General features: G+C 73.0%; 46 protein-coding genes, 1 tRNA gene and 1 rRNA gene (1 of these 48 running past the window's edge). 32 read left to right on the forward strand and 16 right to left on the reverse strand.

Annotated features, from left to right (window positions below):
• Window positions 1-109: 109 nt before the first annotated feature.
• Window positions 110-226 (forward strand): 5S ribosomal RNA (gene rrf / locus C593_RS0126355).
• Window positions 227-422: 196 nt separating this feature from the next.
• Window positions 423-495 (forward strand) — tRNA-Thr (locus tag C593_RS0126360).
• A 61-nt stretch (window positions 496-556) separates the two neighbouring features.
• Here the strand turns inward: C593_RS0126360 and C593_RS0126365 are convergent.
• Window positions 557-3,229, reverse strand: a complete 2,673-nt coding sequence (locus C593_RS0126365; RefSeq protein ID WP_037747229.1) for a SpoIIE family protein phosphatase — start codon at window positions 3,227-3,229, stop codon at window positions 557-559.
• Window positions 3,230-3,496: 267 nt separating this feature from the next.
• Here C593_RS0126365 and C593_RS0126370 point away from each other — a divergent pair, with 267 nt between their 5' ends.
• From C593_RS0126370 to C593_RS30560, 10 genes are all read left to right on the forward strand, one after another.
• Entirely contained in the window at window positions 3,497-8,953 is a 5,457-nt protein-coding gene (locus tag C593_RS0126370) for a HAMP domain-containing protein (protein ID WP_018850327.1), read from the forward strand.
• A gap of 274 nt (window positions 8,954-9,227) precedes the next feature.
• Window positions 9,228-9,911, forward strand: a complete 684-nt coding sequence (locus C593_RS0126375; RefSeq protein WP_018850328.1) for a response regulator — start codon at window positions 9,228-9,230, stop codon at window positions 9,909-9,911.
• Between the two features lie 170 nt (window positions 9,912-10,081).
• Window positions 10,082-12,874: a DNA translocase FtsK gene (locus C593_RS0126380; RefSeq protein ID WP_078521932.1), complete on the forward strand. Its 2,793-nt coding sequence runs from the start codon at window positions 10,082-10,084 to the stop codon at window positions 12,872-12,874.
• Window positions 12,875-13,074: 200 nt separating this feature from the next.
• Window positions 13,075-13,899 (forward strand): helix-turn-helix domain-containing protein, encoded by an 825-nt coding sequence (locus C593_RS0126385; RefSeq protein ID WP_018850330.1) that lies wholly within the window; start codon window positions 13,075-13,077, stop codon window positions 13,897-13,899.
• 137 nt (window positions 13,900-14,036) lie between these two features.
• Entirely contained in the window at window positions 14,037-15,503 is a 1,467-nt protein-coding gene (rimO, locus tag C593_RS0126390; RefSeq protein ID WP_051093808.1) for a 30S ribosomal protein S12 methylthiotransferase RimO, read from the forward strand.
• Window positions 15,500-16,177 (forward strand): CDP-diacylglycerol--glycerol-3-phosphate 3-phosphatidyltransferase, encoded by a 678-nt coding sequence (pgsA, locus tag C593_RS0126395; protein ID WP_026278096.1) that lies wholly within the window; start codon window positions 15,500-15,502, stop codon window positions 16,175-16,177. Before rimO ends, pgsA begins: the two co-directional genes overlap by 4 nt.
• Window positions 16,174-16,698 carry a nicotinamide-nucleotide amidohydrolase family protein gene (locus C593_RS0126400; protein ID WP_018850333.1) on the forward strand — a complete coding sequence of 175 codons (525 nt, stop codon included), beginning with the start codon at window positions 16,174-16,176 and terminating at the stop codon, window positions 16,696-16,698. Before pgsA ends, C593_RS0126400 begins: the two co-directional genes overlap by 4 nt.
• A 109-nt stretch (window positions 16,699-16,807) precedes the next feature.
• Window positions 16,808-17,191 carry a helix-turn-helix domain-containing protein gene (locus tag C593_RS0126405; RefSeq protein WP_018850334.1) on the forward strand — a complete coding sequence of 128 codons (384 nt, stop codon included), beginning with the start codon at window positions 16,808-16,810 and terminating at the stop codon, window positions 17,189-17,191.
• A 161-nt stretch (window positions 17,192-17,352) separates the two neighbouring features.
• Window positions 17,353-17,823 carry a Dps family protein gene (locus C593_RS0126410; protein WP_026278098.1) on the forward strand — a complete coding sequence of 157 codons (471 nt, stop codon included), beginning with the start codon at window positions 17,353-17,355 and terminating at the stop codon, window positions 17,821-17,823.
• A 100-nt stretch (window positions 17,824-17,923) separates the two neighbouring features.
• Window positions 17,924-18,346: a hypothetical protein gene (locus tag C593_RS30560; RefSeq protein WP_018850336.1), complete on the forward strand. Its 423-nt coding sequence runs from the start codon at window positions 17,924-17,926 to the stop codon at window positions 18,344-18,346.
• Here the strand turns inward: C593_RS30560 and C593_RS0126420 are convergent.
• Window positions 18,301-19,107 (reverse strand): DNA-formamidopyrimidine glycosylase family protein, encoded by an 807-nt coding sequence (locus C593_RS0126420; protein ID WP_018850337.1) that lies wholly within the window; start codon window positions 19,105-19,107, stop codon window positions 18,301-18,303. The two genes, C593_RS30560 and C593_RS0126420, sit on opposite strands and share 46 nt — an antisense overlap.
• Before the next feature lie 75 nt (window positions 19,108-19,182).
• Complete coding sequence (locus tag C593_RS0126425; RefSeq protein ID WP_026278099.1) at window positions 19,183-23,811, reverse strand: ATP-dependent helicase; 4,629 nt, start codon at window positions 23,809-23,811, stop codon at window positions 19,183-19,185.
• A 148-nt stretch (window positions 23,812-23,959) separates the two neighbouring features.
• On the opposite strand from C593_RS0126425, the gene C593_RS0126430 reads away from it, so the two are divergent.
• The 3 genes from C593_RS0126430 to C593_RS0126440 are packed head-to-tail and all read left to right on the forward strand — an operon-like array spanning window position 23,960 to window position 25,999.
• Complete coding sequence (locus C593_RS0126430; RefSeq protein ID WP_018850339.1) at window positions 23,960-24,835, forward strand: AraC family transcriptional regulator; 876 nt, start codon at window positions 23,960-23,962, stop codon at window positions 24,833-24,835.
• A 10-nt stretch (window positions 24,836-24,845) separates the two neighbouring features.
• Window positions 24,846-25,694 carry an AzlC family ABC transporter permease gene (locus C593_RS30565; protein ID WP_486591191.1) on the forward strand — a complete coding sequence of 283 codons (849 nt, stop codon included), beginning with the start codon at window positions 24,846-24,848 and terminating at the stop codon, window positions 25,692-25,694.
• Window positions 25,691-25,999 (forward strand): AzlD domain-containing protein, encoded by a 309-nt coding sequence (locus C593_RS0126440; protein WP_018850341.1) that lies wholly within the window; start codon window positions 25,691-25,693, stop codon window positions 25,997-25,999. The genes C593_RS30565 and C593_RS0126440 overlap by 4 nt, the downstream gene beginning before the upstream one ends.
• A 60-nt stretch (window positions 26,000-26,059) precedes the next feature.
• Here C593_RS0126440 and C593_RS0126445 read toward each other — a convergent pair whose 3' ends face one another.
• Window positions 26,060-26,989: a hypothetical protein gene (locus tag C593_RS0126445; RefSeq protein WP_018850342.1), complete on the reverse strand. Its 930-nt coding sequence runs from the start codon at window positions 26,987-26,989 to the stop codon at window positions 26,060-26,062.
• A 79-nt stretch (window positions 26,990-27,068) separates the two neighbouring features.
• Here C593_RS0126445 and C593_RS0126450 point away from each other — a divergent pair, with 79 nt between their 5' ends.
• Both C593_RS0126450 and C593_RS0126455 read left to right on the forward strand, forming a co-directional pair.
• Window positions 27,069-27,263, forward strand: coding sequence for a DUF3046 domain-containing protein (locus C593_RS0126450; protein ID WP_018850343.1), 195 nt, complete (start codon window positions 27,069-27,071; stop codon window positions 27,261-27,263).
• A 311-nt stretch (window positions 27,264-27,574) separates the two neighbouring features.
• Window positions 27,575-28,909 (forward strand): AI-2E family transporter, encoded by a 1,335-nt coding sequence (locus tag C593_RS0126455; protein ID WP_106434768.1) that lies wholly within the window; start codon window positions 27,575-27,577, stop codon window positions 28,907-28,909.
• 59 nt (window positions 28,910-28,968) lie between these two features.
• Here the strand turns inward: C593_RS0126455 and C593_RS0126460 are convergent, their stop codons facing one another.
• A complete protein-coding gene (locus C593_RS0126460) occupies window positions 28,969-30,087 on the reverse strand; it encodes a cation diffusion facilitator family transporter (RefSeq protein ID WP_018850345.1) in 1,119 nt (372 codons plus the stop codon).
• 91 nt (window positions 30,088-30,178) lie between these two features.
• Here C593_RS0126460 and C593_RS0126465 point away from each other — a divergent pair, with 91 nt between their 5' ends.
• The 3 genes from C593_RS0126465 to recX all read left to right on the forward strand — a co-directional run bounded on the left by C593_RS0126465 (window position 30,179) and on the right by recX (window position 32,479).
• Window positions 30,179-30,538 (forward strand): metalloregulator ArsR/SmtB family transcription factor, encoded by a 360-nt coding sequence (locus C593_RS0126465; RefSeq protein ID WP_018850346.1) that lies wholly within the window; start codon window positions 30,179-30,181, stop codon window positions 30,536-30,538.
• A gap of 240 nt (window positions 30,539-30,778) precedes the next feature.
• Window positions 30,779-31,906: a recombinase RecA gene (gene recA / locus C593_RS0126470; RefSeq protein WP_018850347.1), complete on the forward strand. Its 1,128-nt coding sequence runs from the start codon at window positions 30,779-30,781 to the stop codon at window positions 31,904-31,906.
• 3 nt (window positions 31,907-31,909) lie between these two features.
• Window positions 31,910-32,479 carry a recombination regulator RecX gene (gene recX, locus C593_RS0126475; RefSeq protein ID WP_018850348.1) on the forward strand — a complete coding sequence of 190 codons (570 nt, stop codon included), beginning with the start codon at window positions 31,910-31,912 and terminating at the stop codon, window positions 32,477-32,479.
• Between the two features lie 6 nt (window positions 32,480-32,485).
• On the opposite strand, the gene C593_RS30570 is transcribed toward recX, so the two are convergent.
• The 8 genes from C593_RS30570 to C593_RS0126510 form a co-directional block, all read right to left on the reverse strand.
• Window positions 32,486-32,914 (reverse strand): rhodanese-like domain-containing protein, encoded by a 429-nt coding sequence (locus C593_RS30570; protein ID WP_051093809.1) that lies wholly within the window; start codon window positions 32,912-32,914, stop codon window positions 32,486-32,488.
• A 66-nt stretch (window positions 32,915-32,980) separates the two neighbouring features.
• Window positions 32,981-33,556, reverse strand: coding sequence for a cysteine dioxygenase (locus tag C593_RS0126485; protein ID WP_018850350.1), 576 nt, complete (start codon window positions 33,554-33,556; stop codon window positions 32,981-32,983).
• Between the two features lie 67 nt (window positions 33,557-33,623).
• Complete coding sequence (locus C593_RS33985; protein WP_324604065.1) at window positions 33,624-33,710, reverse strand: putative leader peptide; 87 nt, start codon at window positions 33,708-33,710, stop codon at window positions 33,624-33,626.
• A gap of 32 nt (window positions 33,711-33,742) precedes the next feature.
• Window positions 33,743-35,539 (reverse strand): FAD-dependent monooxygenase, encoded by a 1,797-nt coding sequence (locus tag C593_RS0126490; RefSeq protein WP_018850351.1) that lies wholly within the window; start codon window positions 35,537-35,539, stop codon window positions 33,743-33,745.
• Window positions 35,540-35,827: 288 nt separating this feature from the next.
• Window positions 35,828-36,733, reverse strand: coding sequence for an amino acid ABC transporter permease (locus tag C593_RS0126495; RefSeq protein ID WP_018850352.1), 906 nt, complete (start codon window positions 36,731-36,733; stop codon window positions 35,828-35,830).
• On the reverse strand, window positions 36,730-37,398 hold the full coding sequence (locus C593_RS0126500; protein WP_018850353.1) for an amino acid ABC transporter permease: 669 nt from the start codon (window positions 37,396-37,398) through the stop codon (window positions 36,730-36,732). The genes C593_RS0126495 and C593_RS0126500 overlap by 4 nt, the downstream gene beginning before the upstream one ends.
• A 74-nt stretch (window positions 37,399-37,472) precedes the next feature.
• Entirely contained in the window at window positions 37,473-38,309 is an 837-nt protein-coding gene (locus C593_RS0126505) for a glutamate ABC transporter substrate-binding protein (RefSeq protein ID WP_018850354.1), read from the reverse strand.
• A gap of 55 nt (window positions 38,310-38,364) precedes the next feature.
• A complete protein-coding gene (locus C593_RS0126510) occupies window positions 38,365-39,150 on the reverse strand; it encodes an amino acid ABC transporter ATP-binding protein (protein ID WP_026278100.1) in 786 nt (261 codons plus the stop codon).
• A gap of 314 nt (window positions 39,151-39,464) precedes the next feature.
• Here C593_RS0126510 and C593_RS0126515 point away from each other — a divergent pair, with 314 nt between their 5' ends.
• Together C593_RS0126515 and C593_RS0126520 are read left to right on the forward strand one after the other, a co-directional pair.
• Window positions 39,465-40,175, forward strand: coding sequence for a response regulator transcription factor (locus tag C593_RS0126515; protein ID WP_018850356.1), 711 nt, complete (start codon window positions 39,465-39,467; stop codon window positions 40,173-40,175).
• Window positions 40,176-40,190: 15 nt separating this feature from the next.
• A complete protein-coding gene (locus C593_RS0126520) occupies window positions 40,191-41,585 on the forward strand; it encodes a sensor histidine kinase (RefSeq protein WP_018850357.1) in 1,395 nt (464 codons plus the stop codon).
• A gap of 74 nt (window positions 41,586-41,659) precedes the next feature.
• Here the strand turns inward: C593_RS0126520 and C593_RS0126525 are convergent, their stop codons facing one another.
• On the reverse strand, window positions 41,660-42,658 hold the full coding sequence (locus C593_RS0126525) for a TAXI family TRAP transporter solute-binding subunit (RefSeq protein WP_018850358.1): 999 nt from the start codon (window positions 42,656-42,658) through the stop codon (window positions 41,660-41,662).
• Window positions 42,659-42,885: 227 nt separating this feature from the next.
• On the opposite strand from C593_RS0126525, the gene miaB reads away from it, so the two are divergent.
• Entirely contained in the window at window positions 42,886-44,385 is a 1,500-nt protein-coding gene (gene miaB, locus C593_RS0126530) for a tRNA (N6-isopentenyl adenosine(37)-C2)-methylthiotransferase MiaB (protein WP_026278101.1), read from the forward strand.
• Between the two features lie 147 nt (window positions 44,386-44,532).
• Complete coding sequence (locus C593_RS0126535; RefSeq protein ID WP_026278102.1) at window positions 44,533-45,246, forward strand: class III extradiol dioxygenase subunit B-like domain-containing protein; 714 nt, start codon at window positions 44,533-44,535, stop codon at window positions 45,244-45,246.
• A gap of 71 nt (window positions 45,247-45,317) precedes the next feature.
• On the opposite strand, the gene C593_RS0126540 is transcribed toward C593_RS0126535, so the two are convergent.
• Window positions 45,318-45,563: an antitoxin gene (locus C593_RS0126540; RefSeq protein ID WP_018850361.1), complete on the reverse strand. Its 246-nt coding sequence runs from the start codon at window positions 45,561-45,563 to the stop codon at window positions 45,318-45,320.
• Window positions 45,564-45,748: 185 nt separating this feature from the next.
• Here C593_RS0126540 and miaA point away from each other — a divergent pair, with 185 nt between their 5' ends.
• The 6 genes from miaA (at window position 45,749) to hflX (ending at window position 54,123) form a co-directional block, all read left to right on the forward strand.
• Window positions 45,749-46,687, forward strand: coding sequence for a tRNA (adenosine(37)-N6)-dimethylallyltransferase MiaA (miaA, locus tag C593_RS0126545; protein ID WP_018850362.1), 939 nt, complete (start codon window positions 45,749-45,751; stop codon window positions 46,685-46,687).
• Window positions 46,688-46,793: 106 nt separating this feature from the next.
• Window positions 46,794-47,234, forward strand: coding sequence for a DUF1700 domain-containing protein (locus C593_RS0126550; protein WP_018850363.1), 441 nt, complete (start codon window positions 46,794-46,796; stop codon window positions 47,232-47,234).
• 138 nt (window positions 47,235-47,372) lie between these two features.
• The gene (gene dapF / locus C593_RS0126555; RefSeq protein WP_018850364.1) at window positions 47,373-48,272 is read left to right on the forward strand and encodes a diaminopimelate epimerase; all 900 of its coding nucleotides are present in this window, start codon (window positions 47,373-47,375) and stop codon (window positions 48,270-48,272) included.
• 271 nt (window positions 48,273-48,543) lie between these two features.
• Complete coding sequence (locus C593_RS0126560) at window positions 48,544-50,622, forward strand: HD domain-containing protein (protein WP_018850365.1); 2,079 nt, start codon at window positions 48,544-48,546, stop codon at window positions 50,620-50,622.
• A 199-nt stretch (window positions 50,623-50,821) separates the two neighbouring features.
• Entirely contained in the window at window positions 50,822-52,423 is a 1,602-nt protein-coding gene (locus tag C593_RS0126565; RefSeq protein ID WP_018850366.1) for a M1 family metallopeptidase, read from the forward strand.
• 209 nt (window positions 52,424-52,632) lie between these two features.
• On the forward strand, window positions 52,633-54,123 hold the full coding sequence (gene hflX / locus C593_RS0126570) for a GTPase HflX (protein WP_018850367.1): 1,491 nt from the start codon (window positions 52,633-52,635) through the stop codon (window positions 54,121-54,123).
• Between the two features lie 361 nt (window positions 54,124-54,484).
• On the opposite strand, the gene C593_RS0126575 is transcribed toward hflX, so the two are convergent.
• Window positions 54,485-55,648: a hypothetical protein gene (locus tag C593_RS0126575; RefSeq protein WP_018850368.1), complete on the reverse strand. Its 1,164-nt coding sequence runs from the start codon at window positions 55,646-55,648 to the stop codon at window positions 54,485-54,487.
• Between the two features lie 378 nt (window positions 55,649-56,026).
• Here C593_RS0126575 and C593_RS0126580 point away from each other — a divergent pair, with 378 nt between their 5' ends.
• Together C593_RS0126580 and C593_RS0126585 are read left to right on the forward strand one after the other, a co-directional pair.
• Window positions 56,027-57,406, forward strand: coding sequence for a diaminobutyrate--2-oxoglutarate transaminase family protein (locus C593_RS0126580; protein WP_018850369.1), 1,380 nt, complete (start codon window positions 56,027-56,029; stop codon window positions 57,404-57,406).
• Between the two features lie 186 nt (window positions 57,407-57,592).
• Window positions 57,593-57,671, forward strand: the 5' portion of a protein-coding gene (locus C593_RS0126585) for an IucA/IucC family siderophore biosynthesis protein (protein ID WP_018850370.1). Its footprint extends 1,856 nt past the window's final position; only the first 79 of its 1,935 coding nucleotides appear in the window; the start codon lies at window positions 57,593-57,595; its stop codon lies off the right edge, out of view.

Genomic DNA, 57,671 nt, shown 5'->3' on the forward strand with positions numbered 1-57,671 from the left:
TAGGCCGAGGGCTTGTCCTCAGTTGCTCGCGTCCACTGTGTTAGTTCTGAAACAACGAACACCACCAATACTGTTGGCCGGGTGGTTGGTTCGTACAGTTTCATAGTGTTTCGGTGGTCATAGCGTTAGGGAAACGCCCGGTTACATTCCGAACCCGGAAGCTAAGCCTTTCAGCGCCGATGGTACTGCAGGGGGGACCCTGTGGGAGAGTAGGACACCGCCGAACAATTTTTGTCAGAAGGCCCTGGAACTTTGTTCCGGGGCTTTCTGTATTTCCGGACCCACGGCCGGCCAATCCCCCCCGACGCCAGCCCTCATGATGCCCCCTCAGGAGCCTCGTCCGTCCCGCATCGGTTTGGAACAGCCCGCACACATGGGCTATGCTTCATCTCGTTGCCGCGGGGAACACCCGAGGTCAACAGGCCCCTATAGCTCAGTCGGTAGAGCGTCTCCATGGTAAGGAGAAGGTCAACGGTTCGATTCCGTTTGGGGGCTCAGCAAAGAGAATCCCTCCCGCCGAAAGGCGGGAGGGATTTTTCTCATGGCATGAAGTGGCTCAGGCCGGGCCCGGCAGGGACTCCTTGTGCGGCTCGTGCACGCGCATCGCCAGGATCGCCATGTCGTCCGAGGCCGGCTCCGCCGCGAAGCGCTCCACCGCCCTCAGGACACGGGCGGCCACCGCTCCGGCCGTCAGGCCCGTGCACGTGGTCAGCACGTCCGTGAGGCCTTCGTCGCCCAGCATCCGCGTGCCCTCGCGGCGTTCCGTCACACCGTCCGTCACGCACAGCAGGACGTCGCCCGGGTCGAGGGTCACGACCTGCTCGTAGAGCTCCAGGTCGTCCATCACGCCGAGCAGGGGCTGCGGTTCGGCCGCCGGTTCCACCGTGCCGTCCTGGCGGAGGCGCAGCGGCAGGGGGTGGCCCGCGCAGACGACCTTCAGGATCGCGCTGCCGTCGGCCTGCGGCCACATCTCCCCGTACAGGAGAGTCAGGAAGCGGCTGCGCGCGCCCTCGTCGAGGATGGCCGCGTTCAGGCGCTCCAGGACCGCCGGGCCGGTGAAGCCCTCGCGGGCGAGGAGACGCAGCGCGTGGCGGGCGAGGCCGGTGACCGCCGCGGCCTCCGGGCCCGTGCCGCAGACGTCGCCGATGGCGAAGCCGTAGGCACCGTCGCGGATCGGGAACAGGTCGTAGAAGTCGCCGCCGACCTCGTTGCCCTCGCCGGCCGCCCGGTAGATGACCTCGACCTCGACGCCCGGGATCGACGGCAGCTCCGGCGGCAGCAGGCTGCGCTGGAGGGACTGGCTGATGGAGACGCGCTCCGAGTACAGCCGGGCGTTGTCCAGGGCCAGGGCGGCACGGCGCGAGAGGTCCTCCGCCAGTTCCAGGATCTCCTGGCGGAAGTGGTCGTCGGAGGGCTTGCCGAGGGTCAGCATGCCGATGACCCGGTTGCGGGCGACGAGCGGCAGGACCACCGTCTCCCCGCCGACGGCCGCCGCGGTCGCCTGCGTCGCCCCGATGCCCGAGGAGACCGGCGGGAGCGTACCGAGGCCCAGTTCCCGCTTCGAGGCCAGCAGCGCCGCGCGCTGGCCCGCCTGCGCCGGCGCGTTCCACACCCGGGCGCCCGGGGCAGCGATCGGCTCCGGCGGGTCGATCCGGGAGAGCAGGGCCTTGAGGTCGTCGATGCGCTCCTCGTCCTCGTGCAGGACGTAGGAGAGGTACGGCTCCGAGGCCGGGTCGGCGATCGTGTAGACCGCGCACCAGGTGGCGAGGGTGGGGACCGTCATCTGCGCCATCAGCGCCAGGGTCTGGTCCCGGTCGAGAGTGCCGGCCAGCAGGTCGGACGCCTCCACCAGGAAGGAGAGGGACCCGCGGCGCAGCCGCTCCAGCTCTCCCAGGCGGGCCGACTCCACCGCGAGCGCGATGCGGTCCGCGGCGAACTGGAGGCGCAGGGCCTCCTCGTTGGAGTAGCGGCCCGCGGACTCGGCGGCGACGCCGAGGGATCCCGTGAGGCGCCCTTCGACCTTGAGCGGGACGGTCACGACCGAGCGCATCCCGGTCGAGCTGAGCAGGGGCACGGCCCCCGGCACGGCCGACAGGTCCTCGTGGACCGCGGGCATCCGGGCCGAGCCGTACCGTCCGGTGCCGGCCTCGACCGGGACGCGGGCGAAGCGCTGGCGGGCCGAGGGCAGGCCCGTCGTGGCGCGGACCTCCAGTTCCGTCTCGTCGTCCGTGGCGAGGAGCAGGAAGGCGGCGTCGCCGTCGAGCATGTCGCGGGCGCGTTCCACGGTGCGCTGGAGGAGGCCGTCCAGGTCGTCGGGGGCCGGTGAGCCGATGAAGACCTCGAACGGGTCGCTGGAGCGGTGGTCGGCTCCGGCTTCCGCGGCCGCGTTGCGCTGCGGGGTCTGGAGGACGGCCCGCTCGTCGTCCCGTACCAGCAGACAGACGGTCGACGGCTCGCCGTTGGTGTCGCGTACGCGCAGGTGGGAGGCGTAGACGGGGATCACCCGGCCGTCGGCGCCGCGGATGCCGTAGCTGCCCTCCCAGCGGGAGAGCTGAAGCGCCTCGGCGATGCCGGTGCCGGTGCCGGGGGTGTGCGGCCAGGCCGCGAAGTCCGTGAGGGGCTTGCCGAGGACCTGGTCGGCCGGGTAGCCGAAGAGGTGTTCCGCGTCCTCGTTCCACACGGAGATGGTGCCGGTGCGGTCGATCTGGGCGACGGCGACGCGGACGCGTTCCTCGGCGACCGGGAGCATCGAGGTGGGCAGCGCCGGGCCGGCGGAGCGGGTGCCGACGCTGCGCTGGGGGAGGTCGAGCTGGAACCAGACCTGCTTGTGGGTGGGGGTGTACTCGACGCCCCAGCGGGAGGCGAGGGCCGCACAGAGCAGCAGGCCCCGGCCGTTCTCCCGGTCGAGGCTGCCCAGGGGGCTGCCGGTGCCCTGGATGGGGATCTCGCGCTCGGGGTAGCGGTCGCCGACCTCGACGCGGACGCCGTCCTCGCTGCGCAGGCAGAGCACATCGGCCGCGGTGCCCGCGTGGATGACGGCGTTGGTGACCAGTTCGCTGGTGAGGACCACCGCGTCGTCGACCACGTCGGCGAACCCCCAGCCCTGGAGGGTGTCGCGGACGAAGGCCCGGGCGGTCGCGACGGACCGCCCGACCGGATCGAAGGTGGCGGCCGCCCGCGCGGTGATCACAGAACTCCTCGTACGCGTCTCGACGCCCGGCTCTGCCATGATCGGCTGGTTCCTCCCCGTGCCCGGTGGTGTGAGCGCATCATTCCGCCCCTGCCGGGCGGACCGGGGCGGTTGGACAGCCGGATGCCAGGTTACTTACCTTCGCTGTCCGAGCGGATGCCGGTTGTGGCTGTTTCCGCCCTGTGGGTGTGGGGACGCTATGCGAAGCTGCCGAACTGTTATGGCCAGGTTCCGGCATGGTGAAACACTGGGCAGGCTTCCTGAGACAGCCCAGGCAGTACGGTCAACCCCTGCGGGAGGGACACGGTGGAGTCTGGCGCGACGGCGCGGGCGAAGGACACGCGTGCGAAAGGCGGTCGTTCCCGGAACAGCGGGACGACCGAGGTCGACACGGCGGCCCTGAACCGCTTGCTGGCAGCCCTGGTGACGATGCGGGACGGCAACTTCCGCCGTCGCCTGACGGTGTCGGGCGACGGCGTCATGGCCGAGATCGCCGCGGTCTACAACGAGGTCGCGGACCGCAATCTCCATCTGACCGGGGAGATCGCCCGCGTCCGCAGGGTCGTCGGCCGTGAGGGAAAGCTCACGGAACGGCTGGAGACCGGCGCCTGCGAGGGCTCCTGGGCGGCCGCCGTCGACGCCGCGAACGAGCTGGTGGACGATCTGGCCCGGCCGGTGTCCGAGGTCGGTCGGGTGCTGTCCGCGGTCGCCGAGGGCGACCTGGAGCAGCGGATGGAGCTGCGCTCGCACTCCACGGACCCGCAGGACGGCACGGTGCGTCCGCTGCGCGGCGAGTTCCTGAAGGTCGCGCGGACCGTGAACAGCCTGGTGGACCAGCTCTCCGCGTTCACCGACGAGGTGACCCGCGTCGCCCTGGAGGTGGGTACCGAGGGCAAGCTCGGCGGCCAGGCGCAGGTGCGGGGCATGTCCGGGTCGTGGAAGGACCTCACCGACTCCGTCAACACCATGGCGCACCGGCTGACCGCGCAGGTGCGGGACATCGCGCTGGTGACCACGGCGGTGGCCAAGGGCGATCTGTCGCAGAAGGTCACCGTCCACGTGGCCGGCGAGATGCTGGAGCTGAAGAACACCGTCAACACGATGGTGGAGCAGCTCCAGTCCTTCTCCTCCGAGGTGACGCGGGTGGCGCGGGAGGTGGGCACCGAGGGTGAGCTGGGTGGTCAGGCGACCGTGCCCGGGGTCGCCGGGGTGTGGAAGGACCTGACCGACTCCGTCAACACGATGGCCGGAAATCTCACCAACCAGGTACGCGGCATCGCCGAGGTGACGACGGCGGTGGCCAACGGCGATCTGTCCCAGAAGGTGACGGTGAGCGCGCGCGGCGAGGTCGCCCAGCTCGCCGAGACGATCAACCAGATGACGGAGACGCTGCGTACCTTCGCCGACGAGGTGACGCGGGTCGCGAGCGAGGTCGGTGCCGAGGGTCTGCTCGGCGGCCAGGCGCAGGTGCCGGGCGCGGCGGGCACCTGGAAGGACCTCACCGATTCGGTGAACACGGCGTTCCGGAACCTGACGGGTCAGGTGCGGGACATCGCGCAGGTGACGACGGCGGTCGCGAACGGCGACCTGTCGCAGAAGGTCACCGTGGACGTGGCCGGCGAGATGCTGGAGCTGAAGAACACCGTCAACACGATGGTCGACCAGCTCCAGTCCTTCGGTTCCGAGGTCACCCGCGTGGCGCGGGAGGTCGGTGTCGAGGGCCGCCTCGGGGGCCAGGCCGAGGTGCCGGGCGCGGCGGGTACGTGGAAGGACCTCACGGACTCGGTGAACACGGCGTTCCGGAACCTGACGGGTCAGGTGCGGGACATCGCGCAGGTGACGACGGCGGTCGCGAACGGCGACCTGTCGCAGAAGGTCACCGTCAACGTCGCGGGCGAGATGCTCGAGCTGAAGAACACCGTCAACACGATGGTGGCGCAGCTCTCCAACTTCGCCGACCAGGTCACGCGGATGGCTCGGGACGTGGGCACGGAGGGCCGCCTCGGCGGTCAGGCGCGCGTGGACGGCGTCAGCGGCACCTGGAAGGAGCTGACGGACTCCGTCAACTTCATGGCCGGGAACCTGACCTCGCAGGTGCGCCAGATCGCGCAGGTGACGACGGCCGTGGCGCGCGGTGACCTGTCGCAGAAGATCGACGTGGACGCGCGCGGCGAGATCCTGGAGCTGAAGAACACCATCAACACGATGGTCGACCAGCTTTCCGCGTTCGCCGAGCAGGTGACCCGGGTGGCCCGTGAGGTGGGCACGGACGGCCGTCTCGGCGGCCAGGCGCAGGTGCCGGGCGTCGCCGGCGTGTGGCGTGATCTGACGGACTCGGTGAACGGCATGGCCGAGAACCTCACCGGTCAGGTGCGCAACATCGCGCAGGTCGCCACGGCGGTCGCACGCGGTGACCTGTCGCAGAAGATCGACGTGGACGCGCGCGGCGAGATCCTGGAGCTGAAGAACACCCTGAACACCATGGTCGACCAGCTCTCGAACTTCGCGGAGCAGGTGACCCGGGTGGCGCGCGAGGTGGGCACCGAGGGCATTCTCGGCGGTCAGGCGGAGGTCCAGGGCGTCTCGGGCACCTGGAAGGACCTCACCCAGTCGGTGAACTTCATGGCGAACAACCTGACCAGCCAGGTGCGCAACATCGCCGAGGTCACCACCGCGGTCGCCAAGGGCGATCTGTCGAAGAAGATCACCGTCGACGCCAAGGGCGAGATCCTGGAGCTGGTGACGACCGTCAACACGATGGTCGACCAGCTCTCCGACTTCGCCGACGAGGTGACCCGGGTGGCCCGTGAGGTGGGCACCGAGGGCGTGCTGGGCGGTCAGGCGCGGGTGCGCGGGGTGACCGGCATCTGGAAGGACCTGAGCGACAACGTCAACCTGATGGCCAACAACCTGACGAACCAGGTGCGGAACATCGCGCGGGTGTCGTCCGCGGTGGCCAACGGTGATCTGTCGAAGACGGTGACCGTGGAGGCGCGCGGCGAGGTCGCGGAGCTCGCGGACACGGTGAACACGATGGTGCGCACGCTGTCCTCGTTCGCCGACGAGGTGACCCGGGTGGCCCGTGAGGTGGGCACCGACGGCCGCCTGGGCGGTCAGGCGCATGTCCCGGGCGTGTCGGGGACGTGGAAGGACCTGACCGAGTCGGTGAACTCGATGGCGTCCAACCTGACGGGGCAGGTGCGGCAGATCGCGACGGTCACCACGGCGATCGCGAAGGGCGATCTGACCCGCAAGATCGACATCGACGCCCGGGGCGAGATCCTGGAGCTGAAGACCACCATCAACACGATGGTCGACCAGCTCTCCTCCTTCGCGGAGGAGGTCACCCGGGTGGCCCGTGAGGTGGGCACCGACGGGCAGCTCGGCGGTCAGGCGCGGGTGCGGGACGTGGACGGCACCTGGCGGGACCTCACGGAGTCGGTGAACGAGATGGCCGGGAACCTGACCCGGCAGGTCCGCGCCATCGCGGCCGTGGCCACGGCGGTGACCCGCGGCGATCTCAATTTGAAGATCGACGTGGACGCGGCCGGCGAGATCCAGGTCCTCCAGGACAACATCAACACCATGATCGCGAACCTGCGCGACACCACCCTCGCCAACGAGGAGCAGGACTGGCTGAAGGGCAACCTGGCCCGGATCTCCGGTCTGATGCAGGGCCGCCGGGACCTCGACGACGTCGCCTCGCTGATCATGAGCGAGCTGACGCCGGTGGTCTCCGCGCAGCACGGCGCGTTCTTCCTGGCGATGCCGACGGGCAGCAGCTCGGACGTGTCCTCGGGCGGGGAGTCGTACGAGCTGATCATGCGCGGCAGTTACGGCTACTCGGCGGGGCTGATGCCCACATCGTTCCGGCCGGGGGAGACCCTGATCGGGACGGCGGCCGAGGAGAAGCGGACGATCCAGGTCAATGTGCCGCCGGGTTATCTGAAGATCTCCTCGGGGCTGGGGGAGGCGCCGCCGGCGTATGTGATCGTGCTGCCGGTGCTGTTCGAGGGGAAGGTCCTCGGGGTGATCGAGCTGGCCTCGTTCCAGCCGTTCACGCAGATCCAGCGGGACTTCCTCAACCAGATCGCCGAGATGATCGCGACGAGCGTCAACACGATCAGTGTGAACACCAAGACCGAGGTGCTGCTGAAGCAGTCGCAGGAGCTGACCGAGCAGCTGCGGGAGCGGTCGGCGGAGCTGGAGAACCGGCAGAAGGCGCTCCAGGCGTCCAACGCGGAGCTGGAGGACAAGGCCGAGCTGCTGGCGCAGCAGAACCGCGACATCGAGGTGAAGAACACCGAGATCGAGGAGGCCCGGCAGGTCCTGGAGGAGCGGGCGGAGCAGCTCGCGGTCTCCATGCGCTACAAGTCGGAGTTCCTGGCGAACATGTCGCACGAGCTGCGGACGCCGCTGAACTCCCTGCTGATTCTGGCCAAGTTGCTGGCGGACAACCCGGACACCAACCTCTCGCCGAAGCAGGTGGAGTTCGCCGAGACGATCCACGGCGCGGGCTCCGACCTGCTCCAGCTCATCAACGACATCCTCGACCTGTCGAAGGTCGAGGCGGGCAAGATGGACGTGAGTCCGACCCGGATCGCTCTGGTGCAGCTGGTGGACTATGTGGAGGCGACGTTCCGGCCGCTGACCGCGGAGAAGGGCCTCGACTTCTCGGTGCGGGTCTCCCCGGAGCTGCCGGCCACCCTGCACACGGACGAGCAGCGGCTCCTCCAGGTGCTGCGGAACCTGCTGTCGAACGCAGTGAAGTTCACCGACAGCGGTGCGGTGGAGCTGGTGATCCGGCCGGCGGGCACGGACGTGCCGCAGTCGATCCGGGAGCAGCTATTGGAGGCGGGTTCCCTCCAGGACGCGGACGCCGACCTGATCGCGTTCTCGGTGACGGACACCGGCATCGGGATCGCCGCGGGCAAGATGCGGGTGATCTTCGAGGCGTTCAAGCAGGCGGACGGCACCACGAGCCGCAAGTACGGCGGCACCGGACTCGGGCTGTCCATCAGCCGGGAGATCGCGCGGCTGCTGGGCGGTGAGATCCACGCGGCGAGCGAGCCGGGCCGGGGCTCGACGTTCACGCTCTACCTGCCGCTGCACGCCGGTGAGCTGCCGCCGCAGGGATACCCGCAGCCCGCGCCGGGGACCGGGGCGGAGCTGCCGGCCGAGGAGGACGGTGCCCGGGACTCCGGTGCAAAGGCGGGCGGGCCCGCCCGCCGCCAGCCGGCGGCGCCGGGTCCGGCCGCGCTGTTCCGGCGCCGTCGCAGGGCCCTGGAGCCGGCTGAGCCGGCGCGTCGGGAGAGCGGCGAACCGCAGCGGGAGCCGGAGTCGGAGTCGGCCGAGCAGGCGCCGGAGCAGCGCCGGGTGTTCGCCTTCGACGGGGAGAAGGTCCTCATCGTGGACGACGACATCCGCAACGTCTTCGCGCTGACCTCGGTTCTGGAGCAGCACGGTCTGTCGGTGCTGTACGCGGAGAACGGGCGCGAGGGCATCGAGGTGCTGGAGCAGCACGACGACGTCACGGTGGTGCTGATGGACATCATGATGCCGGAGATGGACGGGTACGCGACGACGACGGCGATCCGGCGGATGCCGCAGTTCGCGGGCCTGCCGATCATCGCGCTGACGGCGAAGGCGATGAAGGGGGACCGGGAGAAGGCGATCGAGTCGGGCGCCTCCGACTACGTCACGAAACCGGTCGACCCCGATCATCTTCTGTCGGTGATGGAGCAGTGGATGACCGCGAAGTGACCGCTCGTTGCATGAAGTGATACCTCGTGGTGATCGAGTCCGTCCGAATGCGTGTGGGGGAGGGTATTGCGGGGAACGATCCGGTCTCCCCCCACGTTTTCGGTACGTGCACAGTGACATCACGGTGACAGGGTGTGGCGACGGGCGGGGTGCGGCTACCATGACCGGCACAAGGACGGGCGACGCAAGGGAGTCGTCCCCTGGGGCGGCGCCCGGTGCGTCCTCCGGCTCTCTGAGCTGGAGAGACCCCATGCCGGGGCGAGGAGGACGGGGCATGGTGCAGAAGGCCAAGATCCTCCTGGTCGATGACCGGCCGGAGAATCTGCTGGCGTTGGAGGCCATCCTCTCGGCGCTCGATCAGACACTGGTGCGGGCATCGTCAGGGGAGGAAGCGCTCAAGGCGCTGTTGACGGACGATTTCGCGGTCATCCTGCTGGACGTCCAGATGCCGGGGATGGACGGATTCGAGACCGCCGCGCACATCAAGCGGCGCGAGCGCACCAGAGACATCCCGATCATCTTCCTCACGGCGATCAACCACGGACCGCACCACACCTTCCGCGGCTACGCGGCGGGCGCGGTGGACTACATCTCGAAGCCCTTCGACCCGTGGGTGCTGCGGGCCAAGGTCTCCGTGTTCGTCGACCTCTACATGAAGAACTGCCAACTCCGGGAGCAGGCGGCGCTGCTGAGGCTCCAGCTGGAGGGCGGCGGTCAGGCCGACAGCGGCGCCGGCCGGGAGCCCGCCGGTTTGCTGGCGGAACTGTCCGCGCGCCTCGCGGCAGTTGAGGAGCAGGCCGAGGCGCTCTCCAAGCAGCTCGACGACGACTCGGCGGACGCGGCGGCGGTCGCCACCGCCGCCCATCTGGAGCGCAAGCTGACCGGCCTGCGCCGCGCCCTCGACGCACTGGAGCCCGGCACGGGCGGCGGCGCACCGAGCCTTCCGTCGCAGGGCTGAGCCCGGCCGCCGCGCACGGACGGCCCGTAGGGCCGTGGTCGGCCGCGCACCTTCACGGGCGTGAACTCCCGTGAAGGTGCGTCAGTTCACCGCCCCCACGGGCGCGACACGTTCGGGTGAAGCAGTGGTCACTCGTGTCCCTCGGGGCCCGCACCGGTAACCTCACCACCATGGCCTCACGTACGTCCGGCAAGGGTTCCCAGGGCACGGCGGGCACCGCGAAGCCGCGCGCCGGCCGGACGACCGGTGCCGCGAAGAAGGCGGCACCCGCGAGGACGCCCGCCAAGAAGGCGTCCCCCGCGAAGAAGCCCCCCGCCAAGAAGGCGCCCGCGAAGAAGGCGGCGGCCCGCAAGGCGCCCCCGCCCGGGCCCGCGCCCTCCCCGACGGGTGGCATCTACCGCCTGGTCCGTGCCGTGTGGCTCGGCGCGGCCCATGCGGTCGGCGCCCTGCTGCGCGGAATAGGGCGCGGCGCCAAGGGACTTGACCCGGCCCACCGCAAGGACGGCCTCGCCCTGCTCCTCCTCGGTCTCGCGCTCGTCGTGGCGGCGGGCACCTGGTCCAACCTCAAGGGCCCGGTCGGCGACCTCGTCGAGATGCTCGTCACCGGAGCCTTCGGGCGGCTGGACCTCCTCGCGCCCGTCCTGCTGGGCGCGGTCGCCGTGCGCCTGATCCTCTATCCCGAGAAGCCCGAGGCCAACGGGCGCATCGTCATCGGCCTCTCCGCGCTCGTCATCGGCGTCCTCGGCCAGGTCCACATCGCCTGCGGCTCCCCGGGGCGGGGCGAGGGCACCAAGGCCATACAGGACGCCGGCGGCCTCATCGGCTGGGGCGCGTCACAGCCGCTGGTCTTCATGACGGGCGAGGTCCTCGCCGTCCCGCTGCTGGTGCTGCTCACCGTCTTCGGTCTGCTCGTCGTCACCGCGACCCCGGTCAACGCCATTCCGCAGCGCCTGCGCCTGCTCGGGACCAAGCTCGGGCTGGTCGACCCGCCGCCCGGGGAGGGCACCGGGTACGGGCCGGACGACGAGCGGTACGAGGAGCAGTGGCGCGAGGCCCTGCCTGCCCCCGGGCGCCGCGCGCGCGGCGCCCGGCCCGCCGACTACGACCCGGACGGCGCCGAACAGGACGCCCTGGAGCGCCGCCGGCGCCCGCGCCGCCCCTCCGCCCAGCCCGACGCGGGCCACGGCATGGACCCGGTCGACGTGGCCGCCGCCGCGGCCGCCGCGCTCGACGGCGCGGTCCTCAACGGCATGCCCCCGTCCCCGGTCGTCGCCGACCTCACCCGTGACGTGACCGCGGACCGGCAGCGCGCCGCCTCCCCGGTGCCCTCCGCACGCGAGCCCGGGGAACGCGAGGAGCGGGACCACGAGCCGGCGAAGCGCCCGGCCGCCGGGGAGCGGACCCCGGGCGGCAGCGCCGTCCCCGACCTGACCAAGCCCGCCCCGGACACCTCCCAGCCGCTGCCCGCGCGCGCCGAACAGCTCCAGCTCTCCGGCGACATCACCTACTCCCTGCCCTCCCTCGACCTGCTGGAGCGCGGCGGCCCCGGCAAGACCCGCAGCGCCGCCAACGACGCGGTGGTCGCCTCCCTCACCACCGTCTTCACCGAGTTCAAGGTCGACGCGGCCGTCACCGGCTTCACCCGCGGCCCGACGGTCACCCGCTACGAGGTCGAGCTCGGCCCCGCGGTCAAGGTCGAGAAGATCACCGCCCTGACCAAGAACATCGCCTACGCGGTCGCCAGCCCGGACGTGCGGATCATCTCCCCGATCCCGGGGAAGTCCGCCGTCGGCATCGAGATCCCCAACAGCGACCGCGAGATGGTCAACCTGGGGGACGTGCTCCGCCTCGCCGAGGACGACGACCCGATGATGGTCGCGTTCGGCAAGGACGTCGAGGGCGGCTACGTCATGCACAGCCTGGCGAAGATGCCCCACATGCTGGTCGCCGGCGCGACCGGCTCGGGCAAGTCCTCCTGCATCAACTGCCTGATCACCTCGATCATGATGCGGGCCACCCCCGAGGACGTCCGGATGGTCCTCGTGGACCCCAAGCGCGTCGAACTGACCGCCTACGAGGGCATCCCGCACCTGATCACCCCGATCATCACCAACCCGAAGCGGGCCGCCGAGGCCCTCCAGTGGGTGGTGCGCGAGATGGACCTGCGCTACGACGACCTCGCCGCCTTCGGCTACCGGCACATCGACGACTTCAACCGGGCCGTGCGCGACGGCAAGGTCACACCGCCCGAGGGCAGCGGGCGCGAGCTCCAGCCCTACCCGTACCTGCTGGTCATCGTCGACGAGCTGGCCGATCTGATGATGGTCGCGCCCCGGGACGTCGAGGACGCCATCGTGCGCATCACCCAGCTCGCGCGCGCGGCCGGCATCCACCTGGTCCTGGCCACCCAGCGCCCCTCCGTCGACGTGGTCACCGGTCTCATCAAGGCCAACGTGCCCTCCCGGCTCGCGTTCGCGACCTCCTCCCTCGCCGACAGCCGGGTCATCCTCGACCAGCCCGGCGCCGAGAAGCTCATCGGCAAGGGCGACGGGCTGTTCCTGCCGATGGGCGCCAACAAGCCCACCCGTATGCAGGGCGCCTTCGTCACCGAGGACGAGGTCGCGGCCGTCGTCCAGCACTGCAAGGACCAGATGGCGCCGGTCTTCCGGGAGGACGTCGTCGTCGGTACCAAGCAGAAGAAGGAGATCGACGAGGACATCGGCGACGACCTCGACCTGCTGTGCCAGGCGGCCGAGCTGGTCGTCTCCACCCAGTTCGGGTCCACCTCGATGCTCCAGCGGAAGCTGCGCGTGGGCTTCGCGAAGGCGGGCAGACTCATGGACCTGATGGAGTCACGGAACATCGTGGGCCCCAGTGAGGGCTCCAAGGCCCGCGACGTGCTGGTGAAACCGGACGAACTGGATGGAGTGCTCGCCGTGATCCGCGGAGAGACTCACTCGTAAGGGATACGCGGGCAACCGTTTCCCCTCGTCGTACGTCAAGTTGGACGGAGGGACGAGAAGGTGTTGCGCCACCGGGAGGACCGGCTGGTCACAAGGCCATTCCGATGGCGTACAAAGTTACGCCGCCCGGTTGCCCCACCGTTTCGCCCCACCCCTAGACTGAACCTCCAGCAGGTGGCTCACGCTCGAAAGGCGCCCCCGTGTCCATCGGCAACTCCCCCGAAGACAACCGGCCTTCTGTCGAAGACGACCGGCCGTCGATCGGCCACGCCCTGCGGCAGGCGCGTGTCGGCGCCGGGCTGACCGTCGAAGAGATCAGCGCCTCCACCCGCGTGCGGATCCCCCTCGTGCACGGGATCGAGGACGACGACTTCTCCCGCTGCGGCGGCGACGTGTACGCCCGGGGCCACATCCGGATGCTCGCCAGGGCCGTCGGACTCGACCCCGAACCCCTCGTCGAGCGGTTCGACGCCGAGCACGGCGGCCGCCCGTCGCCGACGCCGGCCGCACCGCTGTTCGAAGCCGAACGCATCCGCCCCGAGCGCCGCCGGCCCAACTGGACCGCCGCCATGGTCGCGGCCATCGTCGTGGTGGTCGGCTTCGCCGGCTTCACCCTCGTCAGCGGCGGCGGCGACGAGGGCGGCGGCCGGGAGGTGGCCGACGGTCCCGCGCCCGAGGCCGAGCCGACCCCCAGCAAGGCGCCGGTCAAGCCCGCCGACCCCAAGCCCGACCCGTCCGACAGCGCCATCGCCGCCGTCCCCAAGGACAAGGTGACGGTCAAGCTGTCGGTCACCGACGCCGAGAGCTGGATCTCCGCCCGCTCCCACAACGGCAAGCTGCTTTTCGACGGCACCCTGACCGAGGGGCAGTCGAAGACCTTCCAGGACGACGAGCGTGTCGACCTGGTCGTCGGCAACGCGGGCGTGGTCGAGCTCTTCGTCAACGGCAAGAAGATCGACGACGATTTCCAGGTCGGTGGCGTCGAGCGCCTCTCGTACACCAAGGGCGACCCCGAGGCCGGCTGACACCGCCCGGGCGAAGGCCTTCCGAACGTCCTGGACATCCTGTTCCGTGCCCGGCCGGCACCCGCCGCGCCGGGCACGCGGCTGCCCGGGGCCCCTGGGGGCAAGGGGGCGGGTCGGGACGAAGTAGTCTTGAGTCCATGCCCGAACGCCGTACCGTCGCCCTTGTCACTCTTGGCTGTGCCCGTAACGAGGTGGACTCGGAGGAGCTGGCAGGCCGCCTGGCCGCGGACGGCTGGGACCTCGTCGAGGAAGCCGCCGACGCGGACGTGGCCGTCGTCAACACCTGCGGATTCGTCGAAGCGGCCAAGAAGGACTCCGTCGACGCCCTGCTGGAGGCGAACGACCTCAAGGACCACGGACGCACCCAGGCCGTCGTCGCCGTCGGCTGCATGGCCGAGCGCTACGGCAAGGACCTCGCCGAAGCGCTGCCCGAGGCCGACGGCGTGCTCGGCTTCGACGACTACGCCGACATCTCCGACCGCCTGCAGACCATCCTGAGCGGCGGCATCCACGCCTCCCACACCCCCCGCGACCGGCGCCTGCTGCTGCCCCTGAGCCCCGTCGAGCGGCAGGGCGCCACCGAGGTCGCGCTGCCCGGCCACGGCGACATCGCGCCCGCCCCGGCCGACCTGCCCGAGGGCCTCGCCCCGGAGTCCGGCCCGCGCGCACCGCTGCGCCGCCGCCTCGGTTCCAGCCCCGTCGCGTCCGTGAAGCTGGCCTCCGGCTGCGACCGCCGCTGCACCTTCTGCGCCATCCCGTCCTTCCGCGGCTCCTTCATCTCCCGCCGGCCCAGCGATGTGCTGGGCGAGACCCGCTGGCTGGCGGAGCAGGGCGTGAAGGAGGTCATGCTCGTCTCGGAGAACAACACCTCCTACGGCAAGGACCTCGGCGACATCCGTCTCCTGGAGACCCTGCTGCCGGAACTGGCCGCGGTCGACGGCATCGAGCGCGTCCGTGTGAGCTACCTCCAGCCCGCCGAGATGCGCCCCGGCCTGATCGACGTCCTCACCTCCACCGAGAAGGTCGTCCCCTACTTCGACCTGTCCTTCCAGCACTCCGCGCCCGGCGTGCTGCGCGCCATGCGCCGCTTCGGGGACACCGAGCGCTTCTGGGAGCTGCTGGAGACCATCCGCGGCAAGGCCCCGCAGGCCGGTGTCCGCTCCAACTTCATCGTCGGCTTCCCCGGCGAGAGCGAGGCCGACTTCGCCGAGCTGGAACGCTTCCTCGGCGCCGCGCGCCTCGACGCCATCGGCGTCTTCGGCTACAGCGACGAGGAGGGCACCGAGGCCCTCGGCTACGAGAACAAGCTCGACGCCGACGTGATCGCCGAGCGTCTGTCCCACCTCTCCCGGGTCGCCGAGGAGCTGACCGCGCAGCGTGCCGAGGAGCGGCTGGGGGAGACCCTGGAGGTCCTGGTCGAGTCCGTCGACGAGGAGGACGGCGCGATCGGCCGGGCCGCCCACCAGGCGCCCGAGACCGACGGCCAGGTGCGCTTCACCTCCCCCGAGGGCCTGGTGCCCGGCCGGATGGTGACCGCCAAGGCCGTGGCGGCCGAGGGCGTCGACCTGGTGGCCGAGTGTCTGGGCGAGGAGGCCGGCAGATGACAGGAGTGCCCGCGTCCGCGGCGGGCGGCGCAGGCCGGCCGGTGCCCGGCGGCAAGCTGGGCGCCGCGGCCGTGGACCAGGCCAGCCTGTGGAACATCGCCAACATCCTCACCATGGTCCGGCTGGTGCTCGTGCCGGCCTTCGTCGTCCTCCTCCTCCAGGACGGCGGCTACGACCCGGCGTGGCGGGCCTGGGCCTGGGCCGCCTTCGCCGTCGCGATGATCACCGACATCTTCGACGGGCACCTGGCGCGCACCTACAACCTCGTCACCGACTTCGGGAAGATCGCCGACCCGATCGCCGACAAGGCGATCATGGCGGCCGGGCTGATCTGCCTGTCCGCCCTCGGGGACCTGCCCTGGTGGGTGACGGCCGTGATCCTCTTCCGGGAACTCGGCATCACGCTGATGCGCTTCTGGGTGATCCGGCACGGTGTCATCCCGGCCAGCCGCGGCGGCAAGATGAAGACCCTCGCGCAGGGGACCGCGGTCGGCATGTACGTCCTGGCGCTGACCGGGCCGCTGGCCACGCTGCGCTTCTGGGTGATGGCCGTCGCCGTCGTGCTGACCGTGGTGACCGGTCTCGACTATGTGCGCCAGGCGATCGTGCTGCGGCGCCAGGGGCTGGCCGCGCGGGTGGCGGTCGACGCCACCGCCGAGGACCGCCGGCCGTGACCTCCGGGCACGGGGACGCGGCGGCGGAGGTGCTGGCGCTGCTCGCGGATCGCGGTCAGACCCTCGCCGCGGCGGAGTCCCTGACCGGCGGCCTCGTGGCCGCCCGGCTCACCGGCGTGCCGGGGGCGTCCCGGGTCTTCCGCGGCTCGGTGACGGCGTACGCGACCGCCCTCAAGGCCGAGCTGCTGGACGTGGACGCCGTGCTGCTGGCCGAGCGGGGAGCCGTGGACGCGGAGGTCGCCGCGCAGATGGCGGCCGGGGTGCGCGCTCGGCTCGGCGCCGACTGGGGCATCGCCACCACCGGTGTCGCGGGCCCCGAACCGCAGGACGGGCACCCCGTGGGCACCGTGCACGTTGCCGTATCGGGACCTTCCGGGGCCGCAAAAACCGCCGCACTGAGGTTGAACGGCGGTCGGGAGGAAATCCGTAAGGAGAGTGTACGGAGAGTGCTCGCCCTGCTCTCCGGCGAACTGCACGGCAATGCGCGGGCACAGGATACGGAACAGAACGGGGGGACTTGATGTTTGCAGCCCTGAGTGAACACGACATCGCTCCCCGCACGGCCGCGGCGCGAGGCGGTACGGTGGGGCGTGAAGGATGCGGCTACGCGGTCCGAGGAGGGAGCCACCGATGATTCTGCTCCGTCGCCTGCTGGGTGACGTGCTGCGTCGGCAGCGCCAGCGCCAGGGCCGTACTCTGCGCGAAGTCTCCTCGTCCGCCCGAGTCTCACTCGGCTATCTCTCCGAGGTGGAGCGGGGGCAGAAGGAGGCTTCCTCCGAGCTGCTCTCCGCCATCTGCGACGCGCTTGACGTACGGATGTCCGAGCTCATGCGGGAGGTGAGCGACGAGCTGTCCCTGGCCGAACTGGCCGCGTCCGCCGCCGCCACCGAGCCGGTGCCCGCACCGGTGCGCCCGATGCTCAACTCCGTCTCCGTGACGTCGGTGGCAGGTGTGCCGACCGAGCGTGTGACGATCAAGGCGCCTGCGGAAGCGGTCGACGTCGTCGCCGCCTGATCCGCAGCGAGCACTGCACGGCACGTTTGGACCCGGCCCCGGGTGGTACGCGAGTACCGCCCGGGGCCGTTGTCGTTTCCGGGATGATTCGCCCCGCATGAGCTATTTGAGTAGTTGTGCGATTGTGGAGTGCAGTCGGCGATCCCTGAGGAGGGACATTCATGTCTGTTGTGAAGAGCACCCTGTCCGAGACCGACCTCAAGACGGTCGGCAACGCTCTCCAGGGTGCGCTGGTGGACCTGGTGGACCTGGCCCTGGTGGCCAAGCAGGTCCACTGGAACGTGGTCGGCCCCCGGTTCCGCTCCGTGCACCTTCAGCTCGACGAGGTCGTGGCCACCGCGCGCCAGCACTCCGACACGGTCGCCGAGCGCTCGTCCGCGATCGGGGTCGCCCCCGACGGGCGGGCCGCGACGGTGGCGAAGCAGAGCGCGATCGGGACGGTGCCCGAGGGCTGGATCAAGGACACCGAGGTCGTGAAGACCATGGTGGACGCGCTCGGCGCGGTCATCGGCCGGATGCGGGAGCGCATCGAGGCCACCGACAAGCCCGACCCGATCACCCAGGACATCCTCATCGGGCTCACCGCCGACCTCGAGAAGCACGCCTGGATGTTCCAGGCCGAATCCGCCTGAGCGGACGGCGGAGAGCGGCCGGTGACGGGGCCCGCGCATGCGGGCCCCGTCCCGGTGAGGCCGGGGACGACCCCGACGCGGACGGACCCGGAGGTGCGGCATGGGGATACGCGGAGCGGCCCTGATACCCGTCGTGGTCTTCGGGGCCGTCGCGGGGGCGCTCTGGTGGTGGGCGGTCCTGCGCCTCGCCCTCGCACCCGAGGAGGCCGGGGTCCTCGAAGGGGCGATGGCCGCGAGCGGCTGGGGACTGAGCCTGCTGCCGGTGCACGCGACCGGGCCCCGCAGGGCCCGGCGGGGCGGGCCGGGGTGGTGGAGGCGGCGGTCCGGCCGGTGTGACGACGGGGGCGGGCGGGGCGGGGCACGCGGGTACGGGGCCCGCCGGGACGACGGCATACGCGGCGGCGGGGCGGGCGGCGGCCGCGCGGTCGGCGGAATGGACGGGGCCGACGGGATCAACGGGGCCGGCGACGGGGTGGGTCAGGGGGACGGTACGGGGCCGGGCTGGCAGCCCGGGCACCAGTAGACGGGGCGTTCGGTCCCGTTCTCCACGAGATTCCGCTTGCGGACGAGCGTGCCGCAGCGGGCGCACGGCCGGCCGAGGCGGCCGTAGACGTACAGCGGCATCCCCTGGCCGCGTCCGGTGGTCGTGATCCGGTCGTGGGTGGCCTTGTTGGCGTCCAGGAGCCGGTGCGCGGTGGCCGCGAGCCGGGCTGGGACGCCCTCGGGCAGTTCGCCGACCGGCAGCCAGGGGGATGCCTTGGCCAGAAAGGCCAGCTCACAGGCGTAGACATTGCCGATGCCGGCCAGATTGCGCTGGTCGAGCAGAGCCTCGCGCAGGGGGCGTGAGGGATCGGCGGCGAGGTTGGCCGCCGCGGTCGCCGGGTCCCAGTCGGGGCCGAGGAGGTCCGGGCCGAGATGGCCGACGATCCGGTCCTCCTCACCCGTTCGCAGGAGTTCGAGCACGGGGAGCCGGTATCCCACGGCGGAGTGGTCCGCGGTGCCGAGGACCGCGCGGATCTGGTGGGCGGGTCCGCCGCGCCAGCGTTCACCCGCCCGGAAGATCCGCCACGAGCCGTCCATCCGCAGATGGGAGTGGAGGGTGAGTCCGCCCTCGACGCGGGTGAGCAGATGCTTGCCGCGCGGGGTGACGTCCAGCACCTGCCGGCCCGTGAGGTCGACGGTCGCGAGCCTGGGCACGCGCAGGTCGGACACGGTCAGCACCCGCCCGGCCAGCACTTCGTGCAACTGGTGGGCGGCGAGCCAGACGGTGTCTCCTTCGGGCATGCGTCCATGATGCGGGACACGGGCGGGCTGGTGCCGGGTGCGGCTGCGAGTGCGTTGTGTGGTGTGCGGCTGCGCTCAGGCGCGCAGGCGCAGGCCGCGCGGGGTGGCGTGGAAGCCCGCCGCCTCCAGCGTCCGGCCCCAGGGCGAGGCGAGCGCGGGCTCCCCGTTGGTCCGTTCCACCGTGATGGTGCCGAGGGCGCCCTCCTTCGCGGCCGCTGCCAGGGCCTCCGCCGCCGCGAGCAGGGCGGGCGCGTCCGGCTCCGGGGCCCAGGCGAGCAGGGTCTTGCCGCCGCGCTCCATGTAGAGCGTCAGCTCGCCGTCGACGAGGACCACCAGGGAGCCCGCCTTCCGGCCCGGCTTGTGGGTGGCCCCCTCCGGAGGGTCGGGCCAGGGCAGCGCGGCCCCGTAGGCGTTGGCCGGGTCCGCGGCGGCCAGCACCAGGGCCGTCGGGCCTGAGCGGGCGTCGGCGCCCCGGTCGCGCGCGGTCGACGCCGCGCGCAGCCGGTCCACCGCGCCGTCCATCGCGAACTGCGCAGCGCCCAGGCCCTCGACGACATAGCCGCGCCGGGCCTGCCCGCTGTCCTCGAAGGCGGACAGCACCCGGTACACGGCGGAGAAGCCGCCCTCCACCCCCTCGGCCGCCACCGCTCCCCGGGTGACCACGCCGTGGCGGTCCAGCAGGGTGCGCGCCAGGGCGTGCGCCCGGTGGGTGGCGTCCGGCTCGGGCCGGGGCAGCAGGGACCAGCGCCCGGCGACGGTCGGCGGCCCGGACCGGGAGACCGGCCGCCCGTCGGAGGCCAGTCCGCCGTACCGGCCGCGGGGCACGGTGCGCCGTGCGCGGTGGGCCGTGGCACCGGCCGTGCGCCCGGAGCCGAGGAAGGCGCGCAGCGGGGCCAGGGTGTCGTTGGTGAGCCGGCCGGACCAGGCCAGGTCCCAGACGGTGTCGGCCAGTTGGGGGTCGGTGGCGTCGGGGTGGGTGGTGGCCCTGACCTGGTCGGCGATCTGACGGAAGAACAGGCCGTACCCGCCGGACAGGGCCGTGAGCACCGACTCGTGCAGGGCCGTCGTCTCCAGCGGATGGGGCGGCGGCAGGAGCAGCGGGGCCGTGTCGGCGTGGTACAGCGAGACCCAGCCGTCCTTGCCGGGCAGGGCTCCCGCGCCCGCCCACAGGACCTCGCCCGTGGTCGTCAACTCGTCGAGCAGGGTGGGGGAGTAGTGCAGGACCCGGGAGGGGAGGACCAGCTTCTCCAGGGCGGAGGCGGGCACGGCCGCTCCCTGGAGCTGCTCGACCGCCCTGGCGAGCCCGTCGATTCCGCGCAGCCGGCCCGCGCCCAGGTGCTGCCACTGCGGCAGGAAGGAGGCGAGCGCGGCCGGTGGCACCGGTTCCAGTTCATGGCGCAGGGCGGCCAGCGAACGCCTGCGCAGTCGGCGCAGCACCGTCGCGTCGCACCACTCCTGGCCGATGCCGGAGGGGTGGAACTCGCCCTGGACCACCCGGCCCGCGGCGGCGAGACGCTGGAGGCCGCCCTCGGTGACGGCCGTGCCCAGCCCGAACCGGGCCGCCGCCTGGGAGGAGGTGAACGGGCCGTGCGTGCGGGCGAACCGGGCCAGCAGATCACCGAACGGGTCCTTCACCGGCTCGGTGAACGCCTCCGGGACGCCGACCGGCAGTGCCGTGCCCAGGGCGTCCCGCAGCCGCCCGGCATCCTCCACCGCGGCCCAGTGGTCCTCGCCCGCGATGCGCACCCGGATCGCGCGGCGGGCCGCGGCCAGCTCGGCTGCCCACCCCGCCTCCGCGCCCCGCTCGGCCAGTTCGGCGCCGGTGAGCGGGCCGAGGACCCGCAGCAGGTCGGCGACCCCTTCCACGTCCTTGACGCGCCGGTCGTCGGTGAGCCACTGGAGCTCCCGCTCCAGCTCGGTCAGGACCTCCGGGTCGAGCAGCTCACGCAGCTCGGCCTGGCCCAGCAGCTCGGCCAGCAGGCCCGCGTCGAGAGAGAGGGCGGCGGCGCGGCGCTCGGCCAGCGGGGAGTCCCCCTCGTAGAGGAACTGGGCGACATAGCCGAAGAGGAGGGAGCGGGCGAAGGGGGAGGGCTCGGGTGTGGTGACCTCCACCAGACGGACCCGGCGGGCCTCGATGTCGCCCATCAGCTCGGTGAGGCCGGGGACGTCGAACACGTCCTGAAGGCATTCGCGGACGGCCTCCAGCACGATCGGGAAGGAGCCGAACTCGCTCGCCACCTGCAGGAGTTGAGCCGCACGCTGGCGCTGCTGCCACAGCGGGGTGCGCTTGCCGGGATTCCGGCGCGGCAGCAGCAGGGCGCGGGCGGCGCACTCGCGGAACCGGGAGGCGAACAGGGCGGAGCCGCCGACCTGGTCGGTGACGATCTGCCCGATCTCGCCCTGCTCGAAGACCGCGTCCGCCGCTCCGACCGGAGCCTGCTCGCCGTCCCAGGTGGTCCCGGCGGCGGACGGCTCCTGGTCGAGCAGGTCGAGGCCCATCAGGTCGGCGTCGGGGAGGCGGAGGACGATGCCGTCGTCCGCGTGCATGACCTGGGCGTCCATCCCGTACCGCTCGGTGAGCCGGGCGCCGAGGGCGAGGGCCCAGGGGGCGTGGACCTGGGCGCCGAACGGGGAGTGGATCACCACCCGCCAGTCGCCCAGCTCGTCCCGGAAACGCTCCACCAGGACCGTGCGGTCGTCGGGGACATGACCGCAAGCGCGGCGCTGCTCGTCGAGGTACGCGAGGACGTTGCCGGCCGCCCAGTCGTCCAGGCCGGCCGCCAGCAGCCGAAGCCGGCCGTCCTGCGGTGACAGGCCGCCGACCTCCCGCAGGAACGCGCCGACCGCACGGCCCAGTTCCAGCGGCCGCCCGAGCTGGTCGCCCTTCCAGAACGGCAGCCGCCCCGGGACCCCGGGGGCGGGGGAGACCAGGACCCGGTCCCGGGTGATGTCCTCGATCCGCCAGGAGGTGGTGCCCAGCGTGAACACGTCGCCCACGCGGGACTCGTAGACCATCTCCTCGTCCAGCTCACCGACCCGGCCGCCGCCCTTCTTCGGGTCCGCGCCCGCGAGGAAGACCCCGAAGAGGCCCCGGTCGGGGATGGTGCCGCCGGAGGTGACGGCGAGGCGCTGCGCCCCCGGCCGCCCGGTGACCGTCCCCGCGACCCGGTCCCACACCACCCGGGGGCGCAGCTCGGCGAAGGCGTCCGAGGGATAGCGCCCGGCGAGCATGTCGAGAACCGCGGTGAAAGCGGACTCGGGCAGCGAGGCGAAGGGCGCGGCCCGGCGCACCAGGGCCAGCAGGTCGTCCGCCTGCCAGGTGTCCATCGCGGTCATCGCGACGAGCTGCTGGGCGAGCACGTCGAGCGGGTTCGCCGGGATGCGCAGCGACTCGATGGACCCGCTGCGCATCCGCTCCGTCACCACGGCCGCCTGCACCAGATCGCCGCGGTACTTGGGGAAGACCACACCGGTGGAGACCGCGCCCACCTGGTGCCCCGCCCGGCCGACGCGCTGGAGACCGGAGGCCACCGAGGGCGGCGACTCGACCTGCACCACGAGGTCGACCGCGCCCATGTCGATCCCCAGCTCCAGGCTGGAGGTGGCCACCACCGCCGGCAGCCGCCCCGCCTTCAGGTCCTCCTCGACCAGGGCCCGCTGCTCCTTGGAGACGGACCCGTGGTGGGCGCGGGCCAGCAGCGGCGGGGCGCCCTGCGCGGCCTCGGACTGCGCCATGATCTCGGCGGGCGGCGTGCCCTCCGGGAGGGGCTCACCGGTGGCCCGCTCGTAGGCGATCTCGTTCAGCCGGTTGCACAGGCGCTCGGCGAGGCGGCGGGAGTTCGCGAAGACGATCGTGGAGCGGTGCGCCTGGACGAGGTCCGCGATGCGCTCCTCGACGTGCGGCCAGATCGACGGGCTGTCCCCGGGCTTCCCGGAGGCGTCCGAGGCGGGGGAGCCGCCCAGCTCGCCCAGATCCTCCACGGGGACGACGACGGAGAGGTCGAACTCCTTGCCGGACTCGGGCTGGACGATCTCCACCCGGCGCTGCGGGGACAGATAGCGGGCCACCTCGTCCACCGGGCGGACCGTGGCGGACAGGCCGATCCGGCGGGCCGGGCGGGGCAGCAGCTCGTCCAGCCGCTCCAGGGAGACGGCCAGATGTGCGCCGCGCTTGGTGCCCGCGACCGCGTGCACCTCGTCCAGGACGACCGTCTCCACGCCCTCCAGGGCCTCCCGGGCCGAGGAGGTGAGCATCAGGAACAGCGACTCGGGGGTGGTGATCAGGATGTCCGGCGGGCGGCTGACCAGGGCGCGGCGCTCGGCGGGCGGGGTGTCCCCGGACCGGATGCCGACCCGGACCTCGGGATCGGGCAGGCCGAGACGCACCGACTCCTGCCGGATGCCCGTCAGCGGACTGCGCAGATTGCGCTCCACATCGACCGCGAGCGCCTTGAGGGGGGAGACATAGAGCACCCGGCAGCGCTTCTTCGCCTCGGCGGGCGGAGGCGTGGAGGCGAGCCGGTCGAGGGCGGCGAGGAAGGCTGCCAGTGTCTTGCCGGAGCCGGTGGGCGCGACGACCAGCACGTCCGAACCCTCGCCGATCGCGCGCCAGGCACCCTCCTGCGCGGCGGTGGGCGCACGGAAGGCCCCCGTGAACCAGCCTCGGGTCGCGGGGGAGAAGGAGTCGAGCGCAGTCCTGGCCATGCCCTCCATCGTGACGCACACCACTGACAACGAGGGTGGGGGCGGGGCGCGGGTCGTGGCCGGCGGCCCCCGGGGGCGGCGGCCCCGGGCCCGTCCCACCCCCCGGACCGGCCGCCCGCGACCGCCGTGAGGGGCGCAGAATGGGCCTATGGAGGAGAAGGACGCGGCGACGGACCGGAAGGGCGAGTGGGCACGGCACTGGCCGTACCCGGGAGTGCCCGGCCTCGATCTGCTGCGGGCCCGCTACGTCCGCCACTCCTTCACCCGGCACACCCACGAGGGCTTCGTGCTCGGCGCCGTCCGCCAGGGCGTCGAGGACGTGGCCATGCCGGACGGCACGATCCGCGCCCGGCCCGGCACCGTCGTCATGATCAACCCCGAGGTGCCGCACTCCGCGAAGGCGGGCGTCCCCGAGGGCTGGGCGTACTCCACGCTCTACCCGTCGACCGCGCTGATCACCGCCATCGCCGAGGAGACCACCACCCTGCGGGGCACGCCCGGCTTCGCGGAGACCATCGTGGAGGACCCGGACACCGCCCGTCTGGTGCACGAGGTGCACCGGGCCGCCGAGCAGGGCAACGCGCTCGCCGCCGACAGCGTGCTGCGGATCGCGGTCGCCAGGCTGCTGCGCCGCCACGGGCGCTCGCTGCCCCCGCGTGCGCCCCGGGCCTCGGGCGCGCGGACGGCGGAGCAGGCCCGGCAGCTGCTGGAGGAGCGGATGGCCCGGCCGCCGTCCCTGGATGAGCTGGCCCGGGAGCTGGGCACCAGCCCGTTCGCCCTGCTGCGGGCCTTCAAGGCCGCCTACGGGCTGCCGCCGCACACCTGGCTCACCGACGCGCGGGTGCGGCGCGCACGGCACCTGCTCGACGCGGGGACCTCACCGGCGGACGCCGCCGTGGCGGTCGGCTTCAGTGACCAGCCGCATCTGAACCGCCATTTCGGCCGTATCGTCGGGGTGCCCCCGGGGGCATACCGGCGCGAGCGCGCAAGAACGTACAAGACCGCAGGCGGGGGCCCTTCCTAGGGTTCCCCGCGTGGCAGAACGAACAGCACCCCGCGACAGGGCAGCCGGCGAACGACCGGTCCGCGACGCACACGACCCCGCCGGCCCGGGGCGCCCCGGCCCGGGACCCGCCGACCGGCCCGACCCCGCCGTGGTGCGGGACGCGCTCGGCGTCGGTGTGGCCGTCGGCCTCTCGGGCTTCGCCTTCGGCGTCACCTCGGCCGGCGCGGGGCTCACCCTCCTCCAGACCTGCGCGCTCAGCCTGCTGGTGTTCACCGGCGCCTCGCAGTTCGCCCTCGTCGGCGCCCTCGCCGCGGGCGGCAACCCGCTCACCGCCGCGGCCGGTGCCTTCTTCCTCGGGGTGCGCAACGCCTTCTACGGTCTGCGCCTCTCGCAGTTGCTCGCGCTCCCGAAGCCGGTCCGCCCCCTCGCCGCACACTGGGTCATCGACGAGACCACGGCCGTCGCGCTCGCCCAGCCTTCCCGCCGCAGCGCCCGGCTCGGCTTCACGGTCACCGGACTGACCCTCTACGTGCTCTGGAACCTGACCACCCTGCTCGGCGCGGCGGGCGCCGAGGCCATCGGCGACACCGACGCGTGGGGGCTGGACGCGGCCGGGCCCGCGGTCTTCCTCGCGCTGCTGGCGCCGATGCTGCGGTCGGCGACGGAACGCACCGTGGCCGGGCTCGCCGTCCTCCTCGGCCTCGGGCTGCTGCCGGTCCTGCCCGCGGGGGTGCCGGTCCTGGTGGCCGCCCTGGCCGCGCCGGCGGTGCTGTGGTTCAAGGGACGCTCGCGCGGCGCCCCGCCGGAGCGTGGGACGCACCGCACGCAGAAGCAGCAGAAGCAGGGGATGCAGGAGACGAAGGAGGAGGACCGTTGAGCATCTGGATCGCCATCGCCGCGACCGTCGTCGGCTGCTACCTGGTGAAGCTCGTGGGCCTGCTCGTCCCCGCGCACACGCTGGAACGCCCGCTGGTGCAGAAGCTCGCCGCGCTGCTGCCCGTCGCCCTGCTCGCCGCCCTCACCGCGCAGCAGACCTTCGGCACCGGTCAGAGTCTCGTCCTGGACGCCCGCGCCGCCGGGGTCGCGGCCGCCGCGGTCGCCCTGGTGCTGCGGGCCCCGTTCCTGGTCGTGGTGGCCGCGGCGGTGGCCGTCACCGCCGGGGTCCGGGCGCTGGGCGGCTGACCGCGGCCGGGTCGGCGCGGCGCTTCGGCCCGGCCGCTCCGCTGGGGCGTCCCCGTCCGGTCAGGCCCCGCCGACGAACCGGCCGTGCGCCCGCAGGGTGCGCAGCGCCTCGATCGTCGCCGACGGCCGGGCCTCCAGCGCCGCGGCCGGGCTCCACTGCCGCCCGGGCGCCGGCCAGCCGCCGTCCGCCTCCTGCTGGGCCGAGAGGTGGTCCAGCGAGCGGCTCAGCTCCTCGTCCGTGAACCAGCGGCGGGCCAGCGAGCCCGGCGCGGGCACGTACTGGTGCGGATAGTGGTGCCGGTCCGGCGGGAGGTGCACGGTGTCCGCGTCCCGGGGGTCCAGCAGGACGAGGCCCTGCTCGCGCACCATGCGGCCGAGGCGGTCCGCGGCGGCCTCCGCGCGGGCCCGGTCCGGCACGCCGTCCAGGAACGCGACCGCCGCCCGGACCTCGTGCGGACCGGGTTCGCGCAGCGCGTCGACGGCCGCCCAGCAGAAGTCGGTCGCACGGAACAGCCAGGCGTGCCAGACCTGGTTGCGGTGCAGCAGCCCGACCACCGGTCCGGTGGTGCGGAGATCACTCGGCGGATCGTCGACGACGGGGAGGTACGGCGCGGCCGGAAATCCCCGTTGGGAGGGGTGCACGGCGGGCAGCGCCCCGTCCCGCGTGGACACACCGGTCAGATAGCGGCACAGGCGTTCGACGCGCAGGCCGCCGCAGCGCCCGACGGAGTCCAGGACCCGCAGGGCGTGTGCCGTGTGGAGGGGCTGGCTGACCGGGCCGCGGAGGTCGGGTTCGAGGCCGTGGCCGTAGCCCCCGTCCTCGTTGAGATACGCGGCGAGCGCCGTCTCGACGGCCTCGGAGCCACCGCCGAGGAAGTGGTGGGCGAACCGCCGCTGTTCGAGGACGCGGGCGGTCAGCCAGATGAAGCGCGCTGCGCGGGCGAGTGAGGACGCGATCGGCGTCTCGGTGGTTGCTCCGGTTCCAGCCATGGTCCGACGGTAGGGCGGAAAGGGCTTTCGGCAAGGCCGGCGGACAGGGCTGCACTCTCAGGAGCGCGATACTGGCGTCATGCGGTTGACGACTTTCTGGGAGCGGATGGCCGAGCACTTCGGCGCGTCCTACGCGGACTCCTTCGCGCGCGATCATGTGATGACCGAGCTGGGCGGTCGCACCGTCCACGAGGCGCTGGACGCGGGGTGGGAGGCCAAGGACGTCTGGCGCGCGGTCTGCGCCGCCGTGGAGGTCCCGGCGGAGAAGCGCTGAGCCCGCGGGGCGGTTGAACGGCCGGGCCAGTCCGTGCCGGGCGGACCCGCTGTCCCGCGCGGCGGACGGGCGGTTCCCGGGCCGTGCGCACGGAACGCCCGTGCGTACGCGACACTTGGCCGGTGGACCGGACCGACAGCACGCGCCAGGACGACGACGCCGGCAGGGCGGCCCCTGCCCCCACCGGTACCGCCGACGACGCCGGGGCCGGCGATGCCACGGCCGCCGGCTCCGCCGGGTCGGCGCCGCCCGCCGGGCCGCCCCCGGACGCCGCGGGCAACGGCGGCGCGGGCAACTCCGGCGCGGGCCGGATGCCGCGCTGGCTGCCCCGGGCGATGGTGCTCGCCCTCGCCCTCTACGCCTGCTTCCAGCTGGGCAGTTGGGCCTTCCATCAGCTCATCGGACTACTGGTCAATGTGCTGATCGCCTTCTTCGTGGCACTGGCCGTGGAGCCGGCCGTCGGACGCATGGCGGCCCGCGGTATGCGCCGGGGTCTCGCCACCTTCCTCGTCTTCATCGCCGTCCTCGTCACGGGCGTGGGCTTCGTCGTCCTGCTGGGCTCGATGCTGGCCGGTCAGATCATCGACATCGTCGAGGACCTCCCCGACTACCTGGACTCCGTGATCAGTTGGGTGAACACCACCTTCCACACGGAACTCTCCCGGGTGGAGGTCCAGGACAGCCTGCTGCGCTCGGACTGGCTGCGGCGGTATGTGCAGAACAGCGCGTCCGGGGTGCTGGACGTCTCCGCGCAGGTGCTGGGCGGACTGTTCCAGCTGCTGACGATCTTCCTCTTCTCCTTCTACTTCGCGGCCGACGGCCCAAGGCTGCGCCGGGCCCTGTGCTCGGTGCTGCCCCCGGCCAAGCAGACCGAGGTGCTGCGCGCCTGGGAGATCGCGGTCGACAAGACCGGCGGCTACCTCTACTCGCGCGGTCTGATGGCGCTGATCTCCGGTGGCGCCCACTTCGTCCTCTTCGAGTTCCTCGGGGTCCCCTACGCCCCCGCCCTCGCGGTCTGGGTGGGCCTGGTCTCGCAGTTCATCCCGACCATCGGCACCTATCTCGCCGGTGCGCTGCCCTTGCTGATCGCCTTCGCGGAGAACCCCTGGTACGCGCTGTGGGTCCTCGGATTCGTCGTGGTCTACCAGCAGTTCGAGAACTATGTGCTCCAGCCGAAGCTCACCGCCAGGACGGTCCACATCCACCCGGCGGTGGCCTTCGGATCGGTGGTGGCCGGCACGGCGCTGCTCGGCGTGGTCGGCGCGCTGATCGCGATTCCGGCGGTGGCCACGCTGCAGGCGTTCCTCGGCGCGTATGTGAAGCGGTACGACGTGACGGACGATCCCCGGGTGCACGGACACCGCCGGCACGGCCGCCGGGCGATGGCCCGGGTCCGGCGCGCCCTGGAGGCCCGCCGGGACGGCACCCACGCGGCCTCGCCCGCCGACGCGGACCGGGGGCGCGGCGACGGCGCCGCCGGAACGGGCGGCTTCGGAGCGGGCGGCTTCGGAACGGGCGGCTTCGGAACGGGCGGCTCTGGGGCGGGCGGCGCCGGGGCGGGCGACGCGGGGGCGGACGGCTCCTCGGCGGCCGACGGCGACGGCGACGGGGGAGCGGGCGGACCACGCGGACCGCGCGGCGACTGAGCGGGCGGCGGCCCGGCCCCGACACCGGCGGAAACGGTCCGCCGCGTGGGCGGGGGAGGTCAGCCGGCGGTGTGGTGGGCGAGGAGGTGGTGGGGGTCCGGCCGCCCCGTCTCAGGAGCCGCGTCGGTGTGGATGTGCGCCGCGGACAGCTTCGGCAGGGCGTGCAGCAGCGCGTGCTCCACTTCGACGGCGACATGGTGGCCCTCGGCGACGCTGATCCGGCCGTCGACGACGATGCCCACCTCGGCGCGCAGCCGGTGCCCGATCCACCGCAGCCGCAGCTCGCCCACGCCCCGCACGCCGGGGACCGCGAGCACGGCGGCGTGCGCGGTGTCGACGAGTTCGGGGTCGACGGCGTCCAGCACCCTGCGGAACACCTCCCGGGCCGCGTCCCGCAGGACCAGCAGGATCGCGGCGGTGATCAGCAGGCCCACGACCGGGTCCGCGAGCGGCAGGCCCAGGGCCGCGCCGCCGGCGCTCAGCAGTACGGCGAGGGAGGTGAAGCCGTCGGTACGGGCGTGCAGTCCGTCGGCCACCAGCGCGGCCGAGCCGATCTCCCGTCCGACGCGCATCCGGTAGCGGGCGACCCACTCGTTGCCGGCGAAGCCGATGACGGCCGCGGCGGCCACCACCCCCGCGTGCTGCATCGGCCGGGGATCGAGCAGGCGGTCGACGGCCGTCCACCCGGCGAAGAGCGCGGAGGCGGCGATGGTGGCCACGACCACGAGCCCCGCCAGGTCCTCCGCCCGCCCGTAGCCGTAGGTGAAGCGGCGGGTGGCGGCGCGCCGGCCGAGGACGAAGGCGATGCCCAGCGGCACGGCGGTGAGCGCGTCCGAGGCGTTGTGCACGGTGTCCCCGAGCAGGGCGACCGACCCGGAGAGGACGACGACCACCGCCTGCACCAGGGCGGTACACCCGAGCACGACCAGGGACACCCACAGCGCCCGCATCCCCCTGGCCGAGGACTCCATCGCCCGGTCGACCTTCTCCGAGGCGTCGTGCGCGTGCGGGGTGAGCAGATGCCCGAGCCGGTGGCGGACGCGGGACAGCGGCCCGCCGTGGCGGTGTCCGCGGCCGTCATGGGGGCCGTGCCCGTGGGCGTGATGCCCGGGGTGGCCGTGCCCGTGGTCGTGCCCGTCACCGTGCTCGTGGGCGTGGGCGGGGCGGTCGGGGGCCATCGGTCCTCCTCACGGGAGCGGTCGGCGTGCGGGGCGGACCCTGCCCCGCACCTCATGGACACTTCCCCACGACGGCGCACATCATGTGCGTATGAGCGCACGCACGCACCTGTCATCTGCGCACGATGCGCACCCGCGCGATCCCGGCGAGGAGCAGTTCGCGCTCGCCGCCGAACTCCTCGCCCTCCTCGGCGACCGGACCCGGCTCCGTCTGCTGCACGCTCTGGCCCGCTCGGAGGCGGACGTGACGACCCTGACCGAGCTGTGCGGCGCCCGGCGCCCCGCCGTCAGCCAGCACCTCGCGCGGCTGCGCCTGAGCGGTCTGGTCGCCACCCGCAAGGAGGGCCGCCGCGTCGTCTACTCCCTGGCGGACGGCCATCTGCGCCGGGTCGTGACGGAGGCCCTGAGCCTCGCGGACCACCGGATGACCGACCGTCCGCCGCACGACTGACCACCCTTCGGGACGCCCCCCGGGACGCCCCTCGGGCCGCGCGTCCGCTCGTCCGCCGCGCCCCGCGTGGTGCGCTTGACACGAAAATCGAACATCCATTCTCATGGAATTCCGGTCCGGGGAAGCGCGGCGGAAGTCATGGGTTTTCCACAGGCCGGAGGACGTCGGGGCCCATTGTCAGTGGCAGGGGTTAGCGTCTTTGACGTGAAGCGATCGACTCAAGCAAATCGGGTGGAACCCATGGCAGGAACCGACCGCGAGAAGGCGCTCGACGCCGCCCTCGCGCAGATTGAACGGCAGTTCGGCAAGGGCGCCGTGATGCGTCTCGGCGAGCGGCCGAACGAGCCCATCGAGATCATCCCCACCGGGTCGACCGCTCTGGACGTCGCCCTCGGCGTCGGCGGCCTGCCGCGCGGCCGTGTGGTGGAGATCTACGGCCCCGAGTCCTCCGGCAAGACGACTCTGACCCTGCACGCGGTGGCCAACGCCCAGCGCGCCGGCGGCCAGGTGGCCTTCGTGGACGCCGAGCACGCCCTCGACCCCGAGTACGCGAAGAAGCTCGGCGTCGACATCGACAACCTGATCCTGTCCCAGCCGGACAACGGCGAGCAGGCCCTCGAGATCGTGGACATGCTCGTGCGCTCGGGGGCGCTCGACCTCATCGTCATCGACTCCGTGGCGGCCCTGGTGCCGCGTGCGGAGATCGAGGGCGAGATGGGCGACTCCCATGTCGGTCTCCAGGCCCGGCTGATGAGCCAGGCGCTGCGGAAGATCACCAGCGCGCTCAACCAGTCCAAGACCACGGCGATCTTCATCAACCAGCTCCGCGAGAAGATCGGTGTGATGTTCGGCTCGCCGGAGACCACGACCGGTGGCCGCGCCCTCAAGTTCTACGCCTCGGTGCGCATCGACATCCGCCGTATCGAGACCCTGAAGGACGGCACGGAGGCGGTCGGCAACCGCACCCGCTGCAAGGTCGTCAAGAACAAGGTCGCCCCGCCGTTCAAGCAGGCGGAGTTCGACATCCTCTACGGCCAGGGCATCAGCCGCGAGGGCGGCCTGATCGACATGGGTGTGGAGCACGGCTTCGTCCGCAAGGCCGGCGCCTGGTACACGTACGAGGGCGACCAGCTCGGCCAGGGCAAGGAGAACGCGCGCAACTTCCTCAAGGACAACCCGGACCTGGCCAACGAGATCGAGAAGAAGATCAAGGAGAAGCTGGGCGTCGGTGTCCGCCCGGAGGCGCCGACCGCCGAGCCCGGCGCGGACGCGGCCGCCGCCCCGGCCGCCGCCGAGGAAGCCGCCAAGTCCGTGCCCGCCCCGGCGTCCAAGGCGAAGTCCGCCAAGACGGCGGCGGCCAAGAGCTGATCCATGGCCCGGCGAACCGAATGGCCGGGCGACGGCGCCGACTCGTCGAGGGCCGAACAGGCGCCGTCGCCGCAGGACCCGGCTGAGCGGGCGCGGGCGATCTGCCTGCGCCTGCTCACCGGGACGCCCCGCACCCGCAAGCAGCTCGCGGACGCCCTGCACAAACGGGAGATCCCCCCGGAGATCGCCGAGGAGGTCCTCTCCCGCTTCGAGGACGTCGGCCTCATCGACGACGCCGCGTTCGCCGGCGCCTGGGTGGAGTCCCGCCACCACGGACGCGGCCTGGCCCGCCGGGCACTCGCCCGGGAGCTGCGCACCAAGGGTGTCGACGGCGACCTGATCGACGAGGCGGTGGGCAGGCTCGACGCGGAACAGGAAGAGGAGACGGCCCGGGAGCTGGTGGCCCGCAAGCTGCGCGGCACCCGGGGCCTGGACCGCGACCGCCGCATCCGGAGGCTGGCCGGCATGCTCGCCCGCAAGGGATACCCGGAGGGCATGTCCCTGCGGGTGGTCCGCCAGGCCCTGGAAGCGGAGGGGGAGGACGTGGACGGCCTGGAGGGCACCGGCTACTGAGGGGGCTCACTGAGAAGTGAGGTCGCGATGGACTTCCGGGAGGGCCGGGGCACCGGCCTCCGGTGTCCAGGGTGTGACCGGCAGGCCCGCCGCGCGCCACGCCTGGAAGCCGCCCACCAGGTCCGTCGCACCGCTCAGGCCGAGCTGCCGGAGGGAGACGGCGGCCAGCGAGGAGGCGTAGCCCTCGTTGCAGACGACCACGACCCGCAGGTCGTGGCCCGTCGCCTCGGGGAGGCGGTGGCTGCCGCGCGGGTCGAGACGCCACTCCAGCTCATTGCGCTCCACGACCACGGCGCCCGGGACCAGACCGTCGCGTTCGCGCAGTGCCTGGTAGCGGATGTCCACCAGCAGGGCGCCCGCGCTCGCCGCGTCACGGGCCTGTTGCGGGGAGAGACGGTCGAGTCCCGCGCGGACCCGGTCCAGGAGTTCGTCGATGCCGGTGGGGCCCGTGCCCCCGGTGCCGTTCGTCGATGCCGGTGGGGCCCGTCCCGCCGGTGGTGCTCACTGCCAGTCCTCCGGGCGTTCGACCTGCTCCAGCCGGAGCACCGCGCCGGAGCGGCTGAAGCGGCGCATCAGGGGAAGCGGCGGGTAGTAGGCGTGCACGGAGACGGCGTGCTCAGTCGCCGACTCGTTGAGGACCTCGTGCACATGGTGCCTGCCGAAGGCACGCGCCTCGCCGGTCCCCAGGTGCCGGGTCCGGTCGACGCCCTCGGCCAGTTCCAGGGTCCGCCAGCCGCTCGACGGGAGTCGCACGGCGAGCGAGTGCTCCGTCAACCCGCCCTCCGCGGTGGCGAAGGCGCCCAGCGACTCGTCGTGGTCGTGCCAGCCGGTGCCCGTCCCGGGCGGCCAGCCGATGAGCCACGCCTCACTGCCGCCCGGCCCCTCCAGCCGCATCCAGGTGCGGCCCTCGGGGTCACGCGGGAGGGAGGCGACGAGCTCCTTGTCGCCGGCGGCCCGACGGACGAAGGCGAGGAGTTCGGCGGCCGTCGGCCCCGGCGAACCGGGGGCCGCGTCCGAGGAGTGCAGGCCCGGGGAGGGGGAGAGGGCAGGCTGGGGCAGGGAAGCGGAGAGGGACACGGAAACCGTCCTGGAAGTTCGCCGGAGAGCGCGCCGGCGCAGCGGCCGTGGCGCGGGGAAGAGCGAGTCAGCAGGACGGACGACACATGCAGCCCGCATAGCGGACGAGGTCCATATGGACCCTCCGCCACAGGCGCACACAGGTGTCGGTCATGCTCCGGAGTACACCATGGGGGACGGTGGCGGTCAATCGCCGTCCGCAGTGCGGGCGGCCCGCCCAGGACGCGTGGCGGACGCCGGACGTGACCGGGAGCCCCGGGAGGCCGTGCCCTTGCCGGACGCGCGTCCCACGTCCGGGTCCGGGTGGCTTTTGCGGGCCCGGGGCGGCGTGGGCCCGCCGTTCGCGCCGGGACCCCTGGGATCCGCCCCGCCGGGGCCGCCGGCCGGACCGCCCGACCCGCCCGTCCCGCCCGGGCGGTCGGCGGACGGGGCTCCGCCGCGGACCCGGTCGGCGGCGGCGTGCAGCTCCGCCGGGCGCACCCCCGCGAAGGCCGCCGCCAGGTGCCCGTCCGGCCGGACCAGCAGCACCGAGTGCGCCGAGGCGCCCGGGTAGCTCTCCGCCACCACCAGTTCGGCCGCCAGGGGCAGTCCGCCCACCGCCGCCGCGAGCCGGGGCATCACCCCGGCCCCGGCCCAGTGCCGCCGTTCCCACACCCCGGTCCCGGGCGCGACCAGCACCACCAGCAGCCCCCGGCCGAGCCGTTCGCGCAGCGACCCGCCTGTGCCGTCGGGAGAGGTCACCGGCACGTCCTCGACCGGTGCGCCCACGGGCGTGGCCGCGGCCGCCTGCGCCGAGACCGGCTCCGGCGTGAGCGCGGAGTGCGGATACGCGGGGGGCGCGCCGAGCGGGCCCTGCCCCAGGTGCCCGTCGGTGAGCATCGCGCCGTGGCCGCGCGCGGCCCCGGGCAGATACGTCCGCAGACCGCCGCCGCTGCGCAGTATCGGCAGGGACTGGTCGGCGGCCCGGAGCCGGGCGGCGATCGCGGTGCGCCGCTCGTCCTGGTAGCTGTCGAGGAGAGTGGCCGAGGCGGCGCCGTGCCAGGCGAGGGCCAGCTTCCAGGCCAGGTTGTCCGCGTCCCGCAGCCCTTCGTCGACGCCCTGGGTGCCGAGGGCTCCCAGCAGGTGGGCCGCGTCGCCCGCGAGGAAGGCCCGCTCCACGCGCCACCGGCGGGCGAGGCGGTGGTGCAGGGTGTAGACGCCGGTGTCCAGGAGTTCGTAGGGCGGGGTCTCGCCGCACCAGCCGCCCAGGGTGTCCCGCACCCGGGCCACCAGGGACTCGGGCGTGACCAGGTCCCCGCGCGGCGGCAGCAGCCAGTCCAGCCGCCAGACCCCGTCCGCCAGCGGCCGCGCCGTGACCTCGTCGGCTCCCGCCGCGAACGAGGGCCTGCGGTGCAGCAACGCCTCGCCGGGCCAGGGCAGTTCGGCGCGCAGCGCGGCGACCGCGTGCCGCTCGACCGCCGTCCGCCCCGGGAAGCGGATGCCGAGGAGCTTGCGCACCGTGGAGCGGGCGCCGTCGCAGCCGACCACCCAACTGCCCCGCCACCACGTCCCGGACGGGCCCCGGGTGTGCACGGTGACACCGGTGCGGTCCTGCTCCAGGGAGTCGAGCCGGCTCTCCGTCGCGAGCCTGACCAGTCGTTCCCCGGCGACCGCGTCCCGCAGCCCCTGGGCCAGTGCGTGCTGCGGCACATGGAGCGGGGCCTCGGGGGCGCCCTCCTCGCCCAGGGCGATCCGGCGGATCTCCTGGCGGCGGTGCATCGACCGCCAGCCCGTCCAGCGCAGCCCTTCGTCGTGCAGGGTGTCGCAGCCGAGACGGGCGGCCAGGGCGGCCGTGTCCGGGCGGAGGACGACGCTCCGCGCGGGGCGGGCCTCCTCCTTGCCGCCGCCCTCGTCCAGGACCACGCTCGGGACCCCGTGCCCCGCGAGCGCCAGGGAGAGGGCGAGCCCGACCGGGCCGGCCCCGACCACGATCACCGGGTCCACGGGGTGCCTCCCTGGATCCGGATACGGACCGCGACAGGGGCCGGGAGCGCCGTGACAAGGGCCGCAAGGCGGGGCGGGAGGGAGGCCGGTGGTTCCAGGGGCGGGCTGGGAGGTGCGGAAAGGGCCCGGTGCGCGATCACAGAACGTATGCAACTCACTGAGAGTGCCCGCGTCAAGCGACACCGGTGCGCGGCGGGAACCCGGGCGGGACACGCCGAGGGGCGGCGGCCACTCCTCGAGTTCTGGGAGTGGCCACCACCCCTCGGCGGCAGTGCGTCGGACGATGCGTCAGACGGCGCGTCCGTCGTCCGTCTTCACGCCGGGCTCGCCGATCGGCTCCTCGCCGCCAGCGGCGTCCGCCGCGAGCACCGCGCCGCTGCTGCGCTTGGCGCGCCGCAGCTTGCGCTCCAGCCAGGAGGCGAAGCTCGTGAGCAGCATGTTGAGGACGATGAAGATGATCGCGACGACGATGAAGCTCGGGATCACGTTGGCGTAGTTGGCCGCCAGCGTCGCCCGGGCGTTCAGCAGCTCGGGGAAGGCGAGCAGCGCGCCACCGAGCGTGGTGTCCTTGACGATCACCACGAGCTGGCTGACCAGGGCCGGCAGCATCGCGGTCACGGCCTGCGGCAGCAGGATCGTGGTCATCGTCTGGCCCTTGCGCAGCCCGATCGCCTTGGCGGCCTCCGTCTGCCCCTTCGGCAGCGAGAGGATGCCGGCCCGCACGATCTCGGCGATGACCGAGGCGTTGTAGAGCACCAGACCGGTGACCACCGCGTACAGCGGGCGGACGTCCGTGCTGACTCCGATGTAGGCCGAGTAGAACTCGTTGGCGAACAGCATCAGCAGCAGGACCGGGATGGCGCGGAAGAACTCCACGATCACACCGGCCGGACCGCGGACCCAGCGGTGGTCGGACATCCGGGCGATGCCGAGGACCGCACCCAGGGGCAGGGCGATCACCAGCGACAGCGCGGCCGCCTTGAGGGTGTTGCCGAGACCGGGCAGCAGATAGGTCGTCCACGCCTGGGCCTGGATGAACGGCTCCCACAGGGACCATTCGAGCTGGCCCTTGTCGTTCATGGTGGCGAAGACCCACCAGGCGCCGAGCGCAAGCAGGACGACGAAGGCGGCCGTGTAGACGATGTTGCGCCGCTTGGCCCGGGGGCCGGGGGCGTCGTAGAGAACGGAGGTCATCGCTTCACCGCCATGCGCTTGCCGACCCAGCCGAGCAGGAGCCCGGTGGGCAGGGTCAGGATCACGAACCCGAGGGCGAAGACCGCCGAGATCAGCAGGAGCTGAGCCTCGTTCTCGATCATCTCCTTCATCAGGAGAGCCGCCTCGGCCACGCCGATGGCCGACGCGACCGTGGTGTTCTTGGTCAGTGCGATCAGCACGTTGGTCAGCGGGCCGATCACGGAGCGGAAGGCCTGCGGGAGGACGATGTGCCTCAGGACCTGCGTGAAGCTCAGCCCGATCGCGCGCGCCGCCTCCGCCTGGCCCACCGGCACGGTGTTGATGCCCGAGCGCACCGCCTCGCAGACGAAGACCGCGGTGTAGGCGGCGAGGCCGAGGACGGCCAGCCGGAACGCCAGCTCGTCGAAGTCGTCCGCCGCGCCCAGGGTCACCCCGAAGATGTTCGAGAGCCCGAGCGAGCAGAAGACGATGATGACGGTCAACGGGATGTTCCGGACCACGTTGACGTAGACGGTGGCGAACCCGCGCATCAGCGGGACGGGACTGACGCGCATCGCGGCCAGCACGGTCCCCAGGAGGAGGGCGCCGATCCCGGAGTAGACGGTGAGCTTCACCGTCACCCAGAACGCCCCGAGCAGGTCGTAGCCTTCAAGAAAGTCGAACACGATCTCCCGTGCTTCCGCGTGTGGGGAAGGCCGGGCGCGCCGCCGTCACCGGCGGCACGCCTTGCGGCCGGACGTCACTGGACGATGTTGCCGATCTTCGGGGCGGGCTCGTTCTGGTAGTTGGCCGGGCCGAAGTTGGCCTCGACGGCCTTGTCCCAGGCGCCGTCCTTGACCATCTTCTCCAGAGCGGTGTTGATCTTGGCGGTCAGCTCCGACCCCTTCTTGACGCCGATGCCGTAGTTCTCGTTGCTCAGCTCGAGGCCGGCGAGCTTGAACTTGCCCTTGTACTGCTCCTGCGCGGCGTAGCCGGCGAGGATCGAGTCGTCCGTGGTCAGGGCGTCGACCGCGCCGCTCTGCAGGGCCGCGAGGCACTCGGAGTAGCCACCGACCTGCTGCAGGTTGGCCTTCGGGGCGAAGTCCTTCTTGACGTTCTGCGCGGAGGTGGAACCGGTCACCGAGCAGAGCTTCTTGCCGTTGAGGTCCTCACCGCTCTTGACGTTGTCGTCCGCGCGGATCAGCAGGTCCTGGTGGGCGAGCAGGTACGGGCCGGCGAAGTCGACCTTCTCCTTGCGCTCGTCGGTGATCGAGTACGTGGCGGCGATGAAGTCGACGTCACCGCGGGAGAGCGCGGTCTCGCGGTCGGCGCTCTTCGTCTCCTTGAAGGTGATGTCCTTCTCGTCGTAACCGAGCTCCTTGGCGACGTACTTGGCGACGTCCACGTCGAAGCCGGAGTACGAGCCGTCCGGGGTCTTCAGGCCGAGACCCGGCTGGTCGATCTTGATGCCGATGGTGATCTTGTCGCCACCGCCGGAACCGCTGCCGCTCTCCTTGTCGCCGGAGCCGCAGGCCGTGGCCGTGAGCGTGATCGCGAGGACGGCGGCCGAAGCGGCGGTGACCTTACGAAGCTTCATGATGATGACTTCCCTAGAGTTGACGCGAAGTGGTGGATCGAGGTCGATCCAGGACTCAGTGGTGAAGGATCTTCGACAGGAAGTCCTTGGCCCGGTCGCTGCGGGGGTTGCTGAAGAACTCCTCGGGAGCGGCCTCTTCGACGATCTTGCCGTCGGCCATGAACACGACCCGGTTCGCGGCCGACCGGGCGAAGCCCATCTCGTGCGTGACGACCACCATGGTCATCCCGTCGCGGGCCAGCTGCTGCATGACCTCCAGGACCTCGTTGATCATCTCGGGGTCCAGGGCCGAGGTCGGCTCGTCGAAGAGCATGACCTTGGGGTCCATGGCGAGGGCGCGGGCGATCGCCACACGCTGCTGCTGTCCGCCGGAGAGCTGCGCGGGGAACTTGTCCGCCTGCGCGCCGACGCCGACCCGGTCCAGCAGGGCCCGCGCCTTCTCCTCGGCGGCCTTCTTGTCCGCCTTGCGGACCTTGACCTGGCCGAGCGTGACGTTCTCCAGCACCGTCTTGTGCGCGAACAGGTTGAACGACTGGAAGACCATCCCGACGTCCGCGCGCAGCCGGGCCAGCTCCTTGCCCTCTGCGGGCAGCGGCTTGCCGTCGATGGTGATCGCGCCGGAGTCGGTCGTCTCCAGGCGGTTGATGGTGCGGCACAGTGTGGACTTGCCCGATCCGGAGGGACCGATCACGACGACGACCTCGCCACGGGCGATGGTCAGGTCGATGTCCTGGAGCACATGCAGCGCGCCGAAGTGCTTGTTCACTTTGCTCAGTACGACCAGGTCGTCCGCCGGGGGCTGCGCGCCCTCGGGGTCCTTGGTCACTGACACTTCGCTCATCGGCCTCTAGCTCCGTCCTCCTCGGTTGGGAGGACCCTAATCACGCTGCGCGAACAGCGTCATCACATCTGAGCGGAAATTGAGCATAACGATATGGCTGCAACCGGACACTATGCGTGAACAGGGTGATGATCAGCGTACCGGGTGGATAACGGAATCCCCGGTGGTGCGGTCGGCCCTTGACTGGGGGCCGTGCCATCGGCGTTCATGCCCTGTTGGGAAAGCCGCAACAATGGCTCGGCACGCAGGACCGGCGACGAGACCCGAGCGGCCGGGCGCGACCCGTTCGACCAGGTGAGAAGGGAAGGGGGGCCATGAGGCTGCTGCTCGTCGAGGACGACGACCACGTCGCCGCGGCACTGTCCGCGGTCCTCGCCAGGCACGGTTTCCAGGTCGTCCACGCCCGCAACGGGGAGGAGGCGCTGCGCGCCGTCCTGCCCGACGCCCACCCCGACAAGCCCGCCTTCGGGGTGGTCCTGCTCGACCTCGGTCTGCCCGACCAGGACGGCTACCAGGTCTGCGGCAAGCTCCGGAAGCTCACCTCCACCCCCGTGATCATGGTGACGGCGCGTTCCGACGTGCGCTCCCGTATCCACGGCCTCAACCTCGGGGCCGACGACTACGTGGTGAAGCCCTACGACACCGGCGAGCTGCTCGCCCGCATCCACGCGGTCAGCCGGCGCACCGGCGCGGTCGAGGAGGCGGCGGCCGACGCCTCCGGCGACATCCTGCGTCTCGGCTCCGTCGTCATCGAGCTCGCCACCCGGCGGGTCAGTGTGGACGGCGAGGCCGTCCCGCTCACCCGCAAGGAGTTCGACCTGCTGGCCCTGCTCGCCCAGCGCCCCGGCGTCGTCTTCCGGCGCGAGCAGATCATCAGCGAGGTGTGGCGCACCAGCTGGGAGGGGACGGGGCGGACGCTGGAGGTGCACGTCGCCTCGCTGCGATCCAAGCTGCGCATGCCCGCCCTGATCGAGACCGTCCGCGGCGTCGGCTACCGGCTCGTCGTCCCCGGCCCGGCGGCGTAGGGGCCGGCGTCCCCGGTGCGTACCCGACTGCTCCCCCTGCTCATCGTCCTCATGGCCGGTGTGCTCCTCGCGCTCGGCTTCCCGCTGGCGGTGAGCCTGGCCGCCGCGCAGCAGCAGCGGGTGGTCGTGGACCGCATCGACGACACCGTGCGGTTCGCCGCCCTGGCACAGTTCGTCACCGAGGGCCCCGACGGGACAGAGCAGCGCCGCGCGACCCTCCAGGAGCAGCTCGACCGCTACTACGACACGTACGGCATCCGGGCGGGCGTCTTCTACCGCGAACGCGACTCCATGGCCCGCGCTCCGCACGACCTGGTCCTGCCGGCCGAGGGCGTGGGGCGCGAGGCCTTCGACGAGGCGCTCACCGGCCGGCGCAGCGAGGACCCTCCGCAGGTGTGGCCCTGGCAGCGGGGCGCGCGCCTGGTCGTCGCCTCGCCGGTGGTCCGCGACGGGGACGTGGTCGCCGTGGTCTTCACCGACTCGCCGACGGGGCAGCTGCGCTCCGAGGTCCTGCGGGGCTGGCTGCTGCTGGCCGCGGGCGAGTGCGCGGCCATGCTGCTGGCTGTGGGCGCCGCGTTCCGGCTCACGGGCTGGGTGCTCAGGCCGGTCCGCGTCCTGGACGCCGCCACCCACGACATCGCGACCGGCCGGATGAACTCTCGGGTCGCGGCCGCGGGCGGACCGCCGGAGCTGCGCCGGCTCGCCCGCTCCTTCAACGAGATGGCCGACAACGTCGAGGAAGTCCTGGAACAGCAGCGGGCCTTCGTCGCCGATGCCTCCCACCAGCTGCGCAACCCGCTCGCCGCGCTGTTGCTCCGCATCGAGCTGCTCGCCCTGGAACTGCCCGAGGGGAACGCGGAGATCGCCTCGGTACGCACCGAGGGCAAACGGCTCGCGCAGGTCCTCGACGACCTGCTGGACCTCGCGCTCGCCGAGCACGCGGCGGCCGACCTCCAGCTCACCGACATCGGCGCACTCGCCGCCGAGCGGGTCGCGGCCTGGCGCCCGCTCGCCGAGGAGAAGGGCGTCGGGCTGACGGGGGACACCGGCCCGGTGACCGCCTGGGCGGACCCGATCGCCCTCTCCAGCGCCCTGGACGCGGTGATCGACAACGCGCTGAAGTTCACCCCCGGCGGCGAGAGCGTCACGGTCTCGGTCGCGTCCAACGGGGACACCTCGACGGTCGTCGTCACGGACGGCGGCCCGGGGCTCACGGACGAGGAGCTGGCCCGGATCGGGGACCGCTTCTGGCGCAGCGGGCGCCATCAGAACGTCAAGGGGTCGGGTCTGGGCCTGTCGATCTCCCGCGCCCTGCTGACCGCGGGCGGCGGGTCGATCGCCTACGCGCACCACGAGCCGCACGGGCTGCGGGTGACGGTCTCGCTGCCGCGTACCGCGCCGGCCTCCTGAGAGGAGCCGCCGCCCTTGAGGGGAGCCGCCGTCCCGGCGTGGCCGACGCCCCGGCGCCCCGGCGTGGCGGGCGGCTACGGCTTCGCGGTCCGGTAGTAGCGCCGGGCGCCCTCGTGCAGCGGCAGCGGCTCGGTGTAGACGGCGGTCCGCAGGTCCACGAGCTGCGCCGGGTGGACCGTCTGCCCGATCCGGTCGCGGCTGTCGATCACCGTGCGGGTGAAGCCCTCGGTCAGCGCCGGACCGGTGCGGTCCGTGGTCACGAGCAGGTTGGCCACCGCCACCGTCGGGACCGGCACCCCGTCCTGGGCGTGCGGGTAGGCGTCCGCGGGCATGACCGCCGAGCGGTAGTAGCTGGTCGAGCCGCCCGTCGCGTGCAGCTTGTCGATCAGCTCCGGCTCCAGCGGGACCAACCGGATGTCGAAGCGCTGGGACAGCTCCTGGACGGAGACGGTCGGCAGCCCGCCGGACCAGAAGAACGCGTCCAGGCTGCCGTTCTCCAGCCGTCCGGGCGTCGTGTCTATGCCCGCCGGCACGGGAGTGACGTCCTTCCTCGGATCCAGCCCGGCGGCGGTCATCAGCCGGTCGGCGACCAGCCGGATACCCGACCCGGGCTGTCCGACGCCCACCGCCTTGCCCCTGAGGTCGGCCACCGACTCCACGTCGGAGTCCCGGGGCACGATCAGATGCACGTAGTCGTCGTAGAGACGGGCGCAGCCGCGCAGCCGGTCGGCGTCCGGCAGGCCCTTGTTCCGGTAGGTGTTGACGGCGTCGGCGGTCGCGATGGTGAAGTCCGCTTTCCCGGCCGCCAGCCGGGCCAGGTTCTGCTGGGAGCCCTCGCTCGTCATCAGCTCTATGCCGACATCCGGCATGTCCTCCGCGAGCGCCTGCTCCAGCAGGACGCCGTAGCGCTGGTAGACGCCGCTGGGGGAGCCGGTGCTGAAGGCCAGGGACCCGCTCGGCGAGGTGCGGCCCAGGGGCAGCAGCCACCACAGCAGCAGTCCGGACACCACGAAGCCGGCCACGGCGCCGATGAGGGCGCGGCGGCGGTCGAGGCGGAGTCCGGTGGGCAGCACGGTCGCGATCCTGCCAGCTCACCGGCCCGCTGGCCAGGCCCGTCCGGTGCCGTCCGCCGCCCGCCCGGCCCGATCCCTCCGCGGGACCCCGCCGGCCGGCCCGTCCCGGCCCGTCCCGGGAGGCCGGGACCGCGCGGCCGGCCCTTCCACGGACGCCCGCCGCCCGCTCGGGCGTTGCCGGAAGCCGGGGGCGCCGGGCCGCGGCGACCCCGTACCCTGGGGGCGCGATGAGTGCGAAAACTTACGAGGTGCGCACCTACGGGTGCCAGATGAACGTCCACGACTCCGAGCGGCTGTCCGGCCTGCTGGAGGACGCCGGTTACGTGCGCGCGCCCGAAGGCGCCGACGGGGACGCCGACGTCGTCGTCTTCAACACCTGCGCGGTGCGGGAGAACGCCGACAACAAGCTGTACGGCAATCTCGGCCGCCTCGCGCCGAGGAAGGCCGAGCGCCCCGGGATGCAGATCGCCGTCGGCGGCTGCCTGGCGCAGAAGGACCGGGAGACGATCGTCAGCCGGGCCCCCTGGGTCGACGTGGTCTTCGGCACGCACAACATCGGCAAACTGCCCGTCCTGCTGGAGCGCGCCCGGGTGCAGGAGGAGGCGCAGGTCGAGATCGCCGAGTCGCTGGAGGCGTTCCCCTCCACCCTCCCGACCCGGCGCGAGTCCGCGTACGCGGCGTGGGTCTCGATCTCGGTCGGCTGCAACAACACCTGCACCTTCTGCATCGTCCCCGCGTTGCGCGGCAAGGAGAAGGACCGCCGGCCCGGGGACATCCTCGCGGAGATCGAGGCGCTGGTCGCCGAGGGCGTTTCGGAGATCACCCTCCTCGGCCAGAACGTCAACGCCTACGGCTCGGACATCGGCGACCGCGAGGCGTTCAGCAAGCTGCTGCGGGCCTGCGGGAACATCGAGGGACTGGAGCGGGTCCGCTTCACCTCGCCGCACCCGCGCGACTTCACCGACGACGTCATCGCCGCGATGGCCGAGACGCCGAACGTGATGCCCCAGCTCCACATGCCGCTCCAGTCCGGTTCCGACGCGGTGCTGCGGGCGATGCGGCGCTCCTACCGGCAGGAGCGTTTCCTCGGGATCATCGAGAAGGTGCGCGCCGCGATCCCGCACGCGGCCATCTCCACCGACATCATCGTGGGCTTCCCCGGCGAGACCGAGGAGGACTTCGAGCAGACCATGCACACGGTCCGCGAGGCGCGGTTCGCGAACGCGTTCACCTTCCAGTACTCCAAGCGGCCCGGCACCCCGGCCGCGACGATGGACGGGCAGATCCCCAAGGAGGTCGTCCAGGAGCGGTACATGCGCCTGACCGCCCTCCAGGAGGAGATCTCCTGGGCGGAGAACAAGAAGCAGGTCGGCCGCACGCTGGAGGTCATGGTCGCGGAGGGAGAGGGCCGCAAGGACGGCGAGACCCACCGCCTCTCCGGGCGTGCGCCCGACAACCGGCTGGTCCACTTCACCAAGCCCGACGGCCCCGGCGCCCAGGTGCGGCCGGGTGACGTGGTGACCGTGGAGATCACCTACGCGGCGCCGCACCACCTGCTGGCCGAGGGCGCGGTGCTCGCGGTCCGCCGCACCCGCGCCGGTGACGCGTGGGCGAAGCGGAACGCGGCGGAGACGGCGAAGCCGGCGGGCGTGATGCTCGGCCTCCCGGCCGTCGGCGCCCCGGACCCGCTGCCGGCCCCGTCGGCGCCGGCCTGCGGCGGGCACTGACCGTCCCGAACGACACCTGTGGGCCCGCCGCGCACCGCGCGGCGGGCCCACAGATGTGCGCGGGGCCCGGAGTGTGGCCCCGCCCCCGCCGGCCGGGGGCGGCACGCCCGCAGGGTGCGGGCAGGGGCACGGGCTAGGGTGGCGATCATGCTTGTCGCCGCCGCCGTGTGCCCCTGTCCGCCGCTGCTCGTGCCCGAGGTCGCTGCCGGGGCCGCCGCCGAGCTGGAGGGGCTGCGGGACGCCTGCGCCGACGCCGTGGGCGTGCTGGCCGCCTCCCGGCCCGGGCTGCTCGTGGTCGTCGGACCCGCCGGGGGGACGGTTCCCGGTGTGCACCGGGCCGGGGCCACCGGGTCCTTCCGGGGCTTCGGGGTGGACCTCGGCGTACGTCTCGGCCACGGGACCGGCGGGGCGGCGGACCGGGAGCTGCCGGCCTCGCTGGCGGTCGGGGCGTGGCTGCTGGAGCGGGCCCGCTGGGACGCGTGCCCTGTCGAAGGGCTCGGCCTGGACGAGAACGCCGACGCGGGCGGGTGCGCCGAGGCGGGCCGCGGGATCGCGGCGCGGGAGGAGCGGGTCGCCCTGCTGGTGATGGGGGACGGCAGCGCCTGCCGGACGGTCAAGGCGCCCGGCTACCTCGACGAGCGGGCCGCCGGCTTCGACGCGGAGGCCGCCCGCGCGCTCGGATCGGCCGACCTCGCGGCCCTCACCGCCCTCGACCCGGAGCTCGCCCTGCAGCTCAAGGTGTCGGGGCGTACCCCCTGGCAGGTCCTCGCGGGCGCGGCGGAGGACGCCGGCCTGGACGGGCGCCTGCTGTACGAGGACGCGCCCTACGGCGTCGGCTACTACGTCGCCACCTGGGCGTGAGCCCCGGCCCGGACACGCCCCAGCCGCGGAACCCGGGGCTCCGCGGCTGAGAGGGCCGGAACGGGGTGCGCTCAGGCGGACGGCGGGCGGTTCCCGCCCTCCGGCGTCTCCGGGTGCGCGATGCGCCCGAGCGCGTCCTTCGCCTTCCCCGTGCCCGTCTCGATCTTGTCGCTGTACTTGCCCTTGGTCCGGTCGTCGACCGTCCGCGCGGCCTTGTCCAGACCCTGGCCGATCTTGCCCTCGTGCTGCTGGGCGAGGTCCGCGACCTTGTCCTTGGCGGGGGCGAGCTTGGCCTTCAGGTTGTCCAGGAAGCCCATCGGCCACCTTCCTTCCGTGAACCGTGATCCATGTTCCGTGATCCGCTTCGAACGGGACGCTGTGCCGGAAAGTGTGACAAAACTCCCGTGTCGGTTCCTCAGCCTACCCGCGCGGCCCGCTCCGGGGCCGCGCGCCGCCGCCCCGCCCGGTCGGAGCGCACCCCGCGGTTTGCGAGACTGGGGCGGTGAGAAGCGCAGCTCCCGCGCCGCGGGTCATCGCCGTCGTCGGCCCGACCGCGGCCGGCAAGTCCGATCTGGGCGTCTTCCTCGCCCGGCACCTGGACGGCGAGGTGGTCAACGCCGACTCCATGCAGCTCTACCGGGGCATGGACATCGGCACCGCCAAACTGACCGAGGAGGAACGCGGCGGCGTCCCGCACCGCCTCCTCGACATCTGGGACGTGACCGAGGCCGCGAGCGTCGCCGAGTACCAGCGCCTCGCCCGCGCGGAGATCGACCGGCTGCTCGCCGAGGGGCGTACCCCCGTCCTCGTCGGCGGCTCGGGGCTGTACGTCCGGGGCGCGATCGACGCCCTGGAGTTCCCCGGCACCGACCCCGACGTCCGCGCCCGCCTCGAAGCCGAGCTGGAGGCCGGCGGCCCCGGAGTGCTGCACGCCCGGCTCGCCGCCGCCGACCCCGAGGCGGCCGCCGCGATCCTGCCCGGCAACGGCCGGCGCATCGTGCGCGCGCTGGAGGTCATCGAGATCACCGGCAGGCCGTTCACCGCCAACCTCCCCGGCCATGAATCCGTCTACGACACCGTGCAGATCGGCGTCGACGTCGCGCGCCCCGAACTCGACGAGCGCATCACCACCCGGGTGGACCGCATGTGGGAGGCCGGGCTCGTGGACGAGGTCCGCGCCCTGGAGGCGCGCGGACTGCGCGAAGGGCGCACCGCCTCGCGCGCCCTCGGGTACCAGCAGGTGCTGGCCGCGCTCGCCGGCGAGTGCACCGAACTCCACGCCCGGCAGGAGACGGTGCGCGCCACCAAGCGCTTCGCGCGCCGTCAGGACTCGTGGTTCCGCCGCGACCCGCGGGTGACCTGGCTCAGCGGCGCGGCGGCCGACCGGGGGGAACTTCCGCACCGCGCGCTGGCGTTGATCGAACGAGCGGTCACAGCCTGATCACGTCATGGCATCGGGATGCTCCGGCCGTCATGTCGCCCTTCGCGGGCGTGCCATCATCGAGCATCGATCGACAGTTGAGTCCGAGTGGGGAGGGCGCGTGGCGATGGAGGCCGGCCCTCGCGACACCGAGCGGGAACGCCGAGACGTCGCGGCGGACGCATCGGGGCTGACCCCCGACGGTCCGGACGAGCAGGACGTGCTCGCGGACGAGGTCGAGGTCGAACTCCGCCCGCAGCGCCGGCTGCGCTTCTGGCAGCTCGCCCCCATCGTGGGCCTCGCCGCCCTCGGTTCGCTGATGTTCGCCTTCCCGCTCGCCTTCGGCACCGGTGACGGCGGCGCGGTCGTCGCCATGCTGGGGCTCCTGATCAGTTGCTGCGCCGCGGGCTGGGGCGTGACGGCCGCCCGGCGGGTGGGCCACACCTGGCCCGGCCTGCCGCAGCGGGGCTCCGGCGAACGGCCCGACTGGCGGGTCATCGCGCTGTACGTGGGCGTGGGCGCGCTGCTGGTCGCCCTCGCCGTCTGGCGCGTCGCCCGCCTGCGCTGAGCCGCCCCCCGCGGGCGCGGCTCCCGGCCACCGGGCTCTCTCCCCGCGCCGCTCCGGGCCCGCACGGGCGCGATCCGCTTCGGACCCGCACCGGCGCGCGTGCGGCCACCGGACGCGCTGTCGGCGGCGGCTCGTACGATGGAGGGCGTGACCACCGCGCAGACCTCGCACCTCCCCTTCCTCAAGGGCCACGGCACCGAGAACGACTTCGTGATCGTCCCCGACCCGGACGGCGCTCTCGACCTGCCCGCGCCGCTCGTCGCCCGGCTCTGCGACCGCCGGGCCGGCATCGGCGGCGACGGCCTGCTGCGCGTCGTCCGCTCCGCCGCGCACCCCGAGGCCCGGCACCTGGCCGGTGAGGCCGAGTGGTTCATGGACTACCGGAACGCGGACGGCTCGATCGCCGAGATGTGCGGCAACGGCGTCCGCGTCTTCGCCCGCTACCTCCAGCACGCCGGCCACGCGGGCTCGGGCGAGTTCGCCGTCGCCACCCGGGGCGGCGTCAAGCGCGTCCACCTGGCGAAGCCCGGCACCGGCTCGGCCGAGGGCGATGTCACGGTCTCCATGGGCCGCGCCCTGCTGCCCGCCGAGGGCGTCACGGTCACGGTCGGCGGGCGCAGCTGGCCCGCCCGCAACGTCAACATGGGCAACCCCCACGCGGTCGCCTTCGTCGAGGAGTTGGCCCAGGCGGGCGAGCTGACGGCCGCGCCCGCCTTCGAGCCCGCCGCGGTCTATCCGGACGGGGTGAACGTGGAGTTCGTCGTCGACCGGGGCGAGCGCCATGTCGCCATGCGGGTCCACGAGCGCGGCTCGGGCGAGACCCGCTCCTGCGGCACCGGCGCCTGCGCGGTGGCCGTCGCCGCCGCCCGCAGGGACGGCGTGGACCCGGCCGTGACCGGGGTGCCCGTCGCGTACACGGTCGATCTGCCCGGCGGGCGGCTGGTGATCACCGAGCGGCCGGACGGCGAGATCGAGATGACGGGTCCGGCGGTCATCGTCGCCGAGGGGCACATCGCGCCCGCTCTGCTCGACGGCTGACCACTCTGTCGTGTCCGTGCTCCGCACGGGACTCGTGCCCCGCCGCACGGGACTGGTGCTCCGCACGGGCTGGTGCGCCGCCCGGTGCGAAGCGGGACACTCTAGCCCTTTCTCACGTTCGCCGTTCCCTGGCCATCGCTCGAACGGGTGATCCGTTTCACGCTGGGCAAGAGCGGGACCGCGGCGCGTGGTGGGCTCGGTAGCATCAAGCACCGGCCGGGAGAAGCGATCCGACCCTCCCCTTCGCCGGTCGACGCCGCCGGAGGTGCCCATGACTGCAGAGGCCGCGAACCCTGGTGCCCACAGCCGGCGGCGGGGGCGCCCGCGCATCGACCTCCGCCGCATCGGCCGTGCCGCCCTGATGGGCCCCAACGGCCGGGACCGCCTGCCGGACGCCATCGGCCATGTCGTGGAAGCCCATCGCGCCCACCACCCCGACGCCGACCTCGATCCGCTGCACCGGGCCTATGTGCTCGCGGAGTCGTCCCACCGGGGCCAGTTCCGCAAGAGCGGCGAGCCCTACATCACGCATCCCCTCGCCGTCACCCTGATCCTCGCCGAACTGGGCGCGGAGACCACCACGTTGACCGCCTCCCTCCTCCATGACACCGTCGAGGACACCGAGGTGACGCTGGATCAGGTCAAGGCAGGGTTCGGCGCCGAGGTCTGCTACATCGTGGACGGCGTCACCAAACTGGAGAAGGTCGACTACGGCGCCGCCGCCGAGCCGGAGACCTTCCGCAAGATGCTCGTCGCCACCGGCAACGACGTCCGGGTGATGTCGATCAAACTCGCGGACCGGCTCCACAACATGCGCACCCTCGGCGTGATGCGCCCCGAGAAGCAGGCCCGTATCGCCAAGGTCACCCGGGACGTCCTCATCCCGCTCGCCGAACGGCTCGGCGTACAGGCGCTCAAGACCGAACTGGAGGACCTGGTCTTCGCGATCCTCCACCCCGAGGAGTACGAGCGCACGCGCGCCCTGATCGCCGGGAACGCGACCGCCTGCACCGCCCTGGAGGCCATCGCCGGGCAGTTCCGCTCGGTGCTGCGCGAGGCGGACATCCCGGCGGAGGTCCTCATCCGGCCCCGCCACTTCGTCTCCGTCCACCGCGTCTGCCTCAAACGCGCCGAACTGCGCAGCACCGACTTCGGGCGGCTGCTGGTCCTGGTCCCCGACGACGCCGACTGCTACGGCGTCCTCGGTGAACTGCACACCTGCTTCACCCCGGTGATCTCGGAGTTCAAGGACTTCATCGCGGCCCCCAAGTTCAACCTCTACCAGTCGCTGCACACCGCCGTCGCCGGACCGGACGGCGCCGTCGCCGAAGTCCTCATCCGCACCCACCGGATGCACAAGGTCGCCGAGGCCGGCGTCGTCGCCCTCGGCAACCCCTACGTACCCACCGAGGGCGCCGAACCGCCGGACGGGGAGCGCGCCGACCCGACCCGGCCCGGCTGGCTGTCCCGGCTGCTGGAGTGGCAGGAGGCCACCCCCGACCCGGACACCTTCTGGACCTCCCTGCGCGCCGACCTCGCCCAGAACCGCGAGATCACCGTCTTCCGCGCCGACGGCCGCGCCCTCGGCCTGCCCGCCGACGCCACCTGCGTGGACGCGGCCTACGCCCAGTACGGCGAGCTGGCCCACACCTGTATCGGGGCCCGGGTGAACGGGCGTCTGGCCACCCTCAGCACCGAACTGCGCGACGGGGACACCGTGCACGTCCTCCTCGCCCAGGACGCCGCGTCCGGGCCGTCGCCGGACTGGCTCGACCACGCCCGCACCCCGGCCGCCCGTATCGCGATCACCAGCTGGCTGGAGGCCCATCCCGAGGGCCCCGGCGCCCCGGCCGCGGTGCCGCGCCGTCCCGCCCAGCGCGCGGCGGGCCGCCCGGACGCCGCCAACGCCGTGGTGGACCTGCCCGACGCGACCGTCCGCCTGGCCGGCTGCTGCACCCCCGTACCGCCCGACCGCGTGACCGGCTTCCCGGTACGCGGGGGAGCGGTGACCGTGCACCGGCAGGAGTGTCCGGCCGTGCTGCGGATGGCGGACGCCGGCCGGGCCCCGGTGGACGTGCGGTGGGGGGAGGCGGCGGAGTGCCGGGTCACCCTCGTCGTCGAGTCCTTCGGGCGGCCCCGGCTGCTCGCCGACCTCACCGAGGCCATCGCCACCGAGGGCGCGGCCGTCATCTCGGCGACCGTCGAGCCCCCCAGCGAACAGCGGGTCCGGCACACCTACACCCTGCGGCTGCCGGACGCGGCCGGACTGCCCGCGCTGATGCGGGCGATGCGGGACATCCCCGGCGTGTACGACGTCAGCCGGAGCCGTCACCCGGCGTCGACGGTCTGAGGCGCCCCGCGCGGGCACCCGACGCACACGGTCCGATCCGGCACCCCGCGTGGGCACCCGACGTACACCGTCCGATCCAGTGCCCCGCGCGGGCCCCCGGCGCCGACCGCCCGGTCCGGAGCCTTCGTTCGGGTGGGCGGCCGGGGCGCCGTCGCGCGCCCTCCCCGTCCGCCCGGCGGTGCGCTGGTACCGGTAGGGCATGCTCCACTCCTCCCGGCGGCGCCTGCGCGCCGCCCTGCTCGTCGCGGCCGCCTCCACCCTCGTCGCCGCGGCGCTGCCCGAGCCCCGTGCGCTCGGCATCGGCGACCGGCTCTTCCCCGAACTGGGCAACCCCGGCTACGACGTCATCGCCTATGACATCTCCCTCGCCTACCGGGGCGCCAACGACCGGCCCATGGACGCCGTCACCGTCATCGACGCCTGGGCGGCGCGTGAACTCGGCCGCGTCAACCTGGACTTCACCCACGGCACCGTCCGCTCCGTCGAGGTGAACGGCAGCCCGGCCGCGTTCGCGACCGCCGGTGAGGACCTGGTCGTGGAACCGGACCGGCCCGTGGCGGCCGGCACCCGCATGGCGATCACCGTCACCCACACCAGCGACCCCCGCGGCCCCGCCGACGCGGGCGGCTGGGTGCGCACCGGGGACGGGCTCGCCCTGGCCAACCAGGCGGACGCGGCGCACCGCGTCTTCCCGTGCAACGACCACCCCTCGGACAAGGCGTACTTCACCTTCCGGGTCACCGCCCCCAAGGACACCACCGTGGTCGCGGGCGGCAGCCGGGTGGGCCTCGGCCACCAGGGGACGACCTCCACATGGACCTACCGGACCGCCCACCCGATGGCCACCGAGCTGGCCCAGGTGTCCATCGGCCGCTCCGCCGTCCTGGAACGGCGCGGTCCGCACGGACTGCCGGTGCGCGACGTGGTCCCCGCGGCCGACCGGGAAGTGCTGGAGCCGTGGCTGCGCAGGACCCCCGGGCAGATCGCCTGGATGGAACAGCGCGTCGGGCGCTACCCGTTCGAGAACTACGGCGTCCTGGTCGCCGACGCGGACACCGGCTTCGAGCTGGAGACCCAGACCCTGTCCCTGTTCGAGCGCTCCCTGTTCACCCGCCCCGGCCTCCCCGCGTGGTACGTCGAGTCGATCATGGTGCACGAGCTGGCCCACCAGTGGTTCGGCAACAGCGTCTCGCCCCGCACCTGGTCCGACCTCTGGCTCAACGAGGGCCACGCCACCTGGTACGAGGCCCTGTACGCGCAGGAGAAGGGGGAGCGGCCCCTCGTCGAGCGGATGCGCCGCGCCTACCGGCTCTCCGACGGCTGGCGCGCCGCCGGCGGCCCGCCGGCCCGCCCGGACGCCCCCGAACCCGGCCGGAAGCTGAGCCTCTTCCGGCCCGTGGTGTACGACGGCAGCGCCCTCGTCCTGTACGCGCTGCGGCAGACCATCGGCACGGCGGCCTTCGAGCGCCTGGAGCGTGCCTGGGTGAGCACCCACCGTGACGGCACCGCGGGCACCGAGGACTTCACGGAGCTGGCGTCCCGGGTCGCGGGTCGCGACCTGGGCGCTTTCTTCGACGGCTGGCTGTACGGCGCCACGACCCCGCCGATGCCGGGGCACCCCAACTGGCGCAGCGACCCGCCCCGGCAGTCCGCGCCCGGGCAGCGCACGCCCGCCACCGGATCGTCCGCGCCAACCGGATCGTCCGCCCCCGCGGGATCGTCCGCGCCAACCGGGTCCTCCGCCGCGGCCGGATCGTCCGCGCCGACCGGGCCGTCCGCGCCCGCCGGAAAACCCGCGTGACGCGTCCTTCGCGCCCGTGGCACCATCGACGGGCCGGCGGCGCCCGCCGCGGGCCGGGACCACGGGCCGCGCCCCGGGCCGGGGAATCTTCCCGCACCGCGGTGCGTTCTCCTCTGTGAAGCACCGGGCACACTTCTCCCACAGGGCGAACAGGGGTCATGGTGCGTCCGCACCGGCTTCCCAGCCCTTCCTTCGACGCAAAGGATCCAATGACCTCCTCTTCATCCCCTTCCCAGGACGAGCAGAGCTTCGCGGAGACGCGCACCGAGAGCCTTCGGGCCGATGCCCTGATGGAAGAGGACGTCGCCTGGAGCCACGAGATCGACACGGAGCGGGACGGCGAGCAGTTCGACCGCTCCGACCGTGCGGCGCTGCGCCGCGTCGCGGGCCTCTCCACCGAGCTGGAGGACGTCACCGAGGTCGAGTACCGGCAGCTCCGCCTGGAGCGCGTCGTCCTCGTCGGCGTCTGGACCTCCGGCACCGTGCGGGACGCGGAGAACTCCCTCGCGGAGCTCGCCGCCCTCGCCGAGACGGCGGGCGCCCTCGTGCTCGACGGCGTGATCCAGCGCCGCGACAAGCCGGACCCGGCGACCTACATCGGCTCGGGCAAGGCGCAGGAGCTGCGGGACATCGTGCTCGAGAGCGGCGCCGACACCGTCGTCTGCGACGGTGAGCTCAGCCCCGGCCAGCTCATCCACCTGGAAGACGTCGTCAAGGTCAAGGTGGTCGACCGGACCGCCCTGATCCTCGACATCTTCGCCCAGCATGCCAAGTCCCGTGAGGGCAAGGCACAGGTGGCCCTCGCGCAGATGCAGTACATGCTGCCGAGGCTCCGCGGCTGGGGCCAGTCGCTCTCCCGTCAGATGGGCGGCGGCGGCGGTGGCGGGATGGCCACCCGTGGCCCCGGTGAGACCAAGATCGAGACGGACCGGCGGCGGATCCGCGAGAAGATGGCGAAGATGCGCCGGGAGATCGCGGAGATGAAGACCGGCCGCGAGATCAAGCGCCAGGAACGCAGGCGCAACAAGGTCCCCTCGGTCGCCATCGCCGGATACACCAACGCGGGCAAGTCCTCGCTGCTCAACCGCCTCACCGGCGCCGGAGTCCTGGTGGAGAACGCCCTGTTCGCCACCCTGGACCCGACCGTGCGCCGCGCCGAGACGCCGAGCGGCCGGCTCTACACCCTCGCCGACACCGTCGGCTTCGTCCGGCACCTGCCGCACCACCTCGTGGAGGCGTTCCGCTCCACGATGGAGGAGGTCGGCGACTCCGACCTCATCCTGCACGTGGTGGACGGCTCGCACCCCGCGCCGGAGGAGCAGCTCGCCGCCGTGCGCGAGGTCATCCGCGACGTCGGCGCGGTCGACGTGCCCGAGATCGTGGTCGTCAACAAGGCCGACGCGGCGGATCCGCTGGTCCTCCAGCGGCTGCTGCGGATCGAACGGCACGCCATCGCGGTGTCGGCCCGGACCGGTGCCGGGATCCCCGAGCTGCTGGCGCTCATCGACAACGAGCTGCCGCGGCCCGAGATCGAGGTCGAGGTCCTGGTGCCGTACACGCACGGGTCCCTGGTGTCCCGGGTGCACGCCGAGGGCGAGGTGATCTCCGAGGAGCACACCGAGGAGGGCACCCGCCTCAAGGGCCGGGTCCACGAGGAACTGGCCGCGGCGCTCGCGCCGTACACGCCCGCGACCCGCTGACCGGCCACGGGCCGGAGGCGCCGCGCGCACGGAAGGGCCCGCTCCCCTCGGGGAGCGGGCCCTTCCGCTTGTTCCGGGCCCGACGAGCGGGCGTTGCCGGCCGGCGGACTTCTCGCTCGTCACCGAGCAGGTCCGCTCGGCGCACTCGTCCGGCCGGAGACCGGCGAGCCGGCCCCGAGCGACCGGCCCGGCCGAGGTGTCGGAGGCGAAGCACGGTCTTCCCGCCGGGCCTGCCGGGGCTGCACCGGGTCTCCACGGCGTACGGGGCATTCCCACCGGAGCGCAGGGCCCCGGCGCACGGACCGGCCCGCCGCCCGCCGGAGCGGACAGCGGGCCGGGTCCGGTCACCGGTCGCCGGGGATCACCGCCCGGCGAACTTCCGGCTCACCGCGTCGTACACGCCCTTGGCCTCGTCGCCCAGCCGCGGCCCGGCGAGCCAGCCCGCGGTCACCGGCCCGATGGAGGTGTTGGAGACCAGGGCCGGCTTGCCGTCCCGGCCCTGCGCCACCCAGCCGCCGCCGGAGGAACCGCCGGTCATCGTGCAGCCGATGCGGTACATGGTGGGCTGCTCGGTCTTGAGCGACAGACGCCCCGGCTTGTCGTCGCACTGGAACATCTTCTCGCCGTCGTACGGCGGGGCGGCCGGGTAGCCGGTCGCCGTGATGCCCGGGATCTCCGCCACGGCGGGGGCGTTGAACTCCACGGGCAGCGCGGCGCCGACCGTCTCCTCCAGCGACTTGCCGGTGCGGCCCTTCTCCGGGGTGACGTGGATGACGGCGAAGTCGTACGGCGCGCCCTGGCCGCCGGTGGCCGCGCCCTGCGCGATCCACTGGTCCGAGGTCTGCGCCCAGTCGCCCCACCACACGCCGTGCGGCGCGATCTCGTCCTTGTCCGCGGACTGGGTGGCCTTGTCGTTGTAGGCGGGGACGAAGGCGATGTTGCGGTACCAGCCGCCGGACTTGCCCGCGTGGACGCAGTGGCCCGCGGTCCACACCATGTTGGACTTCCCGGGGTTCGCCGGGTCCTTGACGACCGTCGCCGAGCAGACCATCGAGCCCTGGGGGCCGTCGAAGAAGACCTTGCCCGCCTCGGGCACGGCCGAGTGGTACGGCGTCTTCACCGGCACGGCGTCGACCGGCTCGGGGGTCGGGTCGGTGACGCCCTCGTCCCCGGAGATGTCCGGCTCGACCGGCTTGGTCGGGGGCTTCTCCGCGTCACGCATCCGGTCCGGGTCCCACAGGTCCTCGATGATCGGGTTGACGTAGTCCTTGGCCTCGCGCAGCCACGTGTCGCGGTCCCAGTTCTTCCACTCGCCGTCCCGCCACTTGTCCAGGTCGATCCCGTGCTCCTTGAGCCGGTCCTTCAGATCGTCCGGAATAGTGATCTTGCCGTCGGCCGCCGGCTCGCTCACCGGGGCGCTCGGCTTGTCCCCGGCCTGCTCCTCGCTCGGGCCGCAGGCCGTGGCGGTGAGCGCCAGTACGGCGGCGAGCGAGGCCGCCGCCAGCGTCGGGCGAATGGGTCGCATCTGGTGATCCCCCTGGGACTTCGGTGCTGCTGTTCCGCTCTTCTGCCGAACCACAACGTGTCGGAAATATCGGTGCCGCGGCGTCGTCGCCGGCCGCGGACGGGTCCGCGGCCGCACCCGGCGGACGTGCCGCCGGGTGCGGCCCCCACTATGCCGGTGCCGTTGGGGACGGCGTGCGGCAGGTCCGCGGTTCCCCCGCCGGACGGATCTTCCGGCGGAGCGTGATCCTCCGGGTCCCCCGTCGTTGGTACGTGCGGGGGACGGCCCGGCTGCCTCACGACCCGACGGACCGCCAGGCCGGTGCGCCGCGCCGAGCGTTCCGCGTGCGGGAGCCGTACCCCCGACGACACAACCGTGACAGCGGGAGGACCGAGAGCCGTGGCCGTGAACCGACCAGCCCCGACGGCTGCCACATCCGTCCACGAGGGCATCCTGCGCCGGCAGTCGCTGCGCGAGTCCGCCGCCCGGACGTACGCCCGCTCGCTGCCGATCGTGCCGGTGCGCGCCCGCGGGCTGACCATCGAGGGCGCCGACGGCCGCCGTTACCTCGACTGCCTCTCCGGCGCGGGGACCCTGGCGCTCGGCCACAACCATCCCGTGGTCCTCGAAGCGATCAAGAAGGTGCTGGACTCCGGGGCGCCCCTGCACGTCCTCGACCTCGCGACACCCGTCAAGGACGCGTTCACCACCGAGCTGTTCGCCACCCTGCCGGGGGAGTTGGCGGACGACGCCCGGATCCAGTTCTGCGGCCCGGCCGGCACGGACGCCGTCGAGGCCGCGCTCAAACTCGTCCGCACCGCGACCGGCCGCCAGGGCATGCTCGCCTTCACCGGCGCCTACCACGGCATGACCGCGGGCGCGCTCGACGTCTCCGGCGGGGCCACCGATGTGCGCGTCACCCGGCTGCCCTTCCCGTACGACTACCGCTGCCCGTTCGGGGTCGGCGGCGAGCGCGGGGCCGAACTCGCCGCCCGGCTGGCCGCCGGAGTCCTGGACGACCCCAAGAGCGGGGTCCCGGCGCCCGCCGGCATGATCCTGGAACCCGTGCAGGGAGAAGGCGGGGTCGTCCCCGCCCCGGACACCTGGCTGCGCCGGATGCGGGAGATCACCGCCGCCCACTCCGTCCCGCTGATCGCCGACGAGGTGCAGACCGGCGTCGGACGGACCGGCGCCTTCTGGGCCGTCGAGCACAGCGGTGTGGTGCCCGATGTGATGGTGATGTCCAAGGCGATCGGCGGCTCCCTGCCCCTCGCGGTGATCGTCTACCGCTCCGGCCTGGACGCCTGGCAGCCCGGTGCCCACGCGGGAACGTTCCGCGGCAACCAGCTTGCCATGGCCGCGGGCGCCGCCACCCTCGCCTTCGTCCGTCAGAACCGCCTCGCCGAACGGGCCGCCACCCTCGGCGCCCGGATGCTCGCCCGTCTCCAGGGCCTCGCCGCCTCGCACCCCTGCATCGGTGATGTCCGGGGCCGTGGGCTGATGATCGGTGTGGAGCTGGTCGATCCCGAGACGACCGCGCCCGACGCCCTCGCCCCGCCGCCCGCGCCGCGCCTCGCGGCCGAGGTGCGCCACCAGTGCCTGGAGCGCGGCCTCATCGTCGAGCTGGGCGGACGGGAGTCGGCGGTCGTACGGCTGCTGCCGCCGCTGACACTCACCGACGAACAGGCCGACGCCGTCCTCGACCGGTTCGCCGACGCGCTCGCCACGGCCGAGCGGTCGGTCCGGAGCCGGGACGTCCGCGCGGCCCCGGTGGGCTGACCGCCGGCCCGCCGCCCTGCCCGCCGTCCTGCCCGGCACCACCCGGCCCATCCCTCCCACGGGACCGCCCACCCCCGGCCCCGCCCCGCACGGCCCCCACCCCCCGGCCCCGCCCCGCCCCGCACGGCCCCCACCCCCGGGCCCCTCCACCCGGACACCGCCCCACCCGGACCCCCGAGGAACCCCGTGAACCCCAGCCCCGCCCCCGAAGCGCCCGAGGCCGACGACCGCCCCGCCCCCGCCCCGGTCCCCGGGCCCGCGCAGG

It is taken from the genome of Streptomyces sp. CNT372 (assembly GCF_000377145.1).

Excerpts from the sequence above, each read along its gene's own strand:
- C593_RS0126365 (WP_037747229.1), bottom strand. The coding sequence starts at position 3,229 with ATGGCAGAGCCGGGCGTCGAGACGCGTACGAGGAGTTCTGTGATCACC.
- C593_RS0126375 (WP_018850328.1), top strand. The coding sequence starts at position 9,228 with ATGGTGCAGAAGGCCAAGATCCTCCTGGTCGATGACCGGCCGGAGAAT.
- C593_RS0126380 (WP_078521932.1), top strand. The coding sequence starts at position 10,082 with ATGGCCTCACGTACGTCCGGCAAGGGTTCCCAGGGCACGGCGGGCACC.
- rimO (WP_051093808.1), top strand. The coding sequence starts at position 14,037 with ATGCCCGAACGCCGTACCGTCGCCCTTGTCACTCTTGGCTGTGCCCGT.
- pgsA (WP_026278096.1), top strand. The coding sequence starts at position 15,500 with ATGACAGGAGTGCCCGCGTCCGCGGCGGGCGGCGCAGGCCGGCCGGTG.
- C593_RS0126405 (WP_018850334.1), top strand. The coding sequence starts at position 16,808 with ATGATTCTGCTCCGTCGCCTGCTGGGTGACGTGCTGCGTCGGCAGCGC.
- C593_RS0126410 (WP_026278098.1), top strand. The coding sequence starts at position 17,353 with ATGTCTGTTGTGAAGAGCACCCTGTCCGAGACCGACCTCAAGACGGTC.
- C593_RS30560 (WP_018850336.1), top strand. The coding sequence starts at position 17,924 with ATGGGGATACGCGGAGCGGCCCTGATACCCGTCGTGGTCTTCGGGGCC.
- C593_RS0126420 (WP_018850337.1), bottom strand. The coding sequence starts at position 19,107 with ATGCCCGAAGGAGACACCGTCTGGCTCGCCGCCCACCAGTTGCACGAA.
- C593_RS0126425 (WP_026278099.1), bottom strand. The coding sequence starts at position 23,811 with ATGGCCAGGACTGCGCTCGACTCCTTCTCCCCCGCGACCCGAGGCTGG.
- C593_RS0126430 (WP_018850339.1), top strand. The coding sequence starts at position 23,960 with ATGGAGGAGAAGGACGCGGCGACGGACCGGAAGGGCGAGTGGGCACGG.
- C593_RS0126445 (WP_018850342.1), bottom strand. The coding sequence starts at position 26,989 with ATGGCTGGAACCGGAGCAACCACCGAGACGCCGATCGCGTCCTCACTC.
- C593_RS0126450 (WP_018850343.1), top strand. The coding sequence starts at position 27,069 with ATGCGGTTGACGACTTTCTGGGAGCGGATGGCCGAGCACTTCGGCGCG.
- C593_RS0126455 (WP_106434768.1), top strand. The coding sequence starts at position 27,575 with ATGCCGCGCTGGCTGCCCCGGGCGATGGTGCTCGCCCTCGCCCTCTAC.
- C593_RS0126460 (WP_018850345.1), bottom strand. The coding sequence starts at position 30,087 with ATGGCCCCCGACCGCCCCGCCCACGCCCACGAGCACGGTGACGGGCAC.
- C593_RS0126465 (WP_018850346.1), top strand. The coding sequence starts at position 30,179 with ATGAGCGCACGCACGCACCTGTCATCTGCGCACGATGCGCACCCGCGC.
- recA (WP_018850347.1), top strand. The coding sequence starts at position 30,779 with ATGGCAGGAACCGACCGCGAGAAGGCGCTCGACGCCGCCCTCGCGCAG.
- recX (WP_018850348.1), top strand. The coding sequence starts at position 31,910 with ATGGCCCGGCGAACCGAATGGCCGGGCGACGGCGCCGACTCGTCGAGG.
- C593_RS33985 (WP_324604065.1), bottom strand. The coding sequence starts at position 33,710 with ATGACCGACACCTGTGTGCGCCTGTGGCGGAGGGTCCATATGGACCTC.
- C593_RS0126495 (WP_018850352.1), bottom strand. The coding sequence starts at position 36,733 with ATGACCTCCGTTCTCTACGACGCCCCCGGCCCCCGGGCCAAGCGGCGC.
- C593_RS0126505 (WP_018850354.1), bottom strand. The coding sequence starts at position 38,309 with ATGAAGCTTCGTAAGGTCACCGCCGCTTCGGCCGCCGTCCTCGCGATC.
- C593_RS0126510 (WP_026278100.1), bottom strand. The coding sequence starts at position 39,150 with ATGAGCGAAGTGTCAGTGACCAAGGACCCCGAGGGCGCGCAGCCCCCG.
- C593_RS0126515 (WP_018850356.1), top strand. The coding sequence starts at position 39,465 with ATGAGGCTGCTGCTCGTCGAGGACGACGACCACGTCGCCGCGGCACTG.
- miaB (WP_026278101.1), top strand. The coding sequence starts at position 42,886 with ATGAGTGCGAAAACTTACGAGGTGCGCACCTACGGGTGCCAGATGAAC.
- C593_RS0126535 (WP_026278102.1), top strand. The coding sequence starts at position 44,533 with ATGCTTGTCGCCGCCGCCGTGTGCCCCTGTCCGCCGCTGCTCGTGCCC.
- C593_RS0126540 (WP_018850361.1), bottom strand. The coding sequence starts at position 45,563 with ATGGGCTTCCTGGACAACCTGAAGGCCAAGCTCGCCCCCGCCAAGGAC.
- C593_RS0126550 (WP_018850363.1), top strand. The coding sequence starts at position 46,794 with ATGGAGGCCGGCCCTCGCGACACCGAGCGGGAACGCCGAGACGTCGCG.
- dapF (WP_018850364.1), top strand. The coding sequence starts at position 47,373 with ATGGAGGGCGTGACCACCGCGCAGACCTCGCACCTCCCCTTCCTCAAG.
- C593_RS0126560 (WP_018850365.1), top strand. The coding sequence starts at position 48,544 with ATGACTGCAGAGGCCGCGAACCCTGGTGCCCACAGCCGGCGGCGGGGG.
- C593_RS0126565 (WP_018850366.1), top strand. The coding sequence starts at position 50,822 with ATGCTCCACTCCTCCCGGCGGCGCCTGCGCGCCGCCCTGCTCGTCGCG.
- hflX (WP_018850367.1), top strand. The coding sequence starts at position 52,633 with ATGACCTCCTCTTCATCCCCTTCCCAGGACGAGCAGAGCTTCGCGGAG.
- C593_RS0126575 (WP_018850368.1), bottom strand. The coding sequence starts at position 55,648 with ATGCGACCCATTCGCCCGACGCTGGCGGCGGCCTCGCTCGCCGCCGTA.